Genomic DNA, 57,044 nt, shown 5'->3' with positions numbered 1-57,044 from the left:
CGTTCGCGCGCGCTCGACAGGCCGTCGCCGACCGGACGGATGATCAGCGCCCACAGCAATGTCAGCACCGCGAGCGCCGCCATGACGAGCAGCAACCGCCGCTCCCGCAGCGAGCGGCCCTCGAACCAGTTACGAAGTCCGGTCATCGTCCACCTCCCGGCCCTGGGCTGATCGTCAGTTCACCCGTCACGCGGCCCGCGACCGCCTGGAACACCCCCGCGCGGACATCGAAGCCCGCGGCCTCGAGCGCACGCTTGAGATCGGTCGCCAGCGCCTCGCGTTCCACCGCGACCGACAGTCGCAAATCGCCGTTCGCCTGGAAATCGAGCGCGGTCACTTCGGTGCCGGGCGTCGCGCGGACCGCGGCGAAGACAGCGGCGGTCGTGGTGGTGAAGCCGAGCCCCGGCCCCCGGACGCGCGAGAGACGCTCGTCGAGCTGGCGGGCGGCATCGACCACCGTCTCGCCGCGCGGCAGGCCCGTCACCGCGACCGTGCTCGCCTCGGCCTCCAGCGCGTCGGCACCGAAGCTGAACTTGGCGATGCGGACGAGCGAGATCGCGAGCGTCACCGCCAGGATCGTCAGCGACAGCAGCGCGAGCCGCCGGATCAGCGCCCAGTCGATTGCGAACCGGCGACGACGCGCGAAAGGCCCTTGCCGCAGGTCGAGCGGCGGCGACGCGGCGGCCGCGACGATCGCGGCCTCCAGCGTGTCGCGGTCGATCGCCGCCGGCGCGGTACCGCCCGTCACCAGCTCGGTCAGCCGGGCTTCGTCGGCGAACCCGCTGGACGTCCCGCGCACCACGCCGGTGCCGGCAAGCTGCGCCCGCGCGTACCCCTCTTCGGGGCGCGGCAGGAGCATCGGGGCGGGGATGAGCGCGATCGGATCGACGCCCGCGTCGGCGAGCATCCGCAGCCAGTCGCGGATAGTGGCCACGCCGACCACGCCGATCGGCCGGTCGTTCGCGCCCTCGTCACCGACCGCGACATGGAGCTCGGCGAGCGGCGATGCGCTCGCCTCGGCCGCGAGGAGCCGTGCCGCGGCGGTCGCCTGCGCCAGCGAGCGCGACGGCAGTTCCGCCCAGTGCAGCGTCACCGCATCGGCGGGCGCCACCGCGATCGTCTCGTCGTCGGTCTCCGGGATGCCCTCCCCCTCCCCGGCCACGCGCGCGTCGACGACGCGCATCCAGCGATATCCGGTCTCGCCGGTGGGAAGGAATAACAGCGTGGTCATGATGGCTCGCCCCATTGCCGCGATACGAGCTGCGCGGGAAGCCGGTTCGCGTCGATCAGCGCGCGTTCCTGCATCTGCGTGCGGCCCAGGGTCACGTCGATATCGAGCGTGAACCATGTCGACTTCACCGTGGCGACGGCACCGGGGGCCAGGTTGGCCGCCCCCTGCAACGCCGCCGCCTTCGTAATCGCACCGACGTCCGCATAGCCCTGCGGCGGACGACGGAGCAGCATCTGCTGCGCGATGCCGACCTGGAGCGTGTCGGGATACAGCATCGCGAACAGCGGCGCCTGTTCGGGCAGCAGCGTGTTGACGTTGATCGGCGACGGCGCGGCGATCGGCAAGGTGCAGATCCAGGGCCTGAGCGTCGTGTAGATCGCAGGCGTCATGCCTGCGACCGGGCGGAGCTCGCTCGTATCGCTCATCAGCGTGCCGGCGGTGCGATAGGGTGTCTCGCGGCCGAGATACGCGTTGTCCTCCGCGCCCATCGCCTGCTGGTCCTGATCGCTGTCGATCCAGTCCGCAGTGCCCGACGCGATCTGTTCGGCGACCTGGACGGGGACGTCGAGCAGCCGCATCAGCCGGACGAACTGCGGCCGGATCTCGGGGTTGGTGATGTAGCTGCCGGGCGCGCCCTGCGCCTGCATGACAAGCCCGTTGAGATTGAAGCAGTTGCCGCCGTCGCGCACGCGTGCGGTCGCGAAGCCGCCGGGGACGGGCAGGCCGAACGGCGTATTGCTCCAGTTGCCGGCGAGCGTGACTCGCTTGGGGCTCTGCCCGAGCAGGTTGGAGACGCGGGTGAGCGCCATCGTCTCGGCGGCAAACGCATAGGCGCGCGCCTGTTCGCCGGTCGCGGCGTTCCCGGCGAGCCGGGTCGACAGCCGCAGCTTCTCGAGCGCGGCGCCCGCCATCACCGCTATGATCGCGACGAGCATCAGCACGGTGAGCAACGCGGCGCCCCGTTCTGGCCCCCGTTCTCGCCCGCCCTCAGGTCCGCGCACCGGGCGCTCCTTGTGTCGGCGTGCCGGACGGTGGGGTCGATGACCCGGCTCCTTCGGCCGGTGCGGGGACATAGCCGGTGCCGACGAGGAACATCTGGCGGAACTGCGTGCCGTCGTCGCGGACGATGCGGAGCTCCATCGCGTCAGGTAGCGGCGTGCCGCTCGCGCCATCCCAGCGATCGCTCCAGGCGCCCGCGATGCGGTAGCGCAGCGCGACCTGGCGGACCCGCGTCAGCAGCGCGGCAGGCGGGAGGCCCTGCGCACCGTCGACCATCGGGTAGGCGATCCGCTGGAGACTGCCGCCGTCGACGCGGTAGGCGATCTTCTGCAGGCTGGGCCGTGCGGCGCCGTCGATGTTGCTCCAGCCCGCGCGGACAAGGCGGAGCATCGGCGTGACGCCCGATCCGCTCTCGCCGACGAACGCGGGAACGCGCGTGCCGGCCTCGTCGCGGGTGGCGCGGTTGGCGGCCTGGGCGAGATCGGCGGACAGGATCGACATCGTCCGGGTGAGCGCGCCGATATCGTCGAGTTTCGCGCCGGTGCTGCTCTGCGCCCTGACGCTGAACGACAGGATCGCGACGCCCGCAGCGGCGATCATGCCGAAGATCATCAGCGAGACCATCACCTCGATCAGCGTGAAGCCGGCCTCGTTGCGCGGTCGCATCACGTCGCGGTCCGGGGAGCGGGGCGGACCATCGTCAGGCGGCCGAGCTGCGTGCCCGACCGATCCGCGACCGACACGTCGATCCGCAACACGCGCGATCCGCCGAGCGCGCTGACCTGCCGTGTCCAGGTCCAGGGCTGGCCACCGTTCGTCTCGACGCCGGTGACTCGGCCCGCGGTCGGCGGCTGCGCGTCGGTCACCGCGTCGATCGCGACGTTGCGCGCGACCATCTGCGCGACCAGCGTCGCGTCGAGGATCGAGGCGCCGCGAATCGTCGTGCTTTCGAGACGGACGAGCGCCATCGCGGCCAGGCTGAACACCGCCAGCGCGACCATGATCTCGATGAGGGTGAAGCCCCCCTCGCCCCGATGGCCGTCAGCCGGCATCGGCGCGCACGCTGCCGTCGGCGTCGATATGCACGGTCGCGGCAACGCCACCGCGATCGAGGCGGATTTCGGCGGGGCGATCGACGAGGCCGGTCGGATCGAACGTGACGCGCATCCGGCCGCTACTGTCTCCGATGCTGGCGCGCGTGCCCTCGTTCCAACGTTCGACGCGCATCGGTTTCTCGGCGATCGGGGTCCAGCCGCCGGACAGCCGCTGGTCGAAGCCATAGCCGCCGCCGCTGATCCAGACGCTGACCGGGCGGGCCTCGACGATCGCTGAATCATGCGCGGCGCGGGTGCGCAACGCGAACCGCGTGGCCTCGTCGAGGACGCGGCCGCGGGGGTCCGGCATGACGAGCATCGCCACGGCCGAGGCGAGGCCGATGATCGTGACGACGACCATCAGCTCGACCAGCGTGAAGCCATTTTCGCGCCCCCGCGAAAGTGTCCCCGCGCAGGCGGGGACCCAGTCCAAGGACTTACTGCCAGCTGCCGATATCGGCATCGATCCCCTCGCCGCCTTCCTTGCCGTCTGCCCCGAAGGTCCAGACGTCGGCCTCGCCATGCGTGCCCGGCGACGCATAGAGATAGGCGCGGCCCCAGGGGTCGTTCGGCAGCTTCTTCAGATACCCGCCACGCTGGTAGCGCGAGGGATCGGTGAGGCCGGCGGGCGCGGTGACGAGCGCGTTGAGCCCCTGCGACGTGTTGGGGAAGGTCATGTTCTGGAGCTTGTAGAGCTCCAGCCCGCCCTCGATCTGCGCGATGTCGGCCTTCGCCTTCTGGATCCGCGCGGTGTCGCCCGAGGGCAGAACGTTGAGCGCGACGATGGTCGCGAGCAGGCCGATGATGACGATCACCACCATCAGCTCGACGAGCGTGAAACCGGCTTCGCGCCGGCGTTTTTTGACTTCTTGACGCATACGAAACCTCATTGGCCTGCCAACGTGTTGAGCTGGAGGATCGGGAGCAGGATGGATAGCACGATCGTAGCCACGATGCCGCCCATCACGACGATGATCAGCGGTTCGAGCAGCGACAGTGCGGTGGCGGTGAAGCGATCGAATTCGCGTTCGAGATAGTCGGCGGCGCGCTCGAGCATCTCGTCGAGGCGACCCGCCGCTTCGCCGCTCGCCGCGAGATAGGTCAGCAGCGGCGGGAAGACGCCTGCGCGGCGCATCGCGGCGGACAGGCTGCCGCCGCCGCGGATCGCCTCGACGATCTGGTCCGAGGCAAGCCGCAGCCGGCGATTGTGGATCGTGCTCGCGGTGAGGTTGAGCCCGTCGAGCAGCGGCAGGCGGCTGGCGACCATCGTCCCCAGCGTGCGCGCCATCCGCGCCGCGTGAAGATCGCGCAGCAGCCGCCCGAGCAACGGGATGCGGAGCAGCCAGCCGTCGAAGGCGAGCCGGATTGTCGGGTCCTTGAGCGCCTGCCACCCGCCCAGCGCGGCCAGCCCGACGACCAGCAGCATCACCCACCAATAGCCGACGAGAAACGCCGAGAACGCCATCACCATCCGCGTCAGCAGCGGGAGCTGCTGCCCGACCGTGTCGAACTGCTCGACGACCTGCGGCACGACGAACATCATCAGCGCGGTGACGACGCCCAGCGCGACCAGCGCGAGGATCGCGGGATAGGCGAGCGCAGTGATCAGCTTACCGCGGATTTCGGCCTGGCGTTCGAGCAGCGCCGCGAGCCGGTCGAGGATCGTCGGGAGCGAGCCCGAGCTTTCGCCCGCCGACACCATCGCGCGGTAGAGCGGCGGGAAGCTCTTGGGCTCGCGCGCCATCGCATCGGCGAGACGACGGCCCTCGACGACTCCGGCATGGACGTGCTGGACGATCGCGCGGACGCTGTCCTGCTCGGTCTGGCGCGTGATCGTGCGGAGCGATTCCTCGAGCGGCGAGACGCGGTTGAGCGTGGCGAGCTGGCGCGTGAACAGCGTGAGGTTCTTGCCCGACATCTTGGGCGTGCCGAGCTGGAGCCCGAACAGCGGGCGGCCCTTGGTTGCCTGTGGCGGGGCGCCGGGGGTGATCTTGACGACGTACAGCTTGCGCGCGTCGAGCGTCGCGCGCGCGACGTCGATGTCGGCCGCGGCGACGTGGCCGCGGCGTTCGGCGCCCTTCGTATCGATCGCGAGATAATCGAAGTCCGCCATCATCCTCCCCGGCACGGGGAGGGGGACCGCCGCATAGCGGTGGTGGAGGGGGTTGGCCGCGCGCGTTCCGGTTGTGGCGATCGTGCATGCGGCGTGGTGGCGGTATGCGGCTGGCAGTGCGGGCGTGGCGCCCCCCCTCCACCAGCTGCGCTGGTCCCCCTCCCCGTTCCGGGGAGGATTTGCCGGGCGCTATGCACCGGCTGTTTCCTCGACGACCTCGGTCGTGTCACGGCGCGAGACGCGGACGGCTTCTTCGGCGGTGGTCTGGCCGGCTAGGACGAGATCGCGCGCGGATTGCGCGAGGTTCGGGGACTTGGCGAAGGCGTGCGCCACGATCTCGGATTCGTGACCGTCGGTGTTGATCAGCCGGCGGATCGTGTCGTCGATGCGGACCGCTTCGAACACGCCGATGCGGCCCTTATAGCCGGTCTGGTTGCAGTCCTCGCAGCCTTGCGCGACGTAGACGACCGCGTCCGGGGCGATGCCGAGCAGCGGCGCGACCGTGTCCGACGCAGGCACCGCCTTGCGACAGGTCGGGCACAGCCGGCGGACGAGGCGCTGCGCGATCACCGCGCGCAGCGTGGACGCGAGCAGGAAGCTCTCGACCTTCATGTCGCGCATGCGGGTGATCGCACCGATCGCGTCGTTGGTGTGGACGGTCGACAGCACGAGATGGCCGGTCAGCGACGCCTGCACCGCGATCTCGGCAGTCTCGCGGTCGCGGATTTCGCCGACCATGACGACGTCGGGATCCTGGCGCAGGATCGCGCGCAGCCCGGCCGCGAACGTCAGCCCGACCTTTGGGTTCACCTGAGTCTGGCCGACGCCGTCGACCGCATACTCGACCGGATCCTCGACGGTCAGGATGTTGCGGCTGCCGTCGTTGAGCAGGCGGAGCGCGGCGTAGAGCGAGGTGGTCTTGCCCGACCCGGTCGGGCCGGTGACGAGGATGATGCCGTTGGGCTCGCTCAGCGCCTCGTTGAGCAGCGCGAACAACGCGGGCGGCAGGCCGAGCGCTTCGAGGTCGATGCCGGCATTTTCCTTGTCGAGGATACGCAGCACCACGCGTTCGCCGGCCCGGCTCGGCAGCGTCGAGACGCGGACGTCGAGCAGCTTGCCCCCTAACGTCAGCCCCATGCGACCGTCCTGCGGTACGCGCCGCTCGGCGATGTCGAGGCGCGCCATGACCTTGATGCGGCTGACGACGACCGGCGCGACGTTGGGCGGCATGCGCAGCGTCTCGCGCAGCACGCCGTCGATCCGCATGCGGACGACGAGGCCGCTTTCGTACGGCTCGATATGGATGTCGGACACGCCGTTGCGCGCGGCGTCGGCGATGATGCCGTTGATGAGGCGGATCGCGGGCGCATCGTCCGCGGTGTCGAGCAGATCCTCCGCGGTCGGCATGTCGCCCGCGAGTAGATCGAGCTCGTCGCCCATCCCGACCGCGGCGAGCGCATTGGCCTGGCCGTCCATCGCATAGACGTTCGACAGCAGGCGATCGAAGGCGATCTGTTCGACGAAGCCGACGTCGAACGGTCGGCCGAGATAGCGGCGGAGTTCGAGCAGGACCTTCGGGTCCGCGCCCGCGCGCATCGCGATCGTCAGGTGCGAGTCGGTGTCGGTGTGGTCGACGACGACGCCGAACTTGCGCGCGAAGGCGTAGGGGATGGTGATCTGGGGGAGGCCTACCTCACTCCCCTCCCGCTCGCGGGAGGGGTCGGGGGAGGGAATGACATATCCCCCAATCGCATCGCCAGCGATCGAGGCAGCCCCTCCCCCGACCCCGCCCGCAGGCGGGAGGGGAGAAGAGGAGTCGATCTCATGGCCTTCGCGGATGATCATTTCTTCGGCCGCACGACCATCGTCGAGGTGCGCACCGGCACGGCGACGCGGGGGTCCTCGATGTTGCCGGGGATCGGCGCCGACGGGATCGGCGGCGCGGCGCCCATGTAATCGCGGACGAGCTGGTCGATCGACGGCTCGGCACCCGGCTCCTGCAGGCCCTGTTGCAGGCGGACATAGCCGTACCGCTGCTCGGTCAGCTTGCGGCTGTCATCCGCGGTGCGCAGGATCGTCGGGCGGATGAAGATCATCAGGTTGGTCTTCGAGCGCTGCTTGGCCTTCGACGTGAACAGATGGCCGAGCACGGGCAGATCGCCGAGCAGCGGGATCTTCTCGATCGTGCGGCGCTCATTGTCGTCGAGCAGGCCGCTGATCACCGCGATCTGGCCGTCGTCGACGGTGCGGACGGTCTCGACCTCGCGCTTATTCAGGATCAGGTCGCTATTGTCGCTCGACACCGGCCCCGCGATCGAGCTGACTTCGAGGCGGAGGTTGAGCTTCACCGTGCCGCTCGAGTTCACCTGCGGCCGGACGGTGAGTTCGATGCCGACATTCTGGCGCTGCGTGGTGCGGAAGGCGTTGTCGAAATTGGTGCTGAGCGCCTGCCCCGTGGTGATCGGGATTTCCTGCCCGACCAGGCTGTGCGCCTCCTGGTTGTCGAGCGTGACGAGGTGCGGGACCTGGAGCAGGTTGGAGGTCGTGTCGCTCTTCACCGCGTTGATGATCGCGCCGAAAAAGGTGCTGCCGATCTTGCCGCCGAACCCGCCGAACCCGCCGGTCGCGGCCAGGATCGAACTGATCGCCGACTGTTGCAGCGTATCGGCCGCGCCGCTGGTGGTCTCGGTCGTCGTCGTGCTGCCGTCGGTGTTGTTCGTCGTCGTTTTCGACGTGCTGAGCTGGGTCGCGCCGATCGCGCCGGCGATCTGCAGGATGTTGGGCGCGGAATTCGAGAAGGTCGATGCGCCGAACGCGCCGCCGCTCGGATCGCCGACGATGAACTGCGCGCCGAGCGTGCGCGCCGTCGTGTCCGACACTTCGGCGACGATCGCCTCGACCAGCACCTGTTCGCGGCGCATGTCGAGCTGGCGGACGACCTCGTTGAGCTGGCGCTGAATCTCGGCGGGCGCGGCGATGACGATCGCGTTCGCCCCTGCAAAACGCGTGACGACCGCGGCGGTCTTGCCCCCGGCCGCGGTGATCGCGGGCTGGCCCGAGCCACCCGACCCGCCCGAGCTCGGGATCGACTGGTCGACCTGTGGCTGCGAGATGTTCGACTGGCCGCCGGATGCCCCGTTGGTGCTGCTCGATCCGAAATTCGAGCGCGACAAGGCGGTCTGGACGGGCTGTGTCGGGGTCTGGCCGACCAGTTCCTGGAGGACCGGCAGCAACTGTTCTGCATCGGCATTCTCGAGGAAGACGACCTTGATCTCGGTGCCGTTGCGCGCCTTCTGGTCGAGGTCGGCGGCGACCTGCGCGAGGCGCGCGACGGTGGTCGGATCGCCGCGCAATGCGACCGCGTTCGAACCCTCGACCGCGACGACCGAGGCGCTCGGGCCGGTCGCGGAGGCGCCGCCCTGCCCGCCGCCGGTGCCCGTGCCGATCAGCCCCTGGAGCGCGGTCGCGATTTCCTTCGCGCTGGCGTTCTTGAGCGCGACGACGCGGGTCGACGAGGTGTCGGCGTCGATCCGGCGCAGAACCTCGCGGATCCGGCGGATATTGTCGGCGAAATCGACGACGACCAGGCTATTGCCGCCGCGGTTCGCGCTGACCGAGCCTTGCGCGCTGACGAGCGGGCGGACGGTTTCGACCGCCGACTGCGCATCGATCGCGCGGAGGCGGACGATCTCGGTGACGTAGCTATTGCGCGCGGCGCCCACGACGCCGATCCGGCTAGGCTGCGACGCGGCGTTGTCGAGCGGCTGGACGCGGAAGGCACCGCCCGAGGTCGGCACCGCGATCAGACCGTTGGCGCGCAACGTCGAGAGGAAGACCTCGAAATATTCGGAGCGCGACAGCGGGCGATCGGTGACCACGGTCACCTTGCCAGCGACGCGGTTGTCGATGATGAACGTGCGGCCGGTGACCTTCGCAGCATCGGCGATGAACGCGCGGATATCGGCGTCGCGGACGTTGAGCGTGGTCTGTGCGTGGACGCCAGCCGCCAACGCGAGCGCGACGACCGGACCGAGAAGAAGCTTTTTCATTGGGCCGTTTTCATTTGGGGGGCGCGATCGTGATGGCGAGCGGCAGGGTATCCTCGCCGCGTTCTACGGTGATGGGGACGTTGCCGCCGCCCGCGAAATCCTTGGCGATCCGGTCGAGATCGCCGGGGCCCGAGACGGGACGGCCGCCGATCGAGGTCACGACGTCGCCGTCCTTGAGCCCCGCCGCGCGGAAGGCAGCGCCCGACCCTTGCGCGCGGACGGTGAGCCCGCTGATCCGGCCGCCATCGATCCGCGGGATGAAGCCGATCTCGGTGCGCAGTTGCGAGACCGGGATGCCGATCGCAGGCGACGCTGCCCCTGCGGGTGCTGCACCGGGGACGACCGGCGTGACGGCGCCGGACTGGTCGAGGAACAGATCCTCATCCGCGCCGCCGCGATCGATCGTGACGTGATCGAACGCGACCGCCTTGAGTCGCACGCCGGGCTGAATCTCGTCGCCGATCGCCACGCTTTGCTGGACGCCGTCGGGGCCGGCGATGATCGCGGAACTGCGGCCCATCGCCTCGTCCATGCGCGTGCCGAACAGCGTGAGTTGCAGCGATGTGACGGTGGCGGGCTGGCCCGCGGCACCCCCGAGACGGAAGAACGGATCGAAGCCGCGCAGGATGTCGGCGGGCGCACCGACGACCATCGGCGTGGCCGGGCGCCAGTCGCCGAGCGGCGTGATCGGCGTCACGATCGTCCAGGCCAGCCGCGCGCACTGCACCGCAAGCCCGGCCAGCAGCGCGAGTTCGACGACACTATAGACATTCACAACCGGCATACGCCGCAAGATACGGCGCGCCCGCGCGTCCAGCTTCAATCGCATGCGCGATCCACCCCAATTCCCCGCATCTCGTCGCCTAGGCATGCCATGTTACAATTCCGCGTCAATGCCTTGCGCGTCGTCGGCGCCGATTCCGCGGGGTGGCGCAATGCCGTTCGGCTTGGCAGAAGACGCGAATGTCCGAGCATCTTCCCACCAGCGGCTCCGGCCTGCCTCCCGAACCGATCATCGCGCGCCTGTCGGTGCCGGGGGTGCAACGCGTGCCGAGCGCGAAGCTCGATCTGTTCGTGCGCCGCGACTTCCTGCCGGCGGACCTGTGCGCGGCGTTGATCGAGCGGATCGATGCGGTGCGACGGCCGTCGACGATCTCCGATTCGAACGGCGATGCGAGCTATCGGACGAGCGAGACGGGCGACCTGTCCGCGAGCGACCCGGTGGTCATCGAGGTCGAACGCCGGATCCTCGCGCTGACCGGGCTCAACCCGGCGCATGGCGAGCCGTTGCAGGGGCAGCGCTACGCGGTCGGGCAGGAGTTCAAGGGACATACCGATTATTTCGAGCCGAACGGCGTCGACTATCAGCGTTATTGCGGGGTTGCGGGCAACCGGACGTGGACCGTCATGGTCTATCTCAACCAGCCCGAGGCGGGCGGTGCCACGCGCTTCAAGGCGATCGACAAGATCGTCCAGCCGGAGACGGGCAAGCTGCTGGCCTGGAACAACCGACGTGCGGACGGATCGCTCAACGCGGCCACGCTGCATCACGGAATGAAGGTACGCGCGGGGGTCAAATACGTCATCACGAAATGGTTTCGGGAGAAGGAATGGCGGTGACGCCCGGCGCGCGATTACCGAACTACACCACCCCGGCAAGGGCCGGGGTGGTGTAGCAGTACAAGCCCGCCTTAGAACTGGACGCTTGCGCCGAGCGTGAAGACGCGGCCCAGCTTGTAGTGGTTGATGTCGACCTGCGTCCCGTTGTCGAACGACTGATATTCGCGGTAGCCGGTGCCGGTCAGGTTGCGGCCCTCGAATTTCACCTCGATCTGCTTGCCGTCGAACTCGATCCCCTGGCGCGCGACCACGTCGAAGCGGATGCCGGGCTTCTCGATCAGGTCGGGCAGACGCAGGCCGCTGCCGCCGCCGACCGGACCGCGGTTGGTCACGCGGTTGCTGGCATAGTTGAACAACAGCGTCAGCTGCGACAGGCTCGACTTGTCCTCGATCCCGAGCTGCAGATTGACGAGGTGATCCGACTGGCCGACCAGCGGCGCGCCGTCCTGGAACAGCACGTTGGCGGGCAGCGTCTGGACCTGCGCCCCCGACTGGATCGGGCTGGCGATCAGCGTGTCGTCGGCTTTGATCGCCGAGTGCGTGTAGGTGTAGTTCGCGATCAGCACGAGCCGGCGCGTCGCCAGCCAGTCGCCGCCGAGCCCGTCGAGATTGACGTATTTCTGGAACTCGGTCTCGCCGCCATACAACTTGGCTTCGGGCGCGTTGGCGAAACCGGTCTGCAGGCGATCGCCGCCGGGGAAGAACGCGACCGCCTCGATCGGGTTCTCGATACGCTTGTAGAAGCCCGCCAGGCTGAACTTCTGGTCGCGCGCGAAATACCATTCGTAGCGCGCCTCGGCGTTATACAGCTGCGAATCCTGCAGGAACGCGTTGCCGATAAACAGGCGATCGGAGTCGAAATCCTGGTAGAGCTGCGGCGCGAGTTCGCGGAACTGCGGACGGGCCAGCGTCTTCGAGAAGTGCAGTCGCGCCTGCATGTCGTCGGCGAAATTATAGGTGACCGTCACCGCGGGCAGGAAATAATCATTGTTCAGACGCGTGCTGCCGCGGTTCGCCGATGCGGTCACGCTCTCCTTCGCGGTTTCGTACCGCACGCCGACGGTCGCGCGCAGCCCGTCGAGGATCTCGCCCTCGAGCTGGCCGTAGACGCCGTGGACCTTGAGCGCCGCATCATAGGTCGCCGCGCCCTGGTCCGACGAGGTGTTGCGCAGATAGATGCCGTTGGTCTGCACGGTATAGTCGGACAGCAGGTAATCGGGGCGCAGCTGCGACACCGCCAGCGACAGCCCGGCATTGTTCGCGCCGGCATATTGGAAGGTGTAGCGGCTCGAGTCGCGGGTCGTGTCGTTATACGCATAGCCCGCAGACAGCGCGAACGGCCGGTCGAACGGCACGTTCCAGGTGAGGCTCGCCTGCCCCGACCAGAGCTGTTCGCTCAGTTCGCTGAACGCCACCGACGCGCTCTGGAGACCTGCGAGGCTGTTGACATAGTCCTTCACGGTCGGGCTGTATTCGTAGGTGAACTGGCGCTCGTACGGCGAGTTGCGCTCGGTCTTGGCATAGCTGCCGCGCGTGTCGAACGCGATGTTGCCGAACTTGAACTCGCCCGTCAGCTGCGTGTCGATCAACTGGCGTTCGAACCAGCTGGTGTTCTGTGTGATGAACGCGGGTACGTCATAGGGCGACGGGATGCCGATGTTCGCGGTGTTGCCCTCGCTCAGTCGGCCCTGCTTGACGGTGTCGTGGATATACAGGTTGGTCCAGCGGATCTTGTTCTCGCCGAACTCCGCGCCGAAGCCGAGCAGCCCGTTTACGACCGCGCGGTTGTCCGTGAGGACGGTGCGGAAATCGTTCGTGAGGCCGCCGTCAATGTCGTCGGTCTGCTGCTGGCGGTTGTCGCGCGTCCGCCACGTGTTGCTGATCCCGCCCGCCGCGATCACGCCGAGCCGGGTGCTGCCGATATCGGTCGACGTGCCGAAGCTCGCCTCGCCCGACCAGTTGGCGGGCAGCTGGTTGTTGCGCTGGAGCAAGGTGGTCTTCGCGTTCGACATCGTCGTCAGATCGGCCGAGCTCGGCGACGTGCCGGCCTTGCCTGCCTGCTTGATGAAGCCGGGCACCTTGCGCTCGCCGCTGTCGAAGCCCGCCCAGTCGTTCTTGCCGCCATCATAGACATAGCCGAGTTCGCTGGTCGTGACGGTGTCCGCGCCGAGCGAACCGCCGATCTGGAAGAAGGACTTTTCGGGCACGGCCTTGGTCGTCAGGTTGATGACGCCGCCGCCGAATTCGCCGGGATAGTTCACCGAATAGCTCTTCTGGACCAGCGCGGAGGCGATGACGTTGGTCGGGAAGATGTCGAGCGGCACGACGCGACGCAGCGGCTCTGGCGAGGGCAGCGGCGATCCGTTGAGCAGCGACGACGAATAGCGATCGCCGAGACCGCGGACATAGACGAAGCCGTTGCCGACCACCGACAGGCCGGTGACGCGCTGGAGCGCGCCGGCGATGTCGCCCTCGCCGGTGCGCGCGATGTCGGCGCTCGACAGGACGTTGACGACTTCTGCGGTGGCACGGACCGCGTTGGGCACGTTGCGGCCGAGCACGACGATGTCCTCGCCCCCTGCATTGCCGCCGGGCGTCGAGACGTCGACCTGCTCCTGCTGCTGCTCCTGCGCGGCCTGCGGATCGGCGCGCTGTTCGAGCGGCGTGCCGGCTTGCGGCGACACCACGCTGCCGGCCGGGGCAGACTGCGCGAAGGCCTGCGCCGGGACGAGTGTCGTCGTCCCAAGCAGGACGGAGACGAGAACGGATGACTTCATGGATGCCCCGGCAACAAGAGGAATTCTGGTAAGGAAGACTGCGCGGAGGGCCCCCGCCCCCCGCGCAGTGTCCGACGTGCTGAAATCAGCTGGTCGGGAGCGCCGTGCAGGCGCTGCTGGTCGTGCCGAAGCTCGCGCGGTTCGAATTGCACGTCCAACCGCGATACCAGGTGTCGGTGCTGCCGTTGACCGCGCCGACATAGCTGGTGTTCACCAGGAACGCGGTGCCCGACGGGTTGAGCGTCGAGGCGTTGAACGCGGTCGTCGTCGAGGCCACGCCGGCGGGCAGGAACGTGCCGGTCAGGACCGAACCGGCAGCCGCCGCCTCGGTGTTGTTGCTGCCGGCGCGGAACAGCGCCTGCTGCTCGGCGGTCGTCACCGTGATGCCGTTGACCGCGGTCTCGGCATAGGGCGTGGTGCAGCTGAACACGACCGAGTTGAACACCGGCGGGCCGTTATCCTCGAGCGCGGCATTGGCGGGACGGATCGTGGTCTTGCCGCCGGCATCGGCACCGGCGATCACGTTGAGGCACGCGCCGCCCGGATTGCTGACGATGCCGTTGACGAACACCGCATCGGCACCACCGCGCAGGCGGATCGCCGCGTTGGTCGCGGTCGAGGTCTGGACGAAGGTGAAGTTCGCCAGATTGTAGCGCTGACGCGGCAGCGCATCCTCGTTGTTGTTCGAATCGATCTCGGTCGAATAATTGTCGCCGGTCGTGTTGCTCGGCTTCTGGATCGCGAGCACGAACTGGACGAAGCCCTGCCAGCCGACATCGGTATCCAGCCCGTCATCATCCGCGCCGGTGATCGCGAGGTAGCGCAGGTTGCTGCGGCCGCCGAAGATCTCGATGCCGTCGTCCGAGCTGTTGTGGATCTGGATATGGTCGAGCACGGTGGCCGAACCGGTGCCACCCAGCGTCAGGCCCTGAAGCTCGTTGTTCGGGCTGATGACGGTACCCGAGTAACGGATCTGGACGTAGCGGACGGTGCCGCTGCTGTCGGTCGGCACGGCGCCGCCGTACAGTGCGGTGCTGGTGCCCTCGACGACGTTCTCGCACGCGGCCGAACCGCCGGTGACGGTCGTGTTGCAGTTCGAGATCGGCGCGCGACCGGCCAGGATGATGCCGCCCCACAGGCCCTGCGATTCATCGTTGACGCCGCCGGTCAGGTTGGCCTGCGCGGTGAAGATGATCGGCTGGGTCTCGGTGCCTTCCGCGATCAGCTTCGACCCGCGGTTGACGACCATGAAGTCGTTGTCCGAATTCGTCGTGTTCGCATAGATCAGCGAGCCCGCGGCGATCGTCAGCGTCGTCGGGATACCGCCGAGCGCGCTGCCCGCGCCGCCGACATCGACACCAACATCGACTCGGCCGTTGATCTCATAGGCGACGCCCGCGACCTTCGGCAGGCTGAGCGCCGAGGTGATCGCGGATGGCAGGCGGCACGAGCGGTAGTTGCCGATGATGCCGACATCGGTCGTGCCGGTCGGGCACGACGTGGCGGGCGTGCCCGGGGTCGGCGTGGGCGTCGGCGACGGGGTCGGGCTGGGCGTCGGCGTAGCGGGAACGACGATCACGCCTTCACCCGGCGAGCCGACGCTGTCCGCGCCGTCGCATGCCGACAGCGCGACGCAGGCGGTGCTGGCCAGCAGGATAAAGCTCATGCGCTTGACGATGGTCATTCAAGAGACTCCCGGTCGGATCGTTATCTGATGGATCGACTCAGGCTCCCCCCTGCCGACCTCGATTAGGCGACTATGCGGGATGCGTGACGCTACGATGCGATTTCGATGACGCTTGCGTGACTGGGATGTGACGTATCGGTGACACCCGCCTTTCCCTGCGGGTTGAAATCGGCGTGCGCGAACACATCTCTTCCGATCCGGCGCGCGATGATTTACAGGCGCTGCCAGAATGACCGGCGACGCATCCCTGCGACCGCGCGGCCAAACCATCATTACGGGATTATTCGACGACAATGGCCTCTTTCAAGGACCCCAGTTTCCAGGACCGCACGAGCAGCGCAGCCGCCGCCAAGCAGAAGGCGCTCGAAGCGCTGCGCGCCAAGCCGCCGATCGACGAAGCCGTCGTCGCCGAGCGTCTCGCCGCGCGCGAAGCCAAGGAACTGGCCGAGCGCGAGAAGCGCGCCGCCAAGCGGGCTGCCGAGGACGCGGCCAAGGCCGCCAAAAAGGCCGAGGCCGAAGCCGCTGCTGCGAAGAAGCGCGAAGCCGAAGCCAAGGTCGAGCTGACCGACGCCGAGAAGAAGGCGATTCGCGACGCGAAATACGCGGCGCGCAAGAACAAGAAGAAGTGACGCGCGGGTGGGCCTGCTGAGGCGGGCCCACCGTTCCACGTCGGTTCGAGATCGCATTGCGCGATTGCCGGTGCCAGCTTCGGTGCACGCACCCCGGCCCCGGACCGGATATATTCCTTCTACAGTTTCGAAAGCGCCCGACCGGCGACGGCATCGAGCTTGGCGACCAGCTCGGGATCGCGCGCGCCGCGCGCGGTTATGATTGCGCTGTCCAGGCAGGTGTCGATCGGCGAGCCAGCGCGTGTCTCTGGCAACCCACGCAACAACGCCATGACCATCGCACGTGCCTTGGCCGCATTGGCGTCCAGCTGCACGAGGACCTGCGCGACGTCGACTCCGTCCTCGCCTTCGCGCCAGCAATCATAATCCGTGACCATGCCGACCAGCGCGTAGGGAAGCTCCGCCTCGCGCGCGAGTTTCGCCTCGGGCATCGCGGTCATGCCGATCACGTCGCAGCCCCATTGGCGGTAGAGCAGGCTCTCCGCGCGCGTCGAGAATTGCGGGCCCTCCATCGCCAGATAGGTGCCGCGGTCGTCGACCTGCGCGCCGGCCTCGCGCGCGGCGTCGGCGGCGTAACGCGACAGGCGCGGACAGACCGGATCCGCCATTGAGACATGCGCAACCAGACCGGTGCCGAAGAAGCTCGACGGGCGCCCCTTGGTGCGGTCGATGACCTGATCGACGATCGTGAAGCTGCCGGGCGGGCGTTGCTCGACCAGCGAGCCTACCGACGACACCGCCAGCACGTCGGTGACGCCGAGCCGCTTGAGCGCATCGATGTTCGCGCGGGCGTTGAGGTCCGACGGCGCGATCCTGTGCCCGCGTCCATGCCGCGGCAGGAATGCCACGCCGACATGCCCGACGCGGCCAGTGTAGATCGCGTCCGATGGCGCGCCCCAGGGGGTGTCCACCGTCTGCCAGCGCCCGTCCTCGATCCCCTCGACCGCGTACAGCCCCGAGCCACCGATGATCCCGATCGTCCAGCCGGTCATTCGGCGAGCGCCCGTGGCCGCGCGTAGACGAAGTAGATCACCAGCCCGAGCAGGTTCCACAGGCCGAAATACAGCTGCGTCTTCGAGGGCAGACTGAAGAACAGGTAGAGGCAGCCGAGGATGCCAATCGTCCCGACCAACGTCGCCGCCGGCGCGCGGAAGGTGCGGATCGCGTCGGGCGCGCGGCGGCGCATCACCAGCATGCAGGCGCACACCGCGACGAATGCGGCGAGCGTGCCGGCGTTGGCCAGCGCGGCGATCTCGGCGAGCGGCAACAGCCCTGCGATCACCGCGACGATCGCGGCGGTGATCCAGGTGATGCGGACCGGGGCGCCGCGCTTCGAGACCTTGGCAAGGCTCAGGGGCAGCAGCCCGTCGCGCGCCATCGTGAAGAAGATCCGGCTCTGGCCGAACAGGAAGGCGAGCAGCACGGTCGGCAGCGCGACGACCGCGGAGGCGCCGAGGAACGTCGCAAACCCCGGACGGCCGATCTCGCGCAGAATCAGCGCGAGCGGCTCGGCGCTACCGGCGAACCGCGTGTAGGACAGCGCACCGACGGCAGCGACCGCGACGAGGATGTAGATCGCGATGCACGCCACCATCGATCCCAGGATGCCGATCGCGAGGTCGCGGCCGGGGTTCTTGGTCTCCTCCGCCGCGGTCGAGATCGCGTCGAAGCCGTAAAAGGCGAAGAAGATGATCGCCGCCGCCGCCATGACGCCGCGCTCGGCACCGTCGGGCTGGACCGCCTTGGGGAAGCCGTAGGGCATGAACGGGTGGAGGTTGGCGCTGTTGAAATAGTGCAACGCGATGAACACGAAGACGGTGAGCGCGATCATCTTCACGCCGACCAGCACCGCGTTCAGCGTCGCACTCTCGCGCGTGCCGAACGACAGCACGCCCGCGACGACCGCGATGATGACAATCGCGGGGACGTTGAGGATGCCGCCAAGTTCAGGGCTGAGCGTCAGCGCCTCGGGAAACCCGAACACCCCGCGCAGCAACGGCGCGGCATAGCCCGACCAGCCGACCGCGACGGTCGACACGACGAGCGAATATTCGAGGATGAGGCTCCAGCCGATCACCCAGGCGATCAACTCGCCGAGCACGACATAGCTGTAGGTGTACGCGCTGCCCGACGCGGGGATCATCGTCGCCATCTCGGCATAGGCGAGCGCGGCGCAGGCGCAGATCCCGCCGGCGATGACGAAAGACAGGATGACCGCGGGGCCGGCGAGCCCTGCGCCGACGCCGATCAGCGTGAGGATGCCGGTGCCGACGATCCCGCCGACGCCCATCGCGACCAGATGCGGCCACGACAGCGTCCGCGCGAGCTGATGCTCGGGCGGTTGTTCGGTAACGATTTTTCGGCGAAACAGACTGGCCAACGTAGATCCCCTCTTTTCGCGGGGGGAGTGGCACAGGACGGGAGGGGCAAGCAAGGCGGGCGGTCGTTCGGCGTCGCCCTGTCTCGACCCGATCGGGAGCCCAGTCTGGGTCCCCGCCTTCGCGGGGACACATGCTACCTGGCGCCAGTTTTAGACGGTAAAGCTCTCGCCGCAGCCGCATGCGCCCTTGGCGTTGGGATTCTGGAACACGAAGCCCGCGGTGAAGTCGTCCTCGACCCAGTCCATCGTCGAGCCGATCAGATACAGGATCGACCCGCCATCGACGAACAGCGTGCCGCCGGGCGTGTCGATCCGCTCGTCGAACGGCTTGGCCTCGGTGACGTAATCGACCGAATAAGCGAGCCCCGAACAGCCGCGCTTCGGCGTCGACAGTTTCACCCCGATCGCATCCGCGGGCGCCCGCGCCATCAGGTCCGCGATCCGCGCCCAAGGGCGCATGCGGCTGCGGCGAGAGCTTTACCGTCTAAAACTGGCGCCAGGTAGCATGTGTCCCCGCGAAGGCGGGGACCCAGACTGGGCTCCCGGCCAGCCATTCGAACCGTCATCCGCGAGGAGAGCGTGAGCCCACCCCCTACCCCCTCCCGCATGCGGGAGGGGAAAGACGTTACAGCATGCCCAGTTCGAGCTTCGCCTCGTCGGACATCTTCTGCGGATCCCATGCCGGATCCCACACCAGGTTCACCTCGGCGACGCCGACGCCCGGCACCGCACCGACGCGCATCTCGACCTCCATCGGCATCGACTCCGCGACCGGACAGTTCGGCGTGGTCAGCGTCATCGTGACGACCGCATGCCCGTCGTCGGTCACCTCGACGCCGTAGATCAGCCCCAGGTCATAGATGTTCACCGGGATCTCGGGATCGTAGATATCCTTCAGCGCATCGATGATCGCATCATACACCGCGCCACCGGGCTCGCCCGCCAGATCGACCTGCGGCTTCTGCGCCAGGAACCCGGCGAGATAGTCGCGCTTGCGCTCCGCATCGCCGTCGGTGTCTAGCACGACGCGTGCCTTGGGCGGCGACTGCACCGCTTCGACTTCCTCGATCTCGAACCGATCGCTCATCCGAATATCCTCGTTACTCGCGCGATACCGCGCACCAGCGCATCGACGTCGGCTGGCCCGTTATAGACCCCGAAGCTCGCGCGTGCCGTCGCCTCGACGCCCAGCGCCTCCATCAGCGGCTGTGCGCAGTGATGGCCGGCCCGGATCGCGACGCGCTCTTCGTCCAATATGGTGCCGATGTCGTGCGGATGAACCCCCTCGATCGTGAAGGAGACGATCCCCGCCGAGTCCGCCGGGCCGTACAGCCGCACTGAGTTGATCCCCGACAACGCCTCGCGCGTCGCGGTCACCAGAGCGGTCTCGTGCGCATGGATCGCGCCAAGCCCGATGCTTTCGACATAATCGATCGCCGCATGCAGCCCAAGCGCGCCGACGATATGCGGCGTGCCCGCCTCGAACCGTCCCGGCGGCGGCGCATAGGTGGTTTTCGCGAACGATACCTTGTCGATCATCGACCCGCCACCCTGGTACGGCGGCATCGCTTCGAGCAGCTCGGGCTTGGCCCACAGCACGCCGATCCCGGTCGGGCCGTAGAGCTTGTGCCCGGAGAAGACGTAGAAATCACAGCCGATCGCCTGGACGTCGACCGCGATCCGCGGCACCGACTGGCATCCGTCGAGCAGGATCTTCGCGCCGACCGAATGCGCGATGTCGGTCGCGCGCTTGGCGTCGAGCACCGAGCCGAGCACGTTCGACACATGCCCGAGCGCGACCAGCTTGTGCGCGGGCGTGATCATCCGCTCCATCGAGTCGAGATCGATGCGGTGGTCCGGCGTCAGCGGCAGCACGTCGATCGCAACGCCGCGTGCCGCCGCGATCATCTGCCACGGCACGATGTTCGAATGATGCTCGAGCATTGACAACAGGATGCGGTCGCCCGCCTTCAACTGCGTGCCGGCCCAACACTGCGCAACGAGATTGATCGCCTCGGTCGCGCCGCGTACGAACACGATCTCGTCGGGCGAGCCTGCGCCGATGAACCGCGCGACAGCCTTGCGCGCCGCTTCATAGGCGACCGTCATGTCGGCCGAGCGCTGGTACACGCCGCGGTGCACGGTGGCATAGGTCTCGCCATACGCGCGCGTGATCGCGTCGACGACGGCCTGCGGCTTCTGCGCGGTGGCGGCGGTGTCGAGGTACGCCCAACCCTCGGGGATCGCGGGGAAGTCCGACACGCGGTCCAAAGCCTCCCCTCCCGCCTGCGGGAGGGGTCGGGGGAGGGCTTGATGGAGGGCGGCACTCATGACGAAGCCCCTCCCCCGGCCCCTCCCGCAAGCGGAAGGGGAGCAGACAGCGCCGCCTCCAGCCATGCATCCGCGTCCGCGACGAACGCGTCGCGTACCGTCTCGTCCGCGATCTGCGCGAACGCATCGCCGACGAACGCGCGCGTGAGAAGCGCCTGCGCCTTGGCATGCGGGATGCCGCGGCTCTGCATGTAGAACAACGCGCGCTGGTCGAGTTCGCCGACCGTCGCGCCGTGCGCGCACTTCACGTCGTCGGCGAAGATCTCGAGCTCGGGCTTCAGGTTGACCGTCGCGGTGCGCTTGAGCAGCAACCCGCGCAACGACTGAACGCCATCGGTCTTCTGCGCATCGCGCGCCACCTCGACGCGTGCGGCGAGGCTGGCCGTCGACGTATCGGCCGCAACCGCGCGCCAGATCTGCTTGCTCTGCCCGTTAAGCGCCGCGTGCCGCACCGACAGCGCGCATTCCTGCTTCTGCGCCTTCCGCGTCAACAACGCGCCGCCATATTCGGCAAACGCATCGTCGCCCGACACGGTGATCGCGCCGTCGATCCGCGTCCCCGCATCGCCCGCGCCGAGCACCGTCACGATCAGGCTCGCCTCCGCGCCGACATCCGCCTCGTCGCGCAACGACACGAACCCGCTCGCCTGCAGCAACCGCACCGCGCGCGTCAGCTTCGCGCCCGCACCCAGCGTGATCCGCGTCGACCGGTTCGACCAGCCGGTGCCGACATAGGTCTCGACGACCGACGCTTGCGCACCACCCGCCAGCACGATCTCGGCGGGAAGCTGGTTGTCGCCCCCGGTCGAGATATGGACGATCTGGATCAGCTCGGCCGACGCATTCGCGTCGACGCGCAGCGACCAGCCGTAGCCGGTCGTGCGACGGCCGAGCACATGCTCGCCACCCTCGAGCGGCGCGATCGCGACATGGCGCAGATCGCTCCGCGCTGCATCGAGCACGCCATCGACGAACACCGCACGCGCGCCCTCAAGCTCAAGGAACCACGCGCCCGCCAGTGCCTCGCCGCGCGGCAGGCCCGCCGCAGCAGCGATCGCCGCCGGATCACCCCAGCGCCACGATTCCTCGCGCGTCGAGGGAAGGTCGAGCAGCATCGTCACGCGGCGATCCCCACATAGCCTTCGCTCTCGAGCTGCTGAGCAAGTTCCTTGCCGCCCGACCGGACGATGCGCCCGTCGGCCAGCACATGGACGAAGTCCGGCTCCACATAATCGAGCAGCCGCTGGTAATGCGTGATCAGCAGCACCGCCTTGTCGGGCGCGCGCATGATGCGGTTGATGCCGTCGCCGACGACGCGCAGCGCATCGATGTCGAGGCCCGAATCGGTCTCGTCGAGGATCGCGAACTTGGGGTTGACGATGCCCATCTGCACCATCTCGTTGCGCTTCTTCTCGCCGCCCGAAAAGCCGACATTCACCGGCCGCTTGAGCATGTCGTAATCCATGCCGAGCAGATCCGCCTGGCCGCGTGCGAGCTTCAGGAACTCGCCGCCCGACAATGCCTTCTCGTCGCGCGTCGCACGCTGGGCGTTGAGCGCCTCGCGCAGGAACTGGACGTTCGACACGCCGGGGATCTCGACCGGATACTGGAAGCCGAGAAACACGCCCGCCGCAGCGCGCTCATGCGCCTCGAGCTCGAGCAGGTCGACGCCGTCGAACGTCACCGAACCCGACGTGACCTCGTAACCGGGCCGCCCACCGAGCACATAGCCCAGCGTCGACTTGCCAGCGCCGTTAGGCCCCATAATCGCGTGCACCTCGCCCGCGTTCACGGTAAGCGAAAGGCCCTTGAGGATTTCCTTGCCGTCGATCTCGGCGTGAAGGTTTTCAATTTTCAGCATCGATTTCTGCCCAATTCCAAATCTCTAAATTCCGAAGCGCGCGATGCGCCGGCCGTGCCCCGTCATTACCGCATATGCGAGCATGACGGGCGAGGCTCACCCCACAGAGCCTTCCAGCGAAATCCCCAGCAGCTTCTGCGCTTCCACCGCGAACTCCATCGGGAGCTGCTGCAGCACCTCGCGCGCGAAGCCGTTGACGATCAGCGCCACCGCCGCCTCCGCATCCAGCCCGCGCGACATCGCGTAGAACAGCTGGTCCTCGGAGATCTTCGACGTCGTCGCCTCATGCTCGATCTGCGCGGACGGATTGCGGACCTCGATATACGGCACGGTATGCGCGCCGCACTGGTCGCCCAGCAGCAGGCTGTCGCACTGGGTGAAGTTGCGCACGCCCTCCGCGGTCGGCGCAACGCGCACCAAGCCTCGGTAAGTGTTGTCCGAACGCCCTGCCGAAATCCCCTTCGACACGATCGTCGAGCGGGTGTTCTTGCCGAGGTGGATCATCTTCGTGCCGGTATCGGCCTGCTGACGATTGTTCGTCACCGCGACCGAATAGAATTCGCCGACCGAGCCGTCGCCCGCCAACACGCACGACGGATATTTCCACGTGATCGCGCTGCCCGTCTCGACCTGCGTCCAGCTGACCTTCGAATTCTTGCCCTGGCACAGCGCACGCTTGGTGACGAAATTGTAGATCCCGCCGACGCCGTTCTCGTCGCCCGGATACCAGTTCTGCACGGTCGAATATTTGATCTCGGCATCGTCGAGCACGACGAGTTCGACCACCGCCGCATGCAGCTGGTTCTCGTCGCGCATCGGCGCGGTGCAGCCCTCGAGATACGAGACGTACGACCCCTTGTCGGCGACTATCAGCGTGCGTTCGAACTGGCCGGTATTCTCGGCGTTGATCCGGAAATAGGTCGACAGCTCCATCGGGCAGCGCACGCCCTCGGGGATGTAGACGAACGTGCCGTCGGAGAAGACCGCCGAGTTCAGCGTCGCGAAGTAATTGTCACGCTGCGGCACGACCTTGCCGAGCCATTTCCGGACGAGGTCGGGATATTCCTTGATCGCCTCGGAGATCGAGCGGAAGATCACGCCCGCAGCCTCGAGTTCCTTGCGGAACGTGGTCGCGACCGAGACGCTGTCGAACACCGCGTCGACCGCGACGCGGCGCTTGGGCGTACCGTCCTCGTTGAGCGGATCCTCGACCACGCCCGCGAGCATCTTCTGCTCGCCGATCGGGATGCCGAGCTTTTCGTAAACGCGCAGGATCTCGGGATCGACCTCGTCGAGGCTCCCCAGCTTCGGCTTGGCCTTGGGCTCCGCGTAGTAGTACGCGTCCTGGTAATCGATCGGGGGCACGTTGAGCTTCGACCAGTCGGGCGCGTCCATCGTCTGCCAGAGGGCGAACGCCTTCAGCCGCCAGTCGAGCATCCACTGCGGCTCGCCCTTCTTGGCAGAAATGAAGCGCACCGTGTCTTCCGACAGGCCCTTGGGCGCGAATTCCTGTTCGATGTCCGAGGAGAAGCCCCACTCGTACGTCTTGTTCGCGGCGGCGTATGCCTCTGCGTTCCGGGTAGCCATCATTCCATCTCCGCCGCAACGCGGCTCTTTGATATCTTCGCGCCATCGCGCCTTTGCGTGAACAGAATCTTCTCACGCGAAGGCGCAAAGGCGCGAAGGAAAGGGGTAGGCGCTGCGCGCGTCATGCGGGCACCGGCGAATTCGGGACTTGCGAAAGACTGGCGAGCGTCACGCCGGCGAGCGCACCGCGGACCGCGCCGTTGACCGCGTTCCAGTGCGGCTTCACCTTGCACGTCTGGTCGATGCAGCAATCCTGCGCCGCGCCGTCGACGCATGCGGTCAGCGCGATCGGGCCCTCGACCGCCTCGATGATGTCGGCCAGCGAGATCGACGCGGGCGGGCGCGACAGGCGGAAGCCGCCGCCGGTGCCGCGCGTACTTTCGATCAGCCCCGCCGCCGATAACCGGCTCACCAGCTTCTGCACGGTCGGCAGCGGCACGCCGGTCTCCTCGCTCAGCAGCGTCGCGTTCAGCCGCGCGATGCCGCCACAATGACGCGCCGCGGCGCTCATCATGACGACCGCATAGTCGGCTAGGCTGGAAAGACGCATGGTACTTCGTGAGTCCAATCGGACCGATATGATCCGATTGCGCAAATGGGCTCTGCGGGAGTCATCGTCAACCCGTCGGCGCGTGCTAACGACTCGCAACTGGGGCGGGATTTTCGCGCGCTTTTGACCTGAGCGCGAACCGGTGCGAAGAGCGCGCATGGCCTTCTACCACCCGCTTCTCTTCCGCCTCGACGCCGAACGCGCGCATGGCCTGACGATTGCCGCGCTCGCCGCATGGGGCAAGGCGGGCACCCCGCTCGCCCCCAGCGTTCCCCGGCTTGCGACCACCGTGGCGGGGATCGCGCTTCCCAATCCGGTGGGGCTCGCGGCGGGCGTCGACAAGGACGGGCGTGCGATCGACGGGTTCTTCGGGCTGGGCCTCGGCAGCGTCGAGATCGGCACGCTCACGCCCCTGCCCCAGCCCGGCAACCCCAAGCCGCGCATCTTCCGCCTTCCCGAAGACCGCGCGGTCATCAACCGGCTCGGTTTCAACAATGGCGGCCTCGATGCGGCACTCGTCCGGGCGAAAGCCTATACGCGTGGCAAGAGCGTGCTCGGCATCAACGTCGGCGCCAACAAGGACGCGATCGATCGCACCGCGGATTACGTCCACGGCGTCACCCGCGCCGCGCCGCACGCCGATTATATCACGATCAACATCAGCTCCCCCAACACGCCGGGCCTGCGCGATCTGCAGCACGGCGCGGCGCTGCGCGACCTGCTTGCTGCCTGTACAGGTGCGAAGGGCACCACGCCGATCTTCCTGAAGGTCGCGCCCGACCTCGAGCCCGCGGACATCGACGACATCGCGCGCGCCGCGATCGACAACCGCATCGACGCGCTGATCGTCAACAACACGACGATCACCCGCCCCGGCTTGCGCTCGGCCAATGCGAAGGAAACCGGCGGGCTGTCCGGCGCGCCCCTCGCCCCGCTCGCCCGCCAGCGCCTCACCGACTTCCGCACGGCCACCGGCGCGGCGATCCCGCTGATCTCGGTCGGCGGCATCGGCAGCGGTGCGGAGGCCTATGCACGGCTCCTTGCGGGGGCGAGCCTCGTCCAGCTTTATACCGCTTTGGTCTATGAGGGTCCGGGGCTGCCGGCGCGGATGCTGCGTGAGCTGGACGCGCTGCTGACACGCGACGGCTTCGCGAGCGTTGGCGACGCAGTAGGGGTCGACGCGCGCTGACACCCCCTTCCGTCATCCCAGCGAAAGCTGGGATACAGAGCCGCGCAGGCCGCCCTGTGTGGCTCTGGATCCTGGGTTGAGCCCAGGATGGCGGGGGAATGTACGACGACGCCTTGCCTCCTATTCGAACCGCGTTAGGTTCGCGCGCGATGAAGACTTCTCTCCTAGCGCTCGCCCTCCTAGTCCCCGCCGCCACCGAGGCGCGCCAATCCACCCCCGCCCCGGCGAAGGACCAAGGCATGGTCAGCGCCGCCGACCCGCGCGCGGCGGCGGCCGGCGTCGAGATCCTGCGTGCAGGCGGCAGCGCCACAGATGCGGCGATCGCGACGATGCTCGCGCTCAACGTCGTCGAACCGCAAAGCTCGGGGATCGGCGGCGGCAGCTTCTGGGTCAGCCACGCGGCCAGCGGCGCGCTCAGCACGATCGACGCGCGCGAAACCGCGCCGGCCGCCGCCGACGCGCGCTGGTTCTACGCCCCCGACGGCACCCCGCTCAGCCATCGCGACGCGGTCCCCGGCGGTCGCAGCGTCGGCATCCCCGGCGCGCTCCGCGGCATGGCGCTCGCGCACCGCGCGTCGGGCAAGCTCCCCTGGGCGCAGTTGTTCGCGCCCGCGATCCGCCTTGCGACCAACGGCTTCCAGGCCTCGCCGCGCCTCGTCAACGGCATGTCGGCCTATGGCGACCACATCACGCCCGAGACGCGCAAACTCTTCTCTGCGCCCGACGGCACGCCGATCGCGATCGGTGCGACGATCAAGAACCCAGAACAGGCCGCGCTACTCCAGCGGATCGCGACCCAGGGCCCCGACAGCTTCTATGTCGGCCCGCAGGCGCAGAAGATCGTCACCGCGGTCAACACCGCCGCGCGCAACGCGTCGAAGATGACGACCGGCGATCTCGCCAGCTACGACGCCAAGAACCGCCCGCCCGTCTGCATCAAATATCGCGTCTACCGCGTGTGCGGGATGGGCCCGCCCTCGTCGGGCGGCATCACCGTGCTGATGATCCTCAAGCAGCTCGAACGTTTCGACATGGGCAAGCTCGGCAAGGACAGCGCGCAGGCGTGGCATCTGTTCGCCGAGTCCTCGCGGCTCGCTTATGCCGATCGCGACCTGTACGTCGGCGATCCCGATTTCGTCCGCGTGCCGGTGACGGGCATGCTCTCCTCGGGCTATCTGGCGTCGCGCTCTGCGCTGATCTCGCCCACGACGACGATGGCGAGCGTCGCGCCCGGCACCCCCCCCGGCGCCCCTGCCCGCGTCCGCGCGCCGGTCAGCGAAGTTCCCGGCACCACCGACCTCGCCGTCACCGATGCGCGCGGCAACGTCGTCGAGGTCACGACCACGGTCGAGGGGTATTTCGGTTCGGGGATCACCGTCGACGGCACCGTGCTCAACAACCAGCTCACCGATTTCGACATCGTCCCCGAGAAGAACGGCGCGCTGGTCGCCAACCGGGTCGAGGGCGGCAAGCGGCCGCGCAGCTCGATGTCGCCGACGATCGTCTATGGCCCCGACGGCAAGGTGCGCCTCGCGGTTGGCGCGGCGGGCGGCTCGACGATCATCGCGCAGGTGGCCAAGGCGATCATCGGCGTGGTCGACTGGAAATTGTCGGCGCAGGACTCGATCGCGCTCGGCCTGATCTATGCCCCCGGCCATGTCGCCGCGGTCGAGAAGGGCACCGAGCGCGAGGCGATGGTCCCGGCGTTGCAGGCGCTCGGCGAAACCGTGCAGGTCGCGGCACTCGGCCTGAAGGCGAACGCGATCGAACGCGTCGGCGGCAAATGGGTGGGCGCGGCCGATCCGCGCAGCGAAGGCGTCGCTATCAGCGAGGACGGCACCGTTTCGCAGATCCAGCGTGTCGGCAAGCTGCAACGCGCGCCCGAATGACGATCCGCGTATCGTTCAGCTAGGCTGCGGGCGTCGGCATGGGGTGACGCGACACGAAACCGGACGCTAAGGGCGGCGCATGACCATATTACTCACCGGCTCAAGCCGCGGCATCGGCGCGGCGATCCATCGGGCGCTGACTGACGCTGGCGCCTCCGTCATCGGGCATGGGACCGCGAGCGGCATCCCCGCCGACTTCGCCGATCCGGCAGGCCCCACGGCGTTGTGGAACGCTGCACTGGAGCAGGCGGGCGGCGAGATCGACGTGCTGATCAACAATGCGGGGGTGTTCGAGGCCAGTCCGCTCGGTGACGACGACTGGACCGAGCAGTGGGAGCGGACGATGCGGATCAACCTGACCGCATCCGCCGAGCTGTGCCGGTTGGCCGTGCTGCACTGGCAAGCACGGGGTGTCGGTGGCCGGATCGTCAACATCGCCAGCCGCGCCGCCTATCGTGGCGATTCGCCGGCGCACTGGCATTATGCCGCGTCGAAGGCGGGGATGGTGGCGATGACCAAGACGATCGCACGAGGCTATGCCCGCGAGGGGATCCTGGCGTTCGCGGTGTGTCCCGGGTTCACGATGACCGGGATGGCGGACGACTATCTGTCGAGCCGCGGGGGCGATGCGTTGCTGGCGGATATTCCGCTGGGGCGGGTCGCGGCGCCCGAAGAGGTGGCTGCCGCTGCGAAGTTTCTCGCGTTGGAGGCTCCGGCCTCGATGACGGGATCGGTGGTCGACGTGAATGGAGCGAGCTATGTCCGATAGCTGGAAGCTGACTCTGCCCTGTACGCGTGCGGAAGCGGAGGCGATCGATGCGAGCGACGACCTCGGTAACGCGATCCCGGGCGACGCCGTGTTGATGACGACCGAGGAGATCGAGGACGACGTCGAATCGTGGCGGCTCGATGCGTATTTCGAGCATGAGCCTGCGGCCGACACGGTCGCGGCGGTGCGTGCGCTGGTGCCGAGCGCGGCGGGGGCCGAGATCGCGGTCGAGCGGTTGGGCGATGCCGATTGGGTGACGATGAGCCAGGCGGGGCTCGAGCCTTTGTCGGTCGGGCGGTTCTTCGTGCATACCGGCGCGCATGCGGGCGCGGTGCCGGCGGACAAGCGCGCGTTCCTGATCGAGGCGAGCCGCGCGTTCGGGACCGGGCATCACGAGACGACCAGCGGGTGTCTGGCCATGCTCGACGGGATGGCGGACGCCGATTTTGCGAACGTGATCGATATCGGGACGGGGACCGGGCTGCTCGCCTTCGCCGCGGCGCATCTGTGGCCCGAGGCGGCGGTGATGGGAACGGATATCGATCCGGTCTCGATCGACGTCACGCGCGAGAATGCGGATCTGAACGGGGTTTTCGGGATCGAGCTGATCGTGGCGGATGGTACGCTCGACGACGCGATCGTGGCGAAGGCGCCGTATGATCTGGTGATCGCGAATATCCTGGCCGGGCCGCTGGTGTCGATGGCGCCGGAGATCGCGTCGATTGCTGATTCAGGGGCGACGATCGTGCTGGCGGGGTTGCTGGAGACGCAGCGGGCCGGGGTCGTGGCGGCATATGAAGCTTGCGGGTGTTCGCTCGAGGCGGTCGACCGGCGGGGGGATTGGAGTGTGCTTCGGTTGAAGGCGGGGGCGGTGCGGTTTGTGGCCGATGGGCCGTTCGATCCGAAGGGGCGCGATGGGTGGGCTTTGGATATCTGAAGCGCGCGGATATTTAACGACTGCCCTGCCCCGGCAGAAGAATAGTCCCCCGCAAAGGCGGGGGTCCAGTCTGGGCCCCCGCCTTCGCGGGGGAACATGGTGGGAAGGGTGCCCTCACCCACCACCAACACCACCCCGGCGGAGGCCGGGGCCCAATTGGGAGGGTGGTGCGGCTCTATTTCAAAGGTTCGCCCAATTGGGCCCCGGCCTTCGCCGGGGTGGTTGTTAAGGGCGGGGTGATGGCTAAAAATACGACGCTTATGCCGTCTCGGTGGGCACTTTCGCGGTCGCGTAGTCCTGCGTTCCCTCGGTCAGCACGACATCGCCTGGCTCGATCTGCGCGACGGGGATGTCCGGCAGCGCTTTCAGTTCCTCGTACAACGGCGCGAAGTCGGTCTCGACGGTCAGCCGCAACAGCTCGTCGAAGCTGGGGATGACGAAGTAGTTCTGCTGGAAATCGTCGATCCGGTATTCGGTCCGCATCACGCGCGCGAGGTCGAGCGCGATCCGGTTGGGGCTAGGATCGTCGAGCGCGAACCGCGTTTCCGCGTAGCTGGAGACGATCCCCGAACCGTAGATGCGCAGGCCCTCGGGTTCGGCGATCAGTCCGAACTCGACCGTGTACCAATAAAGCCGCCCGAGATATTTCAGCGCGTCGAGCCCGAGCGCGCGCTGGCCGCCGCGGCCATAGGCGGCGAGGTAGTCGGCGAAGACCGGGTCGGCGAGCATCGGCACGTGCCCGAACACGTCGTGGAAGACGTCGGGCTCCTGGAGATAATCGAGCTGGTCGGGGCGACGGATGAAGTTGCCCGCGACGAAGCGGCGATTGGCCATGTGGTCGAAGAACACGTCGTCGGGGACGAGGCCGGGGACCGCGACGACCGACCAGCCGGTGAGCTTCATCAGGCGTTCGGACAGCTCCTCGAAATCGGGGATGCCGGGTTTCGAGAGCTTGAGCACGTCGAGCCCGCGCAGCCAGGCGTTCGACGCGCGCCCGGGGAGCAGTTTCGACTGGCGCGCGAACAGCGTGTCCCAGGTCGCGTGATCCTCCGCGGTATAGGCCGACCAGTTTTGCGGGATCGTCCAGTCGGGAGCGCCTTCGGGCGGCGTGCTCAGCACGTGCGTTTCTTCTGCCATGCGCATCGTCTAGCATGACGGAATGAAGACGGAAATGCGCGCGATTAGGCTGATTTTAGGGGGTATCGCGGCAGTGTTGGCGCTGGTCGCGAGCTATGCCGTCGCGGGTCTGGTGGGAGGCGCTATCCCGAGCAATCGTGACTGGGCGCCGCCTGCGCACGGGATCCGCATCTTCGTCGAAAGCAACGGGGTGCATACCGGGATCATCGTGCCGAAGGTCGCGGCCGGGGTCGACTGGCGCGGCGTGGCGCGCGCGGAGGACCTGCGCGATCCGCGGTTTGCGGGGTATGATCATGTGGCGTTCGGGTGGGGCGAGAAGACGTTCTATCTGGAGACGCCGACCTGGGCCGAGGTGAAGCTGCGGACGGTGCTCGCTGCTGCGACGGGGAGCACGCGGACGTTGATGCATGTCGAGCATCTGCCGGCGCCGCGGGCGGGCGACGGCGCGCGCGAGATCGTGGTGACGCCGGCGCAGTATCGGCGGCTGGCGGCGTATATCCGCGCGAGCTTTCGCGACGGGGGTGCGCGGTATCGGGGCTATGCGGGATATGACGCATTTTATGACGCTAACGGCCGGTATGATGCGGTTCGGACGTGCAACAGCTGGACGGGGGATGCGCTTCGGTTTGCCGGGGTACGGGTCGGGGCTTGGACGCCATTTCCGGTTACGGTGATGGGATGGTTCTAGCGTAGTTTGTTCTCCCGCGAAGGCGGGAGTCCAGACTGGGCTCCCGCCTTCGCGGGAGAACAAGGCCGTGAAGGGCACCATATCCTGGGTCGCAACCCCGGCGGAGGCCGGGGTCCAGTTGGGGGACGTTGGCAACGAAGGACTGAGTGCCGTTACCTCTGTTTCCCAACTGGGCCCCGGCCTTCGCCGGGGTGGTGGCAGCTTCGTGGTATAAAGGGAGCTTAGTTCCCCGCGCGATACCCTTGGTATTGGCCGCATTCCGAACGCTGCGGGTCCTTCCTGCACCGCTTGGCGAGTTCCTTGCGCTGCTTGCCCTCCTCGGCCTCCTGCTTGCGCATCTTGCGGCCGTAGTTGCGGTCCGATTCTTCCTGGCTGGTCGTCGTCCAGTCGACCGCCTTGCCGGCGACCTGGAACGGCGCCTTCACGATCGAAGTGGCGGTGCTGATACAGCCGCTGACGAGGAACGGCAGGACGGCCAGCACGGGAAGGACTTTACGCATTTACTTCACTCCTGTGCGCACCCTGTCGCGCGCCTGGGCACCGTATAGCGGAAAGTCGGTGAAGAAACCGTCGATACTTTGGGCAAGCCCGGCGTCGATCTCGCCCGCAATATCGCCATGTGCCGCCGGGTCCGCGCCGCGGCGGAAGCGTTCGGGTTCGAAATAGTTTTCGGCGCGGTAGGTCCAGGGGTGCACGCGCAGCCCCGCGGCATGCGCGTCGGCGACCAGCGTCGTCGGTGTCGCGCCGGACCAGAGCATCTCCTTGCCCGGGCCGATCCCATAGGCATAGGCCGCGACCGCCTTCAGGCCGTCGGGCGTGATCATCGCCTTGTAGCTCGGCTGCGCGCGATCGGCGGGGGCGCCCTGCCCGTCCATCAGCTGGATCAGCCGGATCTTGGTCATCATATGAAGCCGCTGGAGGTTCTTCACCTCGAACGACTGGATGAAGACCGGTGCCTTGGCCGAATCCCAGCCTGCCTCGCGCAGTTCGGCGACCAGCTTCGCGTCGGTGGGGTGACCGATGCTCGCGAAATAGGTCGGGTGCTTGGTCTCGGGATAGATGCCGATCGTCCGGCCCGTCTCCTTGGTGCGGCGCTTGGCGAGCGCGATGATCTCGGCGAGCGTCGGGATCTCGAACTGGCCGTCAAACGCGGTGTTCGCGGGCCGCAGCTTGGGCAGGCGCTCCTTCGCGCGGAGCGTCTTCAGCTCGGCCAGCGTGAAATCCTCGACGAACCAGCCGGTCATAGCCTGGCCGTCGATCGTCTTGGTGGTTTTGCGGGCTGCGAACTCGGGATGATCGGCAACGTTGGTAGTATCCGCAATGTTGTTCTCGTGCCGCGCGACGAGCACGTCGTCCTTGGTCGGGACCAGATCGGGCTCGATGAAGTCCGCCCCCTGGTCGATCGCGAGCGAATAGGCGGCCAGCGTGTGCTCGGGTCGCAACCCGCTCGCGCCACGGTGCGCGATAACGATCGGGGGCGATAAGGGGTGCGAGTCCGGGGCCATGGCAGCAGCTTGCCCGCTCGCGGCAATGAACGCCAGCGTACCAAGGCGTGAGAGCCAGTCGCAATAGGAAACCATTGGTCGCATCGGCGTTCAGTCCTCGTATTTCCAAAATTCCCAGCGCTAAACCAGGGGTCCTCCCATGCATTTCACGATCAATGGTCAATCATATGACGCAGAGCCCGATATTCGTACGTCGGTGCTTGATCTATGTCGCGAACATCTCGGGCTGACGGGCTCGAAAAAGGGTTGTGACCATGGCCAGTGCGGGGCGTGCACCGTCCTGATCAACGGGCGTCGCGTCAATTCCTGCCTGACGCTCGCCGTCATGCACCAGGACGACGAGATCACGACGATCGAGGGCATCGGCCAGCCGGGCAATCTCCATCCGCTGCAGGACGCGTTCGTGCGGCATGACGGCTATCAGTGCGGCTATTGCACGCCGGGGCAGATATGCTCGGCAGTCGGCATGCTCGACGAGGTCAAGAAGGGCTGGGCAAGCCACGCATCGGGCGACCTGACCGATCCGAAGTTCGACGATGCCGAGATCTCGGAACGGATGAGCGGCAACCTCTGCCGTTGCGCCGCCTATCCGAACATCGTCGATGCGATCCGCGAAGTCGGCGACACCGCGCCCAAGGGCCGGTCCGCGGACGAAAAGGACGCCGCGATGGACGCCAATGCGCGCGGGGAGCTGGTAGCATGAAGACCTTCACCTACGAAAAGCCCGCAACCCCCGAGGCTGCGGCGCAGGACGCCGGAACGACCGGCGCGAAGTTCATCGCCGGCGGCACCAATCTGCTCGACCTGATGAAGCTGCAGGTCGAGACGCCCGACAAGCTCGTCGACATCAGCCGCCTCGATCTCGCGAAGATCGAGGAGCGCGGGGATGGCGGGCTGACGATCGGTGCGCTGGTGCCGAACAGTGATCTCGCCGCCGATCGCCGCGTCGTCGCGAAGTACGAGGTGCTGAGCCGCGCGTTGCTCGCCGGCGCGTCGGGGCAGCTGCGCAACAAGGCGTCGACCGGGGGCAATCTGCTCCAGCGGACGCGCTGCTATTATTTCTACGACACCGCAGCCGCGTGCAACAAGCGCGAGCCCGGCAGCGGCTGTTCGGCGATCGGCGGCTTCAATCGCATCCTCGCGATCCTGGGTACCAGCGAGCACTGCATCGCGACTCACCCGAGCGACATGGCGGTGGCGATGCGCGCCCTCGACGCGACGATCGTGACGCTGAAGGCGGATGGCGATCGTCGACGGATCTCGATCCACGAGTTCTACCGCCTGCCGGGCGACACGCCGCAGATCGAGAACGCACTCGAAGCGGGTGAGCTGATCACGCATATCGAGCTTCCGGCCCCGCCGAAGGGCAAGCAGGAGTATCGCAAGGTGCGCGATCGTGCGTCTTATGCATTCGCGCTCGTATCGGTTGCGGCCGTAGTCGACGTTCAGGACGGCGTGATCGCGTCCGCCTCGCTCGCATTCGGCGGGCTCGGGCCGATGCCGTGGCGCAATCCGGCGGTCGAGGCGGCGTTGGTCGGCAAGGCGCCGTCGGACGAGGCGTTCGAGGCTGCGGCCACTGAGCTTCTCGCCGATGCCAAGGGCTATGGCTCGAACGACTTCAAGATCCCCCTCGCCCGTCGCACGCTGATCGCGACGCTGCGCACCGTAACGGGAGCATAAGCATGTTCGGTTTTGGAACCACCAACAGCCTGACGATGGACAAGCCGCATCCGGATAGTCTTCTGGATACGGGCGTCCAGGGCGTCATCGGCAAGCCGCTCGACCGGATCGACGGCCCGCTGAAGGTCACGGGCACCGCGACCTATGCGGCCGAATACCAGTTCGACGACATGGCCTATGGCGTGCTCGTCGGCACGAAGATCTCGGCGGGCAAGATCGTCTCGATCGACGTAGACGCCGTGAAGAGCATCCCCGGGGTGCTCGACGTCGTCACCGACTTCGACCAGTTCATCCGCGTGTCCGCACAGGGCGGCGCGACCGATGCGCCGACTCAGGGCGTCAAGGACATCGCATTCTTCGGCCAGATCGTCGCGATCGTGCTCGCCGAGAGCTTCGAGGTCGCGCGCGATGCGGCGGCGCGCTTGCCGATCGTGTATGACGAGGCCGAGGGCCAGTACGACTTCGCCGCGCACCGCGACGAGACACGGACCCCGCCGGACGACGCAGCGCCTGCGCATTTCAAGCAGGGCGATGTCGATACGGCGATGGCTGAAGCAGCCGTGACGGTTGACTCAACCTATGTCACGCCGAGCCAGAATTCGGCGGCGATGGAGCCGCATGCCTCGACCGCGGTGTGGGAAGAGGACGGCTCGCTGACGCTGTACGGCGCCTACCAGATGCCGACGTCGGACGCGCAGCAGCTCGCCAAGTCGCTCGGCCTGTCGGCGAAGAAGGTCCGGATCGTCGCACGCTATATCGGGGGCGGGTTTGGGTCGAAGCTCGGCATCGCGCCCGAGAGCGTCGCGGCGGCGATCGCGGCGAAGCAGCTTGGCCGGCCGGTCAAGGCGGTGATGGCACGCCAGCAGGTGTTCGAGGCAACCGTGCGGCGCTCGAATACCGAGCAGCGCGTGCGGCTCGCGGCCAATGCCGAGGGCAAGCTGACCGCGATCGGGCACGAGACGCTTGCGTCGAACCAGTCGACCGAGGATTATTTCGAGCCCGCCGGCATCGGCACGCATCTGCTGTACGGCGGCGAGAACCGGTTGATCACGCATGATCTGGTCGATGTGAACCTCGTCCTGTCGGGCTCGATGCGCGCACCGGGCGAGGCCGTCGGGATGCTCGCGCTGGAAGGCGCGATGGATGAGCTCGCGGAAAAGCTCGACATGGATCCGATCGAGCTGCGCAAGCGCAACGATCCGAAGATCGACCCCGAGAAGGACGTCCCCTATTCGTCGCGCAACCTGACCCGCGCGCTCGACGAGGGTGCGGCGAAGTTCGGGTGGGACAAGCGCCAGAAGGCCGGCACGCGTCGCGAGGGCGAGTGGCTGATCGGCATGGGCGTCTCGTCCGCCGTGCGCGGCAACATGATGATGGAATCGTCCGCCAAGGTCGAGATCCATCCCGACGGCTCGGCAACCGTGTCGTCGGCGATGACCGACATCGGTACGGGCAGCTACACGATCCTCGCGCAGATCGCGTCGGAGATCCTGGGTATCCCGGTCGCCAACATCACGATGTCGCTGGGTGACACCAACGATCCCCCCGCAGCGGGTTCGGGCGGGTCGTGGGGCGCGGCCTCGTCTGGTACCGCGGTGTATCTCGCCTGCGAGATGCTGCGCGGGAAGCTCGCCAAGGCGATGGACGTCGAGGAAGACGGCCTGACGCTGAAGGACGGCAATGCGATCGGCGACAACCGCTCGACGCCGATCGGCGAACTGGTCGGCAAGGGTCTCGAAGCGACCGGGCATATCAAGCCGGGCAAGCAGGAAAAGGAGACGTCGCAGGCAGGGTTCGGCGCGCATTTCGCGGAGGTCGCGGTCAACGTGATCACCGGCGAGACGCGTGTGCGGCGGATGCTCGGGTCGTTCGCGGCGGGGCGTGTGCTCAACGCGAAGACCGCGCGGTCGCAGTGCCTCGGCGGGATGACCTTCGGGATCGGCACCGCGCTGACCGAGGACCTGATCCACGACACGCGGACCGGCAAGCTGGTGAACCACGATCTCGGCGAATATCATGTGCCGGCCAATGCGGACGTGCCGCAGATGGACGTGCATTTCGTCGACGAGCGCGACATCCATGCCAACCCGATCCACGCCAAGGGGATTGGCGAGCTGGGGATCTCGGGTGCGGGCGCTGCGGTGGCGAACGCGGTGTATAACGCCACCGGAATCCGGGTGCGCGAGTTCCCGATCACGCTCGACAAGTTGCTGGATCAGTTGCCGGCGGTTTGAACCGTCCTGTTCCCCCGCGAAAGCGGGGGTCCAGGAGCCTCGGAGGATAACGCTCGTTACCCTAGATTCCCGCCTTCGCGGGGAAACAGCTTACGGGAGCGCGTAACTCCAAAACTACCGCCCCGGCGAAGGCCGGGGTCCAGTTGGGGAACGAAGGTAGCGCGGGGTTGGTCTCCGTTATCAAAACCTTTCCACCTGGACCCCGACCTTCGCCGGGGTGGCGGCTGGGAGGGGGGGCGTCCGAGCTTTCGGCCTCGTCAAACGTAGCCGCCACACCCATATCTCCCCCTCAACCCGAGGATGCCAGAATGAACGAACACGTGATGGATGCGGCGTTTCGGCCGGCGGGGCTTGGCCGTGCCAAGCAGGGCGTTCTCGGGCTCGGGCTGGACCGGATCGAGGGGCCCGCAAAGGTTACCGGCGTTGCGGATTATGCGTATGAGGGCACGCCCGAGGGCATCGCCTATGCCGCGATCGTTGGCACCCCGGTTGGCAGCGGGCGCATTCTCGCGATCGACGTGAGTGCGGCCGAAGCGTTGCCCGGCGTCATCGCGGTCCTTCACGGCGACGCGCGCATGCCCGCGGGCGAGTCCAATTCGCGCGCGATGCCGCTGTTCGATACCGACGTCATCCTCCACCTCGGTCAGCCGGTTGCGATCGTTATCGCCGAGGACCAGGCGATCGCGCGGGATGCCGCGGCGCTCGTCGTGGTCCGTACCGAAGCGGGCGGGGACCGCTTCGACGTCGAGGCGCAGCCGGTCGATACCAAGCCAGAGATTGGCTTCCTCGCCCCCGTCGACAACGGCGATCTCGACGCGGTGATGGCCGATGCGGCGGTGACGTTCGACCGGACCTACACGACCCCGGTGCATTTCCCCGCCGCGCTCGAACCGCATGCGACCACGGCGTGGTGGGAGGACGGCAAGCTGACCGTGCGTACCAGCAACCAGGTCATCGGCGGCGCGCGGAAAACGATCGCCAAGGCGCTCAAGATCGATGCGGACTCGGTGCGCGTGCTCGCGCCTTATGTCGGCGGCGGGTTCGGCGGGAAGACTGGGGTCGGCGCCGAGGCGATCCTGGCGGCGATCGCGGCGGAAGTCGTTGGGCGGCCGGTCAAGATCGCGCTGCCCCGCCGCCAGACCGCGTACATGGTCCACCACCGCTCGCACACCACGCAGCGGATCCGGATCGCGGCGGACAAGGATGGCGTGATCCTCGGCATGGGGCATGAAAGCGTCGTCGCGCAGAACGACGATGGCGAGTTTCTCGAGCCGGTGCCGTTCGGGACGCTGCCGCTGTACCGGGGCGAGGCGCGGCGGTTCAAGACCGATCTCGTCCGCGTCGACCTGCCCGCGAGCGGTGCGGTCCGCGCGCCGGGCGAGGCGGTCGGTACGTTCGGCGTCGAGTGCGCGATGGACGAGCTGGCCGAGCAGCTCGGGCTCGATCCGGTCGAGTTGCGGCGGCGCAACGAGCCCGAGACCGATCCGGTGACCGGCAAGCCCTTCTCCACGCGGCGGATGCTCGATTGTTACGACCAAGGTGCCGAGCGGTTCGGCTGGCCCGCCATGCTGCCCGCGCCGGGATCGGTGCGCGAGGGCGAGTGGCTGATCGGAATCGGCATGGCGGCGAGCCTGCGCGGCAACTTCACCGTCGAGGCGCAGGCGCGCGTGCGGCTGGAGGCGGACGGCCGCGCGACGGTCGAGTGCGACATGACCGATATCGGCACGGGGACGTACACGATCCTCGCGCAGACCGCGGGCGAGATGCTGGGCTTGCCGGTGGCCGACGTGACCGTGCGGCTGGGCGATACCGACTTCCCGCCGAGCGCGGGGTCGGGTGGGTCGTTTGGCGCGGGCAGTGCTGCATCGGCGGTCATGCTCGCGTGCGAGGATATCCTCGGCGAACTCGCGCTGCGGATGAATGCGGCGCCCGAAGAATTGAGCCTGCACGATGGCTGCGTGAGCGCGGGCAGTCGGCAGGTGGCGCTGGCCGATCTCGTCCGCGGCGAGCCGATCGTCGCGATGGGCAAGACCGGGCCGGGCAAGGAGAGCAAGCGCACCAGCCAGGCGAGCCACGGCGCGCACTTCGTCGAGGTGGCAGTGAACGCGGTGACGGGCGAGACGCGCGTGCGCCGGATGCTCGGCGTGTTCGATGTCGGGCGCGTGCTCAACCGCAAAACCGCGACGAGCCAGATCACCGGCGGAATGGCGTGGGGGATCGCCTACGCGCTGAGCGAAGAGGGGATCGTCGACACGCGGACGGGGGCGTTCGTGAACCCCGATTTCGGCGAATATCACGTCGCGGTGAACGCCGATATTCCGCAGCTCGAGGTGCATTTCATCGAGGAGATCGACGATTCCGCCAATCCGGCGGGCGCCAAGGGGGTCGGCGAGCTTGGTATCTCGGGCGCGGGTGCGGCTGTGGCTAATGCGATTTATAACGCGACGGGGGTCCGGGTGCGCGACTTCCCGGTGACGCTCGACAAGCTGTTGGCGGGATTGCCGGCCGTCTGATCCTCCCCGGCACGGGGAGGGGGACCGCGCCTCTTGGCGGGGTGGAGGGGGTGGCCCAAAAACGTAACGTTTGCGGCTGGCCCCCTCCACCAGCTGCGCTGGTCCCCCTCCCCGCGTGCGGGGAGGATTAGAAAGAGAATGAGACATGGCCGAGAACGATAGCGTGATTGCCGCCGCCAAGGCGTGGAAGGGCGAGACTATGGCGATCGCCACGGTCGTCTCGACCTGGGGATCCGCGCCGCGACCCAAGGGGAGCCACATGCTCGTCCATGCCGATGGCCGGTTCGAGGGATCAGTGTCGGGCGGCTGCGTCGAGAGCGACATCCTGGCGACCGCCGCCGAGGTGATCGCGGGCGCGCCGTTTCAGGTGCGGAACTACGGTGTCGCGGACGCGGCCGCGTGGGAAGTCGGGCTGCCGTGCGGCGGCGAGATCGCGGTGATGGTGCAGCCGGTGTCGGCCGAGGGGTTCGATCCCGAACTGTTCGACCGGATCGCCGACGCGCGCGACCAGGGCGATGCGCTGACCGTCACGACCGACCTCAAGACCGGGCATAGCGACGCGCGACCGCTCGAGACGGGGGAGGTCTTCGTCAATCGCTACGACCCGCCGCGCCGCTTGCTGATCGTGGGTGCGGTGCAGATCGCGCAGGCGCTCGCGGGGCTTGCACGCGAACTCGGGATCGAGACGATCGTCATCGATCCGAGGGCGCGGTTCCTGACCGAGGAGCGGTTTCCGGGCGTCACGCTCGACGATCGCTGGCCGGACGAGGCGATTGCCGCGCTGCGCCCCGGCCCGTCGACCGCGGTCGTGACGCTCAGCCACGACATCAAGATCGACGACCCTGCGCTGATCGCTGCACTCGCGACCGACGCCGCCTATGTCGGCGCGCTCGGTAGTCGCAAGAGCCATGCGGCACGTCGCGAGCGGCTTGCCAGCCAGGGCGTTACGGCAGAGAATATCGACCGGATTGATGCGCCCGTCGGGCTCGACATCGGCGCGATTGGCCCATCCGAGATTGCGCTGTCGGTCGCGGCGGCGATGATAGGAGCGTTCAATGATTGCCGCTGAAAACGTCTTTCTCATCCTCCTCGCCGCGGGTCGCTCGGAGCGGTTCGGCAATCCCAACAAGCTCGAGGTGCCGTTCCTCAACAAGCCGCTGGGGCTGCACGTCGTCACCGCGTTCGAGAACATCCCGTTCAAACGGCGGCTGGTCGTGACCGATGGCTGCCAGCTCGACTTCATCAGCGAGCGGTTCGACGTCGTCCACAATGACGACCCGTCGTCGGGCATGTCGCAGTCGGTGAAGCTCGGCGTGCAGCGCGCCAAGGACGAGGGGGCGGAGGCGGTGCTGATCGCGCTGGCCGACATGCCGCGCGTGACCGCGGCGCATATCTACCGGATGCTCGATGCCGCCGACAGCGCGGACGCGGTGGTTGCGTCGAGCGATGGCGAGAAGCCGTCGCCCCCTGCCCTGTTCGGGCGCGAGCGGTTCGATTTCCTGCTGACGCTCGACGGCGATGCGGGTGCGCGCGACCTGGTCAAAGCGGGGCGGCATGTCGTCACCGCGCCCGCCGAGCTGATCGATATCGACACGCCCGAGGATCTGGAGAGGCTGCAGGCGCTCGTCCATGATCCCCGCGCGGCGATCACTCGTGCCGTAACGCGTCGATAGGGTTCATCGCGGCGGCGCGGCGGGCGGGGAAATAGCCGAACACCACGCCGATCACCGCCGAGATGACGAACGCGAAGATGTTGATCTCGGGCACGAACAGCCACTGAACCTTGATCAGCGGCGCGATGATCGCAATCGCGAGCTGCGCGATGACGAGGCCGATCACCCCGCCGAGGCACGACAGCGCGATCGCCTCGACGAGGAACTGCATCAGCACCTCGCGCGCGACCGCGCCGATCGCGAGGCGGATGCCGATCTCGCGCGTGCGCTCGGTCACCGACACCAGCATGATGTTCATGATGCCGATCCCGCCGACCACCAGGCTGATCCCGGCAACCGCAGCGACGATCCCGGTGAGCAGCGTCGTGGTGCCGGTCAGCGTGTCCGAAATCTGCTTGGTATCGAAGATGTTGAAATTGTTGTCCTGACCCGCCGCGAGATGGCGGCGCTCGCGTAGCAGATCGGTCAGCGAGGCCTGGACCTGTTGCGTGTCATAGCCCTGGTCGACGCCGACGAGGATCGCCGCGACGTTCTGGTTGCCGGTAAAGCGACGCTGGACGGTCTTGATCGGCATCACGACGACATCGTCCTGATCGCCGCCGAAGCCAGCCTGCCCGCGCGTGCTGAGCGTGCCGATCACGTCGCACGAAATGTCGTTGAGGCGGATCCGCCGGCCGATCGGATCGACGCCGCGAAACAGGTTTTGAATGACGGTGTTGCCGATGATGCAGACCGCCTTGCCCGCGGCTTCCTCCTGGCCCGTAAAGACGCGCCCGCCCGCGAGCGGCCAGGGCTGCACCTCGAAATAGGCGCCGGTCGTGCCGTTGATCGAGGTCGTCCAGTTCGCGCCGTTGTAGATCGCGGTGGCGCTGCGCTGCTCGGTCGGCGCGACCGCGGTGACGCCGGCGATCTGGCGCGCGATCGGATCGATGTCGTCCATCTTGAGCGGCGGCGGCGGCGGTCCGCCACCACCGCGGCCAAAGCCCTGGCCGGGACGGATCTGGAGGATGTTGGTGCCGAGCGACGAGATCGACTGCTGGACCGCGGCGGTGGTCGCCTTGCCGAGCGTGACCATCGTCACCACCGCGCCGACGCCGATGACGATCCCGAGGATGGTCAGGAACGACCGCAGCAGATGGCGACGGATCGAGCGGAGCGCGAGGACGAGCGTGGTGCCGAACATTAGTGCGTGGCTCCGCTATCGAGGACGCGGGCTTGCTGCTCCCCTTCCGCTTGCGGGAGGGGTCGGGGGAGGGACTGACGTACGTACTGGCGTCCGGTCATTGAGGCGCCCCCCTCCCCCGACCCCTCCCGCAGGCGGGAGGGGAGAAGATAGGTTGTCGCGATGGAGCCGCTCACGACTCGACCCTCTCGCCTTGATGGTGCTGGCTTTCGATGCGTTCCACCAGGCCGTCCTTGAAGTGCACGACGGTACGCGCAAACGCGGCCATGTCGGGTTCGTGCGTGACCATCAGCACGGTGATGTTCTTCTCCGCGTTGAGGCGCGTCAGCAATTGCATGATCTCGATCGAGCGTTCGCTGTCGAGGTTGCCGGTGGGTTCGTCCGCCAGCAGAACGTCGGGGCTGGTCACCAGCGCGCGCGCAATCGCGACTCGCTGTTGCTGGCCGCCGGACAGTTCTGCGGGGGTATGATCCCACCAGTCGGCGAGGCCGACGGTGTCGAGGCTCGCCATAGCCGCATCGCGCCGCGCCCGCTTCTCGTCGCCGCGGTACAGCAAGGGGAGTTCGACATTCTCGAGCGCGGAGGTGCGCGAGAGCAGGTTGAAGCCCTGGAACACGAAACCGAGATAATTGCGCCGGAGCAGCGCGCGCTGGTCGCGGTCGAGCGTCTCGACATGGTGGCCGCGGAAGGTGAACGTCCCCGCGCTCGGCACGTCGAGGCAGCCGAGGATGTTCATCGTCGTCGACTTGCCCGACCCCGACGGCCCCATCACCGCGACGAAATCGCCCGCCGCGATATCGAGGTCGACGCCTTTGAGCGCCTGGAACATCGTCGCGCCGGTGCCGTACGTCTTGGTGACGCCGCGCAGACTTATCAGCGGGGGCGGATTATTGGCCACCGCCTGCACCCTTGCTGGCGCCGCCCGAGCGTCGTCCGGCGGTTTTGGTGGTGTCGGTACCGCTGGCGAGCTGACCGATGATGATCTGCGCGCCGGGCTTCAGGTCGCCCGACAGGACTTCGGTCATCGTCCCGTTGGTGTCGCCCGTCGTGATCTGCACCGGCTGCGGCGTGCCGTCGGCGCCCTTAACGTAGATCGTCTGCTGCGAGCCGCGATCGAGCTTGGCGGTCCGCGCCGCACCACCGGCGCCGCGGCGCGGGCGGAAGGTGAGCGAGCCAGCTATGCCGCCGCCCTGGTCCTTCGCACCGTCCGCGCTCGGCTTGAAGCGCAGCGCCGCGTTGGGGACGAGCATGACGTTGCGCTTGTCCGACGTGACGATGTCCGCGGTCGCGGTCATGCCGGGGCGCAGCGTCAGCGACGCATTGCCGACGGTGAGATCCGCGGCATAGGACACGACCTGGCCGGTGGTGGTCGTCGTGGTCGTCGTCGACGAAGTGGCCGAGCTGACGGTCAGGTTCGAGCCGAGATCGACGCGCGTGATCGTCGCGGGGAAGGTCTGTCCGGGGAACGCGTCGACGGTAAAGCTGGCCTTCTGGCCGACCTTGACCTCGCCGACGTCCGCCTCGTCGATCGCGACCTCGAGCTTCATCTTGGTCAGGTCTTCGGCGATCACGAACAACGTCGGCGTGTTGAACGACGAGGCGACGGTCTGGCCCGGATCGATCTGGCGCGCGAGCACGACGCCCGTCACGGGCGAGCGGATGATCGCCCGGGCCCGCTGCGTCTGGTTCTGCGCGAGGGCGGCGCGGCTGGCGACGACGTTGGCCTCGGCGACCTTCTGCGCGGCGACCGCACGCGCGTAATCGGCGCGGCCGGTCTGAAGTTCGGTCTTCGACGGCACGCGGCCGCCCGACAGGCGCGACACCTCTTCGAGGCGGTTCAGCTGCGCGCGCGATTCGGCGACGGTAGCCTGCGCCTGCGCGACCTGCGCCTGGTTCGCGGCGAGCTGTGCGCTGGTCTGGCGGATCTGGTCGTCGAGCTGTTCGGGATCGATCAGCGCTAGCGGCTGACCTGCAACGACCCGGTCGTTGACGTCGACCACGACCTTGGTGACGAGACCCGACAGCTGCGAGCCAACCGTGACCTGCGTCGTTGGCGCGAGCTTGCCGGTGGCCGAGACGGTGACGGTCAGGTTGCCGCGCGCCGCGGTTTGCGTCGAATATTGCGTCTGCTCCTTTGCGCCGAAGCAGCGCGTGAGCAGCAGGCAGAGCAGGACCACGCCGATCGCGATCGCGACCCATTTGACGTATCGCCGCCAGGGCGCTTGCGGCTTTACGCCGAGGAAATCGTCGATCGATGCGTCGGCCATCAGCGTGCCTCTGGATTGGTTGGCGCGCGAACCGGCGCTTCAGGAATGACGGTCGAATCCCAGCCGCCGCCGAGTGCCGCGTACAGCGCGATCAGAGCGGTCGCCGCGTCGGCGCGCGCCTGCGTCGCGCCGTTTCGTGCGGACAGGAGCGCGGTTTCCTGCTGGTTGAGCGTGGTGAAATCGGTGAGGCCCGTGCGGTATTGGCTGCGGCTCAGGATCGCGGAATTGTTCGATGCGTCGAGCGCGATCGCGAATTGACGCTCGCGTTCCTGCGCGGTCTGGAGCGCGACGACGGCGTTCTCGACGTCCTCGAGCGCGGTGAGGACGGTCGATTTGTAGAGCGCCAGCGCGCCGTCGGTGGCGGCTTCGCTGGTGCGGACCTGGGAGCGAAGGCGTCCGCCGTTGAAGATCGCCTGGGTGAGCCCGGCAAACAGGCTGCCCGTGATGGCGTCGCCAATGTTGCCGATCGACGTCGCGTTGGTGTTGAGGTTGCCGGTGATCGCGAGCGCCGGATAGAGCTGCGCCTTGGCAACGCCGATCCGCGCGGTGGCCGCGGCGAGCGCGCGTTCGGCCGAGCGGATATCGGGACGCTGGCGCAGCGTGTCGCCGGGAATGCCGACGCCGACCGCTGCGGGGCCGGTCGGGATCGCCTTGACCGGCGCCATCAGCGGACGCAGCGCGCCGGGGGCCTGGCCGGTGAGGATGCCGATCCTCGCGACGGCGGCGGCGTATTGCTGGTCGAGGCTCGGGATCGTCGCGGCGGTCTGCGCACGCTGGGCACGGGCCTGTTCGGCGTCGACGCTGGAGACGAGCCCCGCCTGGACGCGGAAGCCGGCGATTTCGAGATTGTCGTCCTGGATCGCGAGTGACGCGCGGGCATTGGCGAGCTGTTGTTGATAGAGCCGGGCGAGGACGTAGTTGCGTGCGACCTCGCTTTCGACCGAGATCAGGACGGTGGCGTAATCATAGCCCGACGCGGCATAGTCCGCGCGGCTTGCCTCGACGGTGCGGCGGATCTCGCCGAACACGCCGACCTGGTAGCTGGCGCTGGCGCCAACCGTGAAGCTGTTCGCGCCGCCGCCGCCGGTGTCGACGACGGTGCCGTCGGGCAGCGTGAACGAGCGCCCGCCGCCCCGCACATTCTCGTTGCGCTGATACCCCGCCGATCCGCTCAGCGTGGGGAGCAGCGAGGCGCGGTTTTGGATCAGGCTCTCGCGCGCCTGGCGGAGGCGGGCGACGGACTGGGCGAGATCGAGATTGGTGGCGGCGGCCTGCTCGACGAGCTGGCCGAGGACGGGATCGTCGAACTTCTGCCACCAGCGGGTCAGGTCTTCGGGCGTGGTCGCGGGGGTGACCGAATAGGCGTCAGGAACGCCGAGTTCGGCCGCGGCCTTCGGATGATAATCGGGGCCGACGGTGCAGCCTGCGAGCAGGAGTCCTCCGGATACGGCGGATGCGATGAGAAGAAGCCGGACTCGGGACATGGGCGGCAGGCATGGCCAAGCGGCTTTGGCTAGTCCAGCGCTTTTGTGTCGCGAGGTGTCGCAGGCGGGATGGGTGCCGTGGTATAATGGGGGTCGCGCGGGGTGGCAGCACGGGACGCACCCACCCCGGCGGAGGCCGGGGCCCAATTGGAGAGGTTGATGTGACGACGGACATCCATCAATTCGCCAGCGCCTCCCATTTGGGCCCCGGCCTTCGCCGGGGTGGTTGTTGTGGTGGTAAGGTCGTTCATCCTCCCCGTTCCCCCGCAAAGGCGGGGGTCCAGGAGCCACGAACACGGCACTGCTTGGTCCTGGGCTCCCGCTTTCGCGGGAGAACGATGCTAAGGCGAACGGCACTCAATCGCGCTCGACGACAATCGAACCGCTCCCGTTCCAATTTTGCAGTGCAGCGGAACGTAGCGGCACCCCCGGGGGTTTGACGATGATGCTAGCCGAACGCCAGCCCGCGACTGAAGTCCTCGCGCCGCCGCCTGTCGCGCTCGATCCGCCACCCGTGGCCCTCGACACCGTCAGCCTCTTCTTCGATTTCGACGGCACGCTCGTCGATCTCGCCGCGACCCCCGATGCGGTCGTCGTCGACCAGCGCCTGCGCGATGCGCTCGACAGCCTTGCCGAGCGCTATCCCGGGCGCGTGGCGATCATCAGCGGCCGGTCGATCGAGCAGCTCGACTCGATGCTCGGCGATCATGCCCGGCGGTTCGCGGTCGCGGGCAGCCATGGTGCCGAGCGGCGGACGCCCGAGGACGGCCATGTCGCCGCCGAACGCCCCCCCTCGCTCGAAGCCGCTGCCGAGGAATTCGCCGCTTTCGCCGCCGCGAACGGCCTTGTCTACGAGGCCAAGAGCCTTGGCGCGGGACTCCATTACCGGATGGCCCCGGCGTTCGAGCCCGACGCCGTCGCGCTCGCCGAAACGCTGGCCGACCGCCACGGCCTCACCCTTCAGCGCGGCAAGATGATGGTCGAGCTGCGCACCCCCGGTGACAAGGGCGCGGCGCTCCGCTCGCTGATCGACGCGCCAACAATGGCCGGCACCACGCCCTATTTCTTCGGCGACGACGTCACCGACGAAGACGGGTTCGAAGCCGCCCGCGATCTCGGCGGGGCGGGTGTGCTGATCGGCGACGCCCGTCCTACCGCCGCCACCTACCGCCTGAACGACGTTGCCGCGCTCCGTGACTGGATCGCCGCCATATTGGAAACATGATGACCGCTACCCCCCTCGCCCATCCGCCCAAGGCCGACATGAACCTCTGGCCGATCGGCAACTGCCAGGTATCGGCGCTGATCGACAAGACCGGCACGTTCGTCTGGGGCTGCGTGCCGCGGGTCGATGGTGACCCGGCATTCTGCGCGCTGCTCGGCGGCGATGCGCCCGAGACCGGCTTCTGGGCGATCGAGCTGGAAGGCGGCGCGAAGACCACGCAGAGCTATATCCGCAACACGCCGATCCTCGTCACGCGGCATGAGGATCAGGCCGGCAACGCGGTCGAGGTGACCGATTTCTGCCCGCGCTTCGTGCGCGAGGGGCGGACCTATCGCCCGACCAGCTTCGTCCGGATCGTGCGGCCCGTCGCCGGCTCGCCGCGCATCCGCATCCGCCTGCGCGTCGCGACCAGCTGGGGCAAGCCGACCAGCCATACGCAAGGGTCGAACCATGTCCGCTTCCTGATGGACGATCAGACGCTGCGGCTCACCACCGACGCGCCCGTCGGCCATGTCGTCGGCGAGAGCTGGTTCCGGCTCGAGCGGCCGATGCACATGTTCCTGGGGCCCGACGAGAGCTTCGCCGGCGTGCTGCACGAGGCGGCCGAGGCGATGCTGTCGCGGACCAAGGAAGAATGGCGCCACTGGGTGCGCGGGCTCGCGACCCCGGTCGAATGGCAGGACGTCGTCATCCGCGCCGCGATCACGCTGAAGCTGTGCCAGCATGAGGAAACCGGCGCGATCGTCGCCGCGCTCACCACCTCGATTCCCGAGCATGAGGGGTCCGAGCGCAACTGGGACTATCGCTACTGCTGGATCCGCGACGCCTATTATACGGTGCAGGCGCTCAACCGGCTCGGCGCGCTCGACGTGCTCGAGGGCTATCTCGAATATCTGCGGAACATCGTCGATGCGTCGAAGGGTGGCCATGTCCAGCCGCTCTACGGCGTCGGCGGCGAGGCGACCTTGATCGAACGCACCGAGACTACCCTGCCCGGCTATCGCGGCATGGGCCCGGTTCGCGTCGGCAACCAGGCGTACGAGCAGATCCAGCACGACGCCTACGGCCAGATCATCCTGTCCGACGTCCAGGCGTTCTTCGACCAGCGGCTGTTCCGCATGTCGAGCCACGAGGACTTCAAGAGCCTCGAGCTGGTCGGCGATCGCGCCTGGGAAACCTATGACAAGCCCGATGCGGGCCTGTGGGAGCTGCGTACCAAGGCGCATGTCCACACCTATTCGGCGGCGATGTGCTGGGCGGCGTGCGACCGGCTCGCCAATGCGGCGGGCGTGCTCGGGCTCGAGGATCGGCGGACGTTCTGGAACGCGCGCGCGGACACGATCCGCACGACGATCGAGACGTCGGCTTGGCGCGAGGATACGCAGCGTATCTCCGCGACGTTCGGCGGCGATGATCTCGACGCGAGCCTCATCCAGCTGCTCGACCTGCGCTTCTTCGCGCCCGACGATCCGCGCTTCCAGTCGACGCTGAAGGCGGTCGAGGAAGGGTTGCGGCGCGGCAGCCACATGCTGCGCTATGCGACCGAGGATGATTTCGGCCTGCCGCATACCGCGTTCAACGTCTGCACCTTCTGGCTGATCGAGGCGCTGCACACGACCGGCCGCACCGCCGATGCGTGCGCGCTGTTCGCCGAGATGGTCGCGCGCCGTACCCCTGCGGGGCTGTTGTCGGAGGATATCGATCCTGCGACCGGCGAGCTGTGGGGGAATTATCCGCAAACCTATTCGCTGGTGGGGCTGATCAACTGTGCCGTCCTGCTCAGCAAGCCGTGGAGTGCCGTACGATGAGCCGCCTCGTCGTCATCTCAAATCGTGTCCAGTCGGTCGACGCGCCCTCGGGCAACCAAGGCGGCCTCGCGGTCGCTCTGCTCGCGGCGCTGCGCGAAAAGGGCGGCGTGTGGTTCGGCTGGTCGGGTGCGACCACCGAGACCTTCACGGGCCATATCAACTTCCAGCAAGGCAAGGGCGTCACCACCGCGACGATCGACCTGGAGGAACAGGATTTCGACGAATATTATAATGGCTATGCGAACCGCACGCTGTGGCCGCTCTTCCATTACCGGATCGACCTGACCGAGTTCGAACGCGATTTCTCCAGCGGGTACGCGCGGGTGAACAAGCGGTTCGCGGAGACGGTGCTGCCGCTGATCGAACCCGACGATCTCGTCTGGGTGCATGATTATCATCACGTCCCGCTCGGCCGCGAACTGCGCAAGCTGGGCGTCGAGAACAAGATCGGCTTCTTCCTCCACATCCCGTGGCCGCCGATGGCGATGCTGCTCTCGCTGCCGAGCCACCGCGCGCTGGTCGAATCGATGTTCGCTTATGACGTGGTCGGGTTCCAGACTCAGGACTGGCTCGACAGCTTCCTGCACTACGTCACCAGCCAGCTCGACGGCGTGGTCGGCGAGGATGGCTGGGTGACGGTCGGCGATCGCACGATCAAGGCGATCACCACACCGATTGGGATCGAAACCGCGGATTTCGAGAAGTCCGCCAGCAGCGACACCGCGCGCCACGCCAAGGAGCGGATGTACATGTCCGCGACCGGGCGGAGCCTGATTGTCGGCGTCGACCGGCTCGATTATTCGAAGGGTCTCGCCGAGCGCTTCTCGGGTTATGAACGCTTTCTCGCGTCGCACCCCGATCACCGCGGGCTGGTCTATATGCTCCAGATCGCGCCGCCGAGTCGCGAGAAGGTCGATACCTATCAGGAGATCCGCGCGAACCTCGATTCGATGTCGGGACGGATCAACGGCGAGTTTTCGGATATCGACTGGACGCCGATCCGCTACGTCAACCAGGGCTTCCCGCGCGACGTGCTGGCGGGGATCTACCGCGCCGCGCGCGTCGGGCTGGTGACTCCCTTGCGCGACGGGATGAACCTGGTCGCGAAGGAATATGTCGCGGCGCAGGATCCCGAGGATCCCGGCGTCCTGATCCTGTCGCAGTTCGCCGGCGCCGCCGCGCAGCTGTCCGACGCGGTGCTCGTCAACCCGTACAGCCCGGAGGAAATGTCCGACGCGATCGCCCGCGCGCTCAAGATGCCGCTGGCGGAGCGCAAGGCACGCTGGGAGAAGCTGATCGACAACGTCCGCAAGGAGGACGTGATGTGGTGGTGCGAACTCTTCATTACTGCACTCGAAGCGGCGCCGGAGCATGTCGAGGCCTGAGCGCCCACTCGCTAACCCAATTTCGTCATCTTGACGCAAGTCAGGATGACGGAGAGGTAGCGGCTAGTTGGTGGACGGCCCGCCCGCCGGGTCCGCCGCCATCAACAGGCGACCACGCGGCATCGCCTCGGGCATCTCGTCGCGCATATAGCGCAGCAACGCCTCGCGGACGTCGCAGCGCAGGTCGAACGCGATCGCCGCGTCCTTGGCAGTCATCAGCCCGCGCAGCTCGATGCAATCGGTCTTCACGTCGGTGACCTGGAGGTTGAAGAACCGCTTGTCCCAGCGCGGATTGGCCGTGACGATCTCGCCAAGCTTCTCCCGCAACCGTGGCACGTCGGTCGCCGGATCGACGTACCAGAACACCGATCCGAGCAACTGGCTCGTCTCGCGTGTCCAGTTCTGGAAGCTCTGTTCAAGGAACTTCGAGACCGGCACGACGAGACGCCGCTCGTCCCAGATCTTGATGACCACGAACGTCAGGTTGATCTGCTCGACCCGCCCCCATTCGCCATCGACGATCAGCACGTCATCGAGCCGGATCGGCTCGGTAAACGCCATCTGCACACCCGCGATCAGGTTCTTCAGCGCGGGCTGCGCGGCGGCACCGACGACGAGGCCGGCGATACCCGCCGATGCCATCAGCGTGACGCCGATCGAGCGGATGCCGGGCACGCTCAGCAGCATCAGGCAGACGCTGATGAAGACGATGAAGAACGTCCCGATCCGCCCAAGGATCGCCGCGCGCGTGCGCTTTCGGCGCGCGCGCAGATTATCCTCGACGGTGATGTCGGCGCGAATCTCGATCACGTCCTGGAACGCGCGCAACGCCGCCGCCGCGAGCCAGCCCAGCAGCGCGGGCACGAGGAAGCCGAGCAACTGCTTCCACAGATCCTCGACGTCGTTGTCCATCGGCAGGATCCGCGCGACGAACGCGACGGACACCGAGACGAATACCGCACGCAACGGACGGCGGACGCGGGCGAGGACGAGCCCGTCGGTCTTGGCGGTGGTGCGGCGCTGGGCATGGCCCGCGATCCGCATCGTCAGCCAGTGCGCGACCAGCGCGACGAGGATCGCGGCCGAGACGACGGCGACGCTCTCCAGCCAGACCCATTCGGGCGGTATGTGAAGCGATCGGAACATGCGCATGAAGGCGCAACGGCGGGCAACCGGGGATGTTCCGCTGCGGTGCAGCAATTGCCTCGCACTTTGCCACCTCCCCGGCGCAGGCCGGGGCCCGGTTGGAAACGTCGCCATGATGGAGCGCTGTCCACCGTTACTTCCGTCCCCCAACTGGGCCCCGGCCTTCGCCAGGGAGGTGCGCGTCTCGTGTTCCCGGTCGCCCACCATCACTAGCGTTCCTGGATGACGCCCGCCCCCGATCGTGCCAAAACGACGCCCGATGATAGCGCGGAGAATCAGAGACTTCCTAAGCGAGGAGGACTGGCAGTTCGCCGAACACGAACGTCCCGCCCTGCCCGGCTCCCCCGGCTCGCCACTCCACCCGCGCCACCGCCAGATCGCCTACGCGCTGATCGGCATCCTGCTCGGGCTGACGGTCGGCTTCGGCAACGCTTTGATCAGCGCCAACACCTACACGCTGCAGGGCGCACTCGGGCTCGATCCCGCCGAGATTGCGTGGCTGCCGACGGTCTATGTGATGACCAACGTCAGCATCAACCTGCTGATGATCAAGTTCCGCGCGCAGTTCGGGCTCAGGCCGTTCGCGATGATCTTCCTGATCCTCTACGTGCTGATCACGCTCGCGCACCTGTTCGTCCACCGCTTTGCGACCGCGATCGCGGTGCGCGCGATCAGCGGGATGGCAGGGGCGGCGCTCAGCAGCCTGTGCCTCTATTACGTGATGCAGTCGCTGCCCGCGAAATGGCGGCTCAAAGGCGTCGTGCTCGGCATCGGCATCCCGCAATGCGCGACCCCGCTCGCGCGCCTGTTCTCGCCGGACCTGCTGGCGATGTCGCAGTGGCGGACGCTGTACCTGTTCGAACTCGGGCTCGCCTTGTTGTCGCTCGCCGCGGTCGCAGCGCTGCGCCTGCCGCCGACGACGCGGAGCAAGGCGTTCGAGCCGCTCGACTTCGTCACCTTCGTGCTGTTCGCCGGCTCGACCGCGCTGTTCGCCGCGGTGCTCGGGCTCGGGCGGATCGTGTGGTGGACCAACGCGCCGTGGATCGGCTGGGCGCTGATCGCAGCGATCCCGATGTTCGCCGCCGCGCTGGTCGTCGAGCATCACCGCGCCAACCCGCTGCTCAACACGCGCTGGCTCGGCAGCGCCGACATCGTCCGTTTCACGATCGTCATCGTCATGGCGCGGATCGTGCTGTCGGAGCAGACCTATGCCTCGGTCGGGTTGCTGACCGTGCTGGGGCAGAACAATGACCAGCTCGTGCCGTTCTTCCTGATCATCTTCGTCGCCTCGGTCGCGGGAGTCATCGCGAGCGCGGTGACGCTCGACGTCGAGCGGCTCGGCCACCCGATCATGCTCGCGATCGGGCTGGTCGCGGTGGCGGCCTGGTTCGATTCCTACGCGACCAGCCTGACGCGCGCGCCGCAGATGTACGTGACTCAGGCGATCATTGGTTTTTCCGCCACGTTCTTCCTGGGCCCGGCGCTGCTGTTCGGCATGACCCGCGCGCTGAAGGAAGGCGCCGGCCATATCATCAGCTTCATCGCGCTGTTCGGGATCATCAATTCGCTGGGCGGACTCGGCGGCACCGCGTTGCTCGGCAGCTACCAGGTGATTCGCGAGAAGGCGAACAGCGTCGCGCTGGTCCAGCAGATCTCGCCGACCGACCCGATCGTCGCGCAGCGCATCGCTGCGGGCGGTGCCGCGGTCAGCCGGGTGATCGTCGATCCGACGCTGCGGAGTGCCGAGGGGGCGGCGATCCTGTCGCAAACCACCACGCGCGAAGCAAACGTGCTTGCGTATGACGACGTCTTCCGGTTGATCGCCGTTCTCGCAGGGGGGACGTTCGGCTATCTGCTGTTCCTGCTGGCGAGACGCGCGCGACGCGAACGGCGCGCGCGGCTGGAGGGGACGACATGACCGACGCGCGCAGCCCGGTGGCCGAAGGACCGGCGACCGAAGAGAAGATCGCAGAGACGGCGGCACCATCGCCTGCCCCCTCTCCTGCCCCGGCATCCCCGGCCACCCCGGTCGGGTCGGGCTGGCGACCGCAGCCGCCGAGCCGCAACGTCATCATCATCATCGCCCTGCTGGCGGTGGCAGGCGTCTGCGCGGTGCTCGCGGCGTGGCGGCTGCCGCCGTTCGCGACCAGCTATCAATCGACCGACAACGCCTATGTTCGCGGCCGGACGACGGTGATCAGCCCGCAGGTCAGCGGTTATGTCACACAGGTGCTGGTGCGCGATTTTGCCGATGTGAAGCAGGGCGATCCGCTCGTGAAGATCGACGACCGCATCTACCGCCAGCGAGTCGACCAGGCGCAGGCACAGGTCGATGCGCAGGCCGCGACGCTCGCGAACAGCCGCCAGACCGCCGCCAGCCGAGAGGCGACGTTCGCGGCACAGGACGCCGCGGTCGCCAACGCCGCCGCGCAGTTGATGCGCGCGCAGGCGGACATGGCGCGGGTCAATGATCTGGTGACGGACGGCTCGGTGTCCTTGCGCGAACGCGACCAGACGCTGGCGGCGCTCCGCCAGGCGCAGGCGCAGGTCCAGCAGGCCAAGGCCGCGCGCGAGATCGCCCGGCAGGACATCCGCACCGTCGAGGTCGGGCGCGGCGGACAGAAAGCGGGCGTCTCGGGGGCCGAGGCGGCACGCAGCCTCGCGCGGATCGACCTCGCCAACACCGTCATCCGCGCGCCCGAGACGGGGCGGCTGAGCGAGGTCGGCGTCCGCCTCGGCCAATATGTGACCGCGGGGTCGCAGCTGATGTTCCTCGTGCCGCCCGAGACCTGGGTGATCGCCAACTTCAAGGAAGCGCAGACCGCGCGGATGGCGGTCGGCCAGCCGGCGTCGTTCACCGTCGACGGGCTCGCGAACGAGCGGCTGACCGGGCATGTCGAGCGGATCTCGCCTGCCGCCGGGTCCGAGTTCGCGGTGCTGAAGGCGGACAATGCGACGGGCAACTTCACCAAGGTCCCGCAGCGGATCGCGGTACGCATCCGCGTCGATGCGGGCCAACGGCTGAGCGCGCGGTTGCGGCCGGGGATGTCGGTGCAGGCGCGCGTGGACACCGCCGGCGGACCGGGCGTCCGGTGATGCCGCCACTCTTAGACGTCACGCCCGCGTCCTGTTCTCCCGCGAAGGCGGGAGCCCAGACTGGGTCCTCGCCTTCGCGGGGACACACGGGAAATGCCATCGCCCCAGGACAAACCACCTCGATCCAGGCCACCACCTCAATACAGGCCACCACCTCAACCGAGTCCACCACCTCAACCGAGTCCACCACCCCGGCGAAGGCCGGGGCCCAGTTGGGGGACGGCTGTAACGAAGGGCGGTCCATCGTTACGACCACCTTTCCACCTGGACCCCGGCCTTCACCGGGGTGGCGGTTGGTACGAGATATTCGGATACTCCCCCTCGCCCTCCTAGCCACCGCCTGCATCGGCCCCCGCCCGGAAGCCCCCGCGACCACCGCGGTCGCGCCGCCCCCCGCATGGCGCACCGCGCTCGGCCCCGGCGCGCCGATCCGTGTGGACTGGTGGAGCGCGTTCGGCGATCCCGCGCTGACCGCGCTCGTGGCGCGCGCGCTGGCGAACAGCCCCGATCTCGGTGCCGCCGCCGCGCGGATCGACGAGGCGCGTGCCACCGCGCGGCTCGCCCGCGCACAGCAGACCCCGCTCGTCAGCGGATCGGCGCCGAGCACCACCGGCCAGACGGTCAGCCCGTTCGGCCTGCCCTCCGACGCGATCGGCGCGCAGCCCTCGGTCAGCATCAGCTATGACCTCGACCTGTTCGGCCGCCTCCGCCAGGCAAGCCGCGCGGCGCAGGCACAGTTGCTCGCCAGCCAGGCGGCGCAGGACACGGTGCGGCTTGGGATCGCGAGCAGCGTCGCGACCGGCTACATCACGCTGCGCGCGCTCGACCTGCGGCTCGCGGTCGCGCGGCAGACGCTGGCGGCGCGCGCGGAGGGCCTGCGCATCGCCCGGCGCCGCGCGGAGACCGGCTACACCTCGAACCTCGAACTCCGCCAGTCCGAGGCCGAATATCACGCCACCGAACAGCTCGTACCCGCCGCACAGCTCGCGATCAGCCGGCAGGAGAATGCGCTCAGCCTGTTGCTCGGCGACAATCCCGGCCCGATCCCGCGCGGGCGCACGCTCGACCAGCTCGCCGCACCCGCAATCCCCGACGGCCTGCCCGCCGACCTGCTCCGCCGCCGCCCCGATCTCTACCAGGCCGAGCAGACTCTGGTCGCGACCGACCGCTCGCTCGACAGCGCACGCGCGGCGATGTTGCCCAACCTCGCGCTGACCGGCTCGGCGGGGGTCGTCCTGTCGAGTGCGCTGGCGAACCCCATCGCGGTATTCTCGATCGGCGCGAGCGTGCTCAGCCCGATCTTCGACGGCGGCAGGCTCGGTGCGCAGGCCGACGCCGCCACCGCCCGCCGCGACCAGGCCGCCTTCGCCTATCGCCGCACCGCGTTGCAGGCGTTCCGCGAGGTCGACGACAGCTTGGCCGGGGTGCAGCGCTCGGGCGAACAGGCGGTCGCGCTCGCCGGGCAGCGCGATGCGCTGGCGGGGGCGTTGCGCAACGCGTCGAACCGCTACCGCGCGGGCTATTCGGCGTATATCGACCAGCTCGATGCGCAACGCGGGTTGCTGACCGCGGAGCTGTCGCTGGTGCAGGCGCGCGCGGACCGGCTGACCGCCTATGTGACGCTATACCAGGCGATGGGCGGCGGCTGGTCGCGGGCGGACAGCGAGAGCGTCCAGCGATAACGCTCTCTCCCCGGAGGCGGGAGAACGGCGCGCAACTGCATTTTCCTGCCACACTTGCCGCGTAGAGGCGCACCCCATGAAGGCCATCATCCTTGCCGCGGGCCACGGATCGCGGTTGCTGCCACTGACGCTCACCACGCCCAAATGCCTGGTCGAAGTCGGCGGACGCGCGATCCTCGATCACCAGCTCGACGCGGTCGCCGCCGCGGGCTTTGACGGCGCGGTGATCATCGGCGGCTACCGGATCGACCAGATCGACGCGCACCTGCACGCGCATGACGGCGGCCTGCCGACGGAACTGGTCTTCAACCCGTTCTGGTCGAGCGCGAACAGCATCGGCAGCGTCTGGGCGGCGCGCGCCTATCTCGACGCGCCGTTCGCGCTCATGAACGGCGACACCGTGTTCGACCCGCCGATCCTGCGCACCGCGCTTGGCGGCGAGACGGGGGGCGTGGCGCTGCTCGTCGAGCCGCTGGTCGACGCCGGGCTCGACGACATGCTGGTCGAGGCCGACGGGACCCGCGTTATCGCGGTCGGCAAGCATCTCGTCGGGCATGAGGCGACCGATCGCTCGCTCGGGCTGATCGTGTCGCACGGCGGCGGCGCCTATGCCGAGGCGTTGCGCGCGGTGATCGGCGAGGAGAAC

The 57,044-nt window shown here is 67.8% G+C and carries 50 protein-coding genes (2 of these 50 running past the window's edge); 20 read left to right on the top strand and 30 right to left on the bottom strand.

The features are described 5' to 3' along the window. The 11 genes from gspM to ASE79_RS14105 form a co-directional block, all read right to left on the bottom strand. Window positions 1–146, bottom strand: partial view of a type II secretion system protein GspM gene (gspM, locus tag ASE79_RS14155; RefSeq protein WP_055878142.1) — the 5' portion only. Its footprint begins 331 nt before the window's first position; 146 of the gene's 477 nt are visible here — the first part of the coding sequence; it begins with the start codon at window positions 144–146; the stop codon falls past the left edge of the window. After that, window positions 143–1,231, bottom strand: coding sequence for a type II secretion system protein GspL (gene gspL / locus ASE79_RS14150; RefSeq protein WP_056417828.1), 1,089 nt, complete (start codon window positions 1,229–1,231; stop codon window positions 143–145). Before gspL ends, gspM begins: the two co-directional genes overlap by 4 nt. After that, on the bottom strand, window positions 1,228–2,232 hold the full coding sequence (gene gspK, locus ASE79_RS14145; RefSeq protein WP_268796167.1) for a type II secretion system minor pseudopilin GspK: 1,005 nt from the start codon (window positions 2,230–2,232) through the stop codon (window positions 1,228–1,230). The genes gspL and gspK overlap by 4 nt, the downstream gene beginning before the upstream one ends. After that, window positions 2,219–2,896 (bottom strand): type II secretion system minor pseudopilin GspJ, encoded by a 678-nt coding sequence (gene gspJ / locus ASE79_RS14140; RefSeq protein ID WP_082445323.1) that lies wholly within the window; start codon window positions 2,894–2,896, stop codon window positions 2,219–2,221. Before gspJ ends, gspK begins: the two co-directional genes overlap by 14 nt. Then, the gene (gene gspI, locus ASE79_RS14135) at window positions 2,896–3,282 is read right to left on the bottom strand and encodes a type II secretion system minor pseudopilin GspI (protein WP_056417822.1); all 387 of its coding nucleotides are present in this window, start codon (window positions 3,280–3,282) and stop codon (window positions 2,896–2,898) included. The genes gspJ and gspI overlap by 1 nt, the downstream gene beginning before the upstream one ends. Beyond that, window positions 3,272–3,757 carry a GspH/FimT family pseudopilin gene (locus ASE79_RS14130; RefSeq protein WP_268796166.1) on the bottom strand — a complete coding sequence of 162 codons (486 nt, stop codon included), beginning with the start codon at window positions 3,755–3,757 and terminating at the stop codon, window positions 3,272–3,274. The genes gspI and ASE79_RS14130 overlap by 11 nt, the downstream gene beginning before the upstream one ends. A 4-nt stretch (window positions 3,758–3,761) precedes the next feature. After that, the gene (gspG, locus tag ASE79_RS14125) at window positions 3,762–4,202 is read right to left on the bottom strand and encodes a type II secretion system major pseudopilin GspG (RefSeq protein ID WP_235516943.1); all 441 of its coding nucleotides are present in this window, start codon (window positions 4,200–4,202) and stop codon (window positions 3,762–3,764) included. Window positions 4,203–4,210: 8 nt separating this feature from the next. After that, complete coding sequence (gene gspF / locus ASE79_RS14120; protein WP_056418524.1) at window positions 4,211–5,437, bottom strand: type II secretion system inner membrane protein GspF; 1,227 nt, start codon at window positions 5,435–5,437, stop codon at window positions 4,211–4,213. 189 nt (window positions 5,438–5,626) lie between these two features. Then, window positions 5,627–7,282 (bottom strand): GspE/PulE family protein, encoded by a 1,656-nt coding sequence (locus ASE79_RS14115; RefSeq protein ID WP_082445320.1) that lies wholly within the window; start codon window positions 7,280–7,282, stop codon window positions 5,627–5,629. Then, window positions 7,279–9,486, bottom strand: a complete 2,208-nt coding sequence (gene gspD / locus ASE79_RS14110) for a type II secretion system secretin GspD (RefSeq protein ID WP_056417819.1) — start codon at window positions 9,484–9,486, stop codon at window positions 7,279–7,281. Before gspD ends, ASE79_RS14115 begins: the two co-directional genes overlap by 4 nt. A gap of 10 nt (window positions 9,487–9,496) precedes the next feature. Next, a complete protein-coding gene (locus tag ASE79_RS14105; protein ID WP_056417816.1) occupies window positions 9,497–10,315 on the bottom strand; it encodes a type II secretion system protein N in 819 nt (272 codons plus the stop codon). A gap of 134 nt (window positions 10,316–10,449) precedes the next feature. On the opposite strand from ASE79_RS14105, the gene ASE79_RS14100 reads away from it, so the two are divergent. Then, window positions 10,450–11,106 carry a prolyl hydroxylase family protein gene (locus tag ASE79_RS14100; protein ID WP_056417814.1) on the top strand — a complete coding sequence of 219 codons (657 nt, stop codon included), beginning with the start codon at window positions 10,450–10,452 and terminating at the stop codon, window positions 11,104–11,106. Between the two features lie 71 nt (window positions 11,107–11,177). On the opposite strand, the gene ASE79_RS14095 is transcribed toward ASE79_RS14100, so the two are convergent. Next, a complete protein-coding gene (locus tag ASE79_RS14095) occupies window positions 11,178–13,883 on the bottom strand; it encodes a TonB-dependent receptor domain-containing protein (RefSeq protein WP_056417811.1) in 2,706 nt (901 codons plus the stop codon). A gap of 85 nt (window positions 13,884–13,968) precedes the next feature. Then, a complete protein-coding gene (locus tag ASE79_RS14090; RefSeq protein WP_151991571.1) occupies window positions 13,969–15,567 on the bottom strand; it encodes a hypothetical protein in 1,599 nt (532 codons plus the stop codon). Window positions 15,568–15,863: 296 nt separating this feature from the next. On the opposite strand from ASE79_RS14090, the gene ASE79_RS14085 reads away from it, so the two are divergent. Continuing rightward, window positions 15,864–16,199, top strand: coding sequence for a DUF6481 family protein (locus tag ASE79_RS14085; RefSeq protein ID WP_055878170.1), 336 nt, complete (start codon window positions 15,864–15,866; stop codon window positions 16,197–16,199). Between the two features lie 119 nt (window positions 16,200–16,318). On the opposite strand, the gene mtnP is transcribed toward ASE79_RS14085, so the two are convergent. The 9 genes from mtnP to ASE79_RS14040 all read right to left on the bottom strand — a co-directional run bounded on the left by mtnP (window position 16,319) and on the right by ASE79_RS14040 (window position 24,908). Then, window positions 16,319–17,191 carry an S-methyl-5'-thioadenosine phosphorylase gene (gene mtnP / locus ASE79_RS14080; protein ID WP_056417809.1) on the bottom strand — a complete coding sequence of 291 codons (873 nt, stop codon included), beginning with the start codon at window positions 17,189–17,191 and terminating at the stop codon, window positions 16,319–16,321. Then, a complete protein-coding gene (locus tag ASE79_RS14075) occupies window positions 17,188–18,579 on the bottom strand; it encodes an amino acid permease (protein ID WP_056417807.1) in 1,392 nt (463 codons plus the stop codon). Before ASE79_RS14075 ends, mtnP begins: the two co-directional genes overlap by 4 nt. Window positions 18,580–18,729: 150 nt before the next feature. Beyond that, complete coding sequence (locus ASE79_RS14070; RefSeq protein ID WP_056417804.1) at window positions 18,730–19,038, bottom strand: HesB/IscA family protein; 309 nt, start codon at window positions 19,036–19,038, stop codon at window positions 18,730–18,732. Between the two features lie 166 nt (window positions 19,039–19,204). Next, window positions 19,205–19,666 (bottom strand): SUF system Fe-S cluster assembly protein, encoded by a 462-nt coding sequence (locus ASE79_RS14065; protein WP_056417801.1) that lies wholly within the window; start codon window positions 19,664–19,666, stop codon window positions 19,205–19,207. Continuing rightward, entirely contained in the window at window positions 19,663–20,910 is a 1,248-nt protein-coding gene (locus ASE79_RS14060) for a cysteine desulfurase (RefSeq protein WP_056417798.1), read from the bottom strand. The genes ASE79_RS14065 and ASE79_RS14060 overlap by 4 nt, the downstream gene beginning before the upstream one ends. Further along, window positions 20,907–22,025, bottom strand: coding sequence for a SufD family Fe-S cluster assembly protein (locus tag ASE79_RS14055; RefSeq protein ID WP_056417794.1), 1,119 nt, complete (start codon window positions 22,023–22,025; stop codon window positions 20,907–20,909). The genes ASE79_RS14060 and ASE79_RS14055 overlap by 4 nt, the downstream gene beginning before the upstream one ends. Before the next feature lie 2 nt (window positions 22,026–22,027). Next, window positions 22,028–22,771 (bottom strand): Fe-S cluster assembly ATPase SufC, encoded by a 744-nt coding sequence (gene sufC / locus ASE79_RS14050; protein ID WP_056417792.1) that lies wholly within the window; start codon window positions 22,769–22,771, stop codon window positions 22,028–22,030. Window positions 22,772–22,867: 96 nt separating this feature from the next. Further along, window positions 22,868–24,358 carry a Fe-S cluster assembly protein SufB gene (sufB, locus tag ASE79_RS14045; RefSeq protein ID WP_056418516.1) on the bottom strand — a complete coding sequence of 497 codons (1,491 nt, stop codon included), beginning with the start codon at window positions 24,356–24,358 and terminating at the stop codon, window positions 22,868–22,870. Window positions 24,359–24,479: 121 nt separating this feature from the next. After that, window positions 24,480–24,908: an SUF system Fe-S cluster assembly regulator gene (locus ASE79_RS14040; protein WP_055878185.1), complete on the bottom strand. Its 429-nt coding sequence runs from the start codon at window positions 24,906–24,908 to the stop codon at window positions 24,480–24,482. Between the two features lie 157 nt (window positions 24,909–25,065). On the opposite strand from ASE79_RS14040, the gene ASE79_RS14035 reads away from it, so the two are divergent. The 4 genes from ASE79_RS14035 (at window position 25,066) to ASE79_RS14020 (ending at window position 29,692) form a co-directional block, all read left to right on the top strand. Next, on the top strand, window positions 25,066–26,097 hold the full coding sequence (locus tag ASE79_RS14035; protein WP_056417789.1) for a quinone-dependent dihydroorotate dehydrogenase: 1,032 nt from the start codon (window positions 25,066–25,068) through the stop codon (window positions 26,095–26,097). A 149-nt stretch (window positions 26,098–26,246) separates the two neighbouring features. Beyond that, a complete protein-coding gene (ggt, locus tag ASE79_RS14030) occupies window positions 26,247–27,986 on the top strand; it encodes a gamma-glutamyltransferase (protein ID WP_200910386.1) in 1,740 nt (579 codons plus the stop codon). Window positions 27,987–28,065: 79 nt separating this feature from the next. Then, window positions 28,066–28,755, top strand: a complete 690-nt coding sequence (locus tag ASE79_RS14025) for an SDR family NAD(P)-dependent oxidoreductase (RefSeq protein ID WP_056417783.1) — start codon at window positions 28,066–28,068, stop codon at window positions 28,753–28,755. Beyond that, entirely contained in the window at window positions 28,745–29,692 is a 948-nt protein-coding gene (locus tag ASE79_RS14020; RefSeq protein ID WP_056417780.1) for a 50S ribosomal protein L11 methyltransferase, read from the top strand. Before ASE79_RS14025 ends, ASE79_RS14020 begins: the two co-directional genes overlap by 11 nt. Window positions 29,693–29,950: 258 nt before the next feature. Here the strand turns inward: ASE79_RS14020 and phhA are convergent, their stop codons facing one another. After that, window positions 29,951–30,829 carry a phenylalanine 4-monooxygenase gene (gene phhA, locus ASE79_RS14015; RefSeq protein WP_056417777.1) on the bottom strand — a complete coding sequence of 293 codons (879 nt, stop codon included), beginning with the start codon at window positions 30,827–30,829 and terminating at the stop codon, window positions 29,951–29,953. 22 nt (window positions 30,830–30,851) lie between these two features. Here phhA and ASE79_RS14010 point away from each other — a divergent pair, with 22 nt between their 5' ends. After that, window positions 30,852–31,517 (top strand): TIGR02117 family protein, encoded by a 666-nt coding sequence (locus tag ASE79_RS14010; protein ID WP_235516942.1) that lies wholly within the window; start codon window positions 30,852–30,854, stop codon window positions 31,515–31,517. Window positions 31,518–31,738: 221 nt separating this feature from the next. Here the strand turns inward: ASE79_RS14010 and ASE79_RS14005 are convergent, their stop codons facing one another. Both ASE79_RS14005 and ASE79_RS14000 read right to left on the bottom strand, forming a co-directional pair. Continuing rightward, window positions 31,739–32,017 (bottom strand): hypothetical protein, encoded by a 279-nt coding sequence (locus ASE79_RS14005; protein ID WP_056417775.1) that lies wholly within the window; start codon window positions 32,015–32,017, stop codon window positions 31,739–31,741. After that, window positions 32,018–33,022, bottom strand: coding sequence for a glycerophosphodiester phosphodiesterase (locus ASE79_RS14000; protein ID WP_056417773.1), 1,005 nt, complete (start codon window positions 33,020–33,022; stop codon window positions 32,018–32,020). It abuts the gene before it with no gap. A 139-nt stretch (window positions 33,023–33,161) separates the two neighbouring features. Here ASE79_RS14000 and ASE79_RS13995 point away from each other — a divergent pair, with 139 nt between their 5' ends. The 6 genes from ASE79_RS13995 to ASE79_RS13970 all read left to right on the top strand — a co-directional run bounded on the left by ASE79_RS13995 (window position 33,162) and on the right by ASE79_RS13970 (window position 41,122). Beyond that, a complete protein-coding gene (locus tag ASE79_RS13995; RefSeq protein ID WP_082445319.1) occupies window positions 33,162–33,725 on the top strand; it encodes a 2Fe-2S iron-sulfur cluster-binding protein in 564 nt (187 codons plus the stop codon). After that, a complete protein-coding gene (locus ASE79_RS13990) occupies window positions 33,722–34,702 on the top strand; it encodes an FAD binding domain-containing protein (RefSeq protein ID WP_056417772.1) in 981 nt (326 codons plus the stop codon). Before ASE79_RS13995 ends, ASE79_RS13990 begins: the two co-directional genes overlap by 4 nt. Window positions 34,703–34,704: 2 nt before the next feature. Continuing rightward, window positions 34,705–36,936, top strand: a complete 2,232-nt coding sequence (locus tag ASE79_RS13985) for a xanthine dehydrogenase family protein molybdopterin-binding subunit (RefSeq protein WP_056417771.1) — start codon at window positions 34,705–34,707, stop codon at window positions 36,934–36,936. 308 nt (window positions 36,937–37,244) lie between these two features. After that, window positions 37,245–39,449 carry a xanthine dehydrogenase family protein molybdopterin-binding subunit gene (locus ASE79_RS13980; RefSeq protein ID WP_056417769.1) on the top strand — a complete coding sequence of 735 codons (2,205 nt, stop codon included), beginning with the start codon at window positions 37,245–37,247 and terminating at the stop codon, window positions 39,447–39,449. Between the two features lie 145 nt (window positions 39,450–39,594). Next, window positions 39,595–40,518 carry an XdhC family protein gene (locus ASE79_RS13975; protein WP_056417766.1) on the top strand — a complete coding sequence of 308 codons (924 nt, stop codon included), beginning with the start codon at window positions 39,595–39,597 and terminating at the stop codon, window positions 40,516–40,518. Then, entirely contained in the window at window positions 40,505–41,122 is a 618-nt protein-coding gene (locus tag ASE79_RS13970) for a nucleotidyltransferase family protein (protein WP_056417765.1), read from the top strand. The genes ASE79_RS13975 and ASE79_RS13970 overlap by 14 nt, the downstream gene beginning before the upstream one ends. On the opposite strand, the gene ASE79_RS13965 is transcribed toward ASE79_RS13970, so the two are convergent. From ASE79_RS13965 to ASE79_RS13950, 4 genes are all read right to left on the bottom strand, one after another. Beyond that, window positions 41,097–42,305, bottom strand: a complete 1,209-nt coding sequence (locus tag ASE79_RS13965) for an ABC transporter permease (RefSeq protein WP_056417763.1) — start codon at window positions 42,303–42,305, stop codon at window positions 41,097–41,099. The two genes, ASE79_RS13970 and ASE79_RS13965, sit on opposite strands and share 26 nt — an antisense overlap. Window positions 42,306–42,477: 172 nt before the next feature. Further along, complete coding sequence (locus ASE79_RS13960; RefSeq protein ID WP_082445351.1) at window positions 42,478–43,134, bottom strand: ABC transporter ATP-binding protein; 657 nt, start codon at window positions 43,132–43,134, stop codon at window positions 42,478–42,480. A 58-nt stretch (window positions 43,135–43,192) separates the two neighbouring features. Next, complete coding sequence (locus ASE79_RS13955) at window positions 43,193–44,572, bottom strand: efflux RND transporter periplasmic adaptor subunit (RefSeq protein ID WP_056417760.1); 1,380 nt, start codon at window positions 44,570–44,572, stop codon at window positions 43,193–43,195. Then, window positions 44,572–46,056, bottom strand: a complete 1,485-nt coding sequence (locus ASE79_RS13950; RefSeq protein ID WP_056417758.1) for an efflux transporter outer membrane subunit — start codon at window positions 46,054–46,056, stop codon at window positions 44,572–44,574. The genes ASE79_RS13955 and ASE79_RS13950 overlap by 1 nt, the downstream gene beginning before the upstream one ends. Before the next feature lie 442 nt (window positions 46,057–46,498). Here ASE79_RS13950 and otsB point away from each other — a divergent pair, with 442 nt between their 5' ends. The 3 genes from otsB to ASE79_RS13935 are packed head-to-tail and all read left to right on the top strand — an operon-like array spanning window position 46,499 to window position 50,474. Next, window positions 46,499–47,281, top strand: a complete 783-nt coding sequence (gene otsB / locus ASE79_RS13945; protein WP_235516964.1) for a trehalose-phosphatase — start codon at window positions 46,499–46,501, stop codon at window positions 47,279–47,281. Continuing rightward, window positions 47,281–49,089, top strand: coding sequence for a glycoside hydrolase family 15 protein (locus ASE79_RS13940; RefSeq protein WP_056418505.1), 1,809 nt, complete (start codon window positions 47,281–47,283; stop codon window positions 49,087–49,089). Before otsB ends, ASE79_RS13940 begins: the two co-directional genes overlap by 1 nt. Then, window positions 49,086–50,474, top strand: a complete 1,389-nt coding sequence (locus tag ASE79_RS13935) for an alpha,alpha-trehalose-phosphate synthase (UDP-forming) (RefSeq protein WP_056417755.1) — start codon at window positions 49,086–49,088, stop codon at window positions 50,472–50,474. The genes ASE79_RS13940 and ASE79_RS13935 overlap by 4 nt, the downstream gene beginning before the upstream one ends. Before the next feature lie 63 nt (window positions 50,475–50,537). Here the strand turns inward: ASE79_RS13935 and ASE79_RS13930 are convergent, their stop codons facing one another. Next, window positions 50,538–51,626 carry a mechanosensitive ion channel domain-containing protein gene (locus ASE79_RS13930; RefSeq protein ID WP_082445318.1) on the bottom strand — a complete coding sequence of 363 codons (1,089 nt, stop codon included), beginning with the start codon at window positions 51,624–51,626 and terminating at the stop codon, window positions 50,538–50,540. 253 nt (window positions 51,627–51,879) lie between these two features. On the opposite strand from ASE79_RS13930, the gene ASE79_RS13925 reads away from it, so the two are divergent. From ASE79_RS13925 to ASE79_RS13910, 4 genes are all read left to right on the top strand, one after another. Then, window positions 51,880–53,538: an MFS transporter gene (locus ASE79_RS13925; protein WP_056417752.1), complete on the top strand. Its 1,659-nt coding sequence runs from the start codon at window positions 51,880–51,882 to the stop codon at window positions 53,536–53,538. Beyond that, window positions 53,535–54,716, top strand: coding sequence for an HlyD family secretion protein (locus tag ASE79_RS13920; protein WP_056417747.1), 1,182 nt, complete (start codon window positions 53,535–53,537; stop codon window positions 54,714–54,716). The genes ASE79_RS13925 and ASE79_RS13920 overlap by 4 nt, the downstream gene beginning before the upstream one ends. 293 nt (window positions 54,717–55,009) lie before the next feature. Beyond that, window positions 55,010–56,398, top strand: coding sequence for an efflux transporter outer membrane subunit (locus ASE79_RS13915; protein WP_056417744.1), 1,389 nt, complete (start codon window positions 55,010–55,012; stop codon window positions 56,396–56,398). 76 nt (window positions 56,399–56,474) lie between these two features. Next, window positions 56,475–57,044, top strand: the 5' portion of a protein-coding gene (locus ASE79_RS13910; protein WP_056417740.1) for an NTP transferase domain-containing protein. The gene runs 147 nt beyond the window's last position; the window shows 570 of its 717 coding nt (coding positions 1–570); the start codon lies at window positions 56,475–56,477; the stop codon falls past the right edge of the window.

It is taken from the genome of Sphingomonas sp. Leaf28, assembly GCF_001421685.1.
Classification (GTDB): Bacteria; Pseudomonadota; Alphaproteobacteria; order Sphingomonadales; family Sphingomonadaceae; genus Sphingomonas; species Sphingomonas aurantiaca.
This window is presented reverse-complemented; position numbering and strand designations above follow the sequence as displayed.

Coding starts and splice junctions, on each gene's coding strand:
- ASE79_RS14040 (WP_055878185.1), bottom strand. CDS start 24,908: ATGCGTCTTTCCAGCCTAGCCGACTATGCGGTCGTCATGATGAGCGCC.
- ASE79_RS14105 (WP_056417816.1), bottom strand. CDS start 10,315: ATGCGATTGAAGCTGGACGCGCGGGCGCGCCGTATCTTGCGGCGTATG.
- ASE79_RS14115 (WP_082445320.1), bottom strand. CDS start 7,282: ATGATCATCCGCGAAGGCCATGAGATCGACTCCTCTTCTCCCCTCCCG.
- ASE79_RS13940 (WP_056418505.1), top strand. CDS start 47,281: ATGACCGCTACCCCCCTCGCCCATCCGCCCAAGGCCGACATGAACCTC.
- gspD (WP_056417819.1), bottom strand. CDS start 9,486: ATGAAAAAGCTTCTTCTCGGTCCGGTCGTCGCGCTCGCGTTGGCGGCT.
- ASE79_RS14095 (WP_056417811.1), bottom strand. CDS start 13,883: ATGAAGTCATCCGTTCTCGTCTCCGTCCTGCTTGGGACGACGACACTC.
- ASE79_RS14000 (WP_056417773.1), bottom strand. CDS start 33,022: ATGGCCCCGGACTCGCACCCCTTATCGCCCCCGATCGTTATCGCGCAC.
- phhA (WP_056417777.1), bottom strand. CDS start 30,829: ATGGCAGAAGAAACGCACGTGCTGAGCACGCCGCCCGAAGGCGCTCCC.
- gspG (WP_235516943.1), bottom strand. CDS start 4,202: ATGCGTCAAGAAGTCAAAAAACGCCGGCGCGAAGCCGGTTTCACGCTC.
- otsB (WP_235516964.1), top strand. CDS start 46,499: ATGATGCTAGCCGAACGCCAGCCCGCGACTGAAGTCCTCGCGCCGCCG.
- ASE79_RS14085 (WP_055878170.1), top strand. CDS start 15,864: ATGGCCTCTTTCAAGGACCCCAGTTTCCAGGACCGCACGAGCAGCGCA.
- ASE79_RS13995 (WP_082445319.1), top strand. CDS start 33,162: ATGCATTTCACGATCAATGGTCAATCATATGACGCAGAGCCCGATATT.
- gspJ (WP_082445323.1), bottom strand. CDS start 2,896: ATGCGACCGCGCAACGAGGCCGGCTTCACGCTGATCGAGGTGATGGTC.
- ASE79_RS13950 (WP_056417758.1), bottom strand. CDS start 46,056: ATGTCCCGAGTCCGGCTTCTTCTCATCGCATCCGCCGTATCCGGAGGA.
- ASE79_RS13955 (WP_056417760.1), bottom strand. CDS start 44,572: ATGGCCGACGCATCGATCGACGATTTCCTCGGCGTAAAGCCGCAAGCG.
- ggt (WP_200910386.1), top strand. CDS start 26,247: ATGAAGACTTCTCTCCTAGCGCTCGCCCTCCTAGTCCCCGCCGCCACC.
- sufB (WP_056418516.1), bottom strand. CDS start 24,358: ATGGCTACCCGGAACGCAGAGGCATACGCCGCCGCGAACAAGACGTAC.
- gspF (WP_056418524.1), bottom strand. CDS start 5,437: ATGGCGGACTTCGATTATCTCGCGATCGATACGAAGGGCGCCGAACGC.
- ASE79_RS14070 (WP_056417804.1), bottom strand. CDS start 19,038: ATGCGCCCTTGGGCGCGGATCGCGGACCTGATGGCGCGGGCGCCCGCG.
- ASE79_RS14035 (WP_056417789.1), top strand. CDS start 25,066: ATGGCCTTCTACCACCCGCTTCTCTTCCGCCTCGACGCCGAACGCGCG.
- sufC (WP_056417792.1), bottom strand. CDS start 22,771: ATGCTGAAAATTGAAAACCTTCACGCCGAGATCGACGGCAAGGAAATC.
- ASE79_RS14100 (WP_056417814.1), top strand. CDS start 10,450: ATGTCCGAGCATCTTCCCACCAGCGGCTCCGGCCTGCCTCCCGAACCG.
- ASE79_RS14090 (WP_151991571.1), bottom strand. CDS start 15,567: ATGACCATCGTCAAGCGCATGAGCTTTATCCTGCTGGCCAGCACCGCC.
- ASE79_RS14065 (WP_056417801.1), bottom strand. CDS start 19,666: ATGAGCGATCGGTTCGAGATCGAGGAAGTCGAAGCGGTGCAGTCGCCG.
- mtnP (WP_056417809.1), bottom strand. CDS start 17,191: ATGACCGGCTGGACGATCGGGATCATCGGTGGCTCGGGGCTGTACGCG.
- ASE79_RS13975 (WP_056417766.1), top strand. CDS start 39,595: ATGGCCGAGAACGATAGCGTGATTGCCGCCGCCAAGGCGTGGAAGGGC.
- ASE79_RS13970 (WP_056417765.1), top strand. CDS start 40,505: ATGATTGCCGCTGAAAACGTCTTTCTCATCCTCCTCGCCGCGGGTCGC.
- ASE79_RS13965 (WP_056417763.1), bottom strand. CDS start 42,305: ATGTTCGGCACCACGCTCGTCCTCGCGCTCCGCTCGATCCGTCGCCAT.
- gspI (WP_056417822.1), bottom strand. CDS start 3,282: ATGCCGGCTGACGGCCATCGGGGCGAGGGGGGCTTCACCCTCATCGAG.
- gspL (WP_056417828.1), bottom strand. CDS start 1,231: ATGACCACGCTGTTATTCCTTCCCACCGGCGAGACCGGATATCGCTGG.
- ASE79_RS13920 (WP_056417747.1), top strand. CDS start 53,535: ATGACCGACGCGCGCAGCCCGGTGGCCGAAGGACCGGCGACCGAAGAG.
- ASE79_RS14055 (WP_056417794.1), bottom strand. CDS start 22,025: ATGCTGCTCGACCTTCCCTCGACGCGCGAGGAATCGTGGCGCTGGGGT.
- ASE79_RS14020 (WP_056417780.1), top strand. CDS start 28,745: ATGTCCGATAGCTGGAAGCTGACTCTGCCCTGTACGCGTGCGGAAGCG.
- ASE79_RS13985 (WP_056417771.1), top strand. CDS start 34,705: ATGTTCGGTTTTGGAACCACCAACAGCCTGACGATGGACAAGCCGCAT.
- ASE79_RS14010 (WP_235516942.1), top strand. CDS start 30,852: ATGAAGACGGAAATGCGCGCGATTAGGCTGATTTTAGGGGGTATCGCG.
- ASE79_RS14025 (WP_056417783.1), top strand. CDS start 28,066: ATGACCATATTACTCACCGGCTCAAGCCGCGGCATCGGCGCGGCGATC.
- ASE79_RS13930 (WP_082445318.1), bottom strand. CDS start 51,626: ATGCGCATGTTCCGATCGCTTCACATACCGCCCGAATGGGTCTGGCTG.
- ASE79_RS13990 (WP_056417772.1), top strand. CDS start 33,722: ATGAAGACCTTCACCTACGAAAAGCCCGCAACCCCCGAGGCTGCGGCG.
- ASE79_RS14005 (WP_056417775.1), bottom strand. CDS start 32,017: ATGCGTAAAGTCCTTCCCGTGCTGGCCGTCCTGCCGTTCCTCGTCAGC.
- ASE79_RS13925 (WP_056417752.1), top strand. CDS start 51,880: ATGATAGCGCGGAGAATCAGAGACTTCCTAAGCGAGGAGGACTGGCAG.
- ASE79_RS13960 (WP_082445351.1), bottom strand. CDS start 43,134: ATGTTCCAGGCGCTCAAAGGCGTCGACCTCGATATCGCGGCGGGCGAT.
- ASE79_RS14060 (WP_056417798.1), bottom strand. CDS start 20,910: ATGAGTGCCGCCCTCCATCAAGCCCTCCCCCGACCCCTCCCGCAGGCG.
- ASE79_RS13980 (WP_056417769.1), top strand. CDS start 37,245: ATGAACGAACACGTGATGGATGCGGCGTTTCGGCCGGCGGGGCTTGGC.
- ASE79_RS13935 (WP_056417755.1), top strand. CDS start 49,086: ATGAGCCGCCTCGTCGTCATCTCAAATCGTGTCCAGTCGGTCGACGCG.